The organism is Undibacterium pigrum (assembly GCF_003201815.1).
GTDB lineage: Bacteria > Pseudomonadota > Gammaproteobacteria > Burkholderiales > Burkholderiaceae_D > Undibacterium > Undibacterium pigrum.
Genome location: NZ_QJKB01000015.1, coordinates 1 through 56373, shown reverse-complemented (window position 1 = coordinate 56373; position 56373 = coordinate 1). Strand labels below are relative to the sequence as shown.

Annotated in this window: 56 protein-coding genes (1 of these 56 only partly in view); 30 read left to right on the top strand and 26 right to left on the bottom strand. The window is 53.2% G+C overall.

The features are described from left to right. A protein-coding gene (locus tag DFR42_RS25750; protein WP_110257932.1) for an efflux RND transporter permease subunit crosses the window boundary here: on the top strand, window positions 1-1572 show its end. Its footprint begins 1650 nt before the window's first position; the window shows 1572 of its 3222 coding nt (coding positions 1651-3222); its start codon lies off the left edge, out of view; it ends in the stop codon at window positions 1570-1572. A 9-nt stretch (window positions 1573-1581) separates the two neighbouring features. Then, window positions 1582-3075 carry an efflux transporter outer membrane subunit gene (locus DFR42_RS25745; RefSeq protein WP_110257961.1) on the top strand — a complete coding sequence of 498 codons (1494 nt, stop codon included), beginning with the start codon at window positions 1582-1584 and terminating at the stop codon, window positions 3073-3075. 84 nt (window positions 3076-3159) lie between these two features. On the opposite strand, the gene DFR42_RS25740 is transcribed toward DFR42_RS25745, so the two are convergent. After that, complete coding sequence (locus tag DFR42_RS25740; RefSeq protein ID WP_245937092.1) at window positions 3160-5268, bottom strand: hypothetical protein; 2109 nt, start codon at window positions 5266-5268, stop codon at window positions 3160-3162. Between the two features lie 329 nt (window positions 5269-5597). Here DFR42_RS25740 and DFR42_RS25735 point away from each other — a divergent pair, with 329 nt between their 5' ends. Further along, window positions 5598-6629, top strand: coding sequence for a YiiG family protein (locus DFR42_RS25735; protein WP_170133685.1), 1032 nt, complete (start codon window positions 5598-5600; stop codon window positions 6627-6629). Between the two features lie 345 nt (window positions 6630-6974). On the opposite strand, the gene DFR42_RS25730 is transcribed toward DFR42_RS25735, so the two are convergent. After that, on the bottom strand, window positions 6975-8084 hold the full coding sequence (locus DFR42_RS25730) for a hypothetical protein (RefSeq protein ID WP_110257930.1): 1110 nt from the start codon (window positions 8082-8084) through the stop codon (window positions 6975-6977). Between the two features lie 124 nt (window positions 8085-8208). On the opposite strand from DFR42_RS25730, the gene DFR42_RS25725 reads away from it, so the two are divergent. Both DFR42_RS25725 and DFR42_RS25720 read left to right on the top strand, forming a co-directional pair. Next, window positions 8209-9045, top strand: coding sequence for an AraC family transcriptional regulator (locus DFR42_RS25725; protein ID WP_110257929.1), 837 nt, complete (start codon window positions 8209-8211; stop codon window positions 9043-9045). 83 nt (window positions 9046-9128) lie between these two features. Next, window positions 9129-9503, top strand: a complete 375-nt coding sequence (locus tag DFR42_RS25720) for a cupin domain-containing protein (RefSeq protein WP_110257959.1) — start codon at window positions 9129-9131, stop codon at window positions 9501-9503. A 514-nt stretch (window positions 9504-10017) separates the two neighbouring features. On the opposite strand, the gene DFR42_RS25715 is transcribed toward DFR42_RS25720, so the two are convergent. Further along, the gene (locus DFR42_RS25715; RefSeq protein WP_110257928.1) at window positions 10018-10653 is read right to left on the bottom strand and encodes a hypothetical protein; all 636 of its coding nucleotides are present in this window, start codon (window positions 10651-10653) and stop codon (window positions 10018-10020) included. Between the two features lie 242 nt (window positions 10654-10895). Between DFR42_RS25715 and DFR42_RS25710 the strand changes: the two genes are divergently transcribed. The 5 genes from DFR42_RS25710 (at window position 10896) to DFR42_RS25690 (ending at window position 14441) form a co-directional block, all read left to right on the top strand. Beyond that, window positions 10896-11573: a GntR family transcriptional regulator gene (locus tag DFR42_RS25710; protein ID WP_110257927.1), complete on the top strand. Its 678-nt coding sequence runs from the start codon at window positions 10896-10898 to the stop codon at window positions 11571-11573. A 30-nt stretch (window positions 11574-11603) separates the two neighbouring features. After that, a complete protein-coding gene (locus DFR42_RS25705; RefSeq protein ID WP_110257926.1) occupies window positions 11604-12122 on the top strand; it encodes an isochorismatase family protein in 519 nt (172 codons plus the stop codon). A gap of 15 nt (window positions 12123-12137) precedes the next feature. Further along, window positions 12138-13283: a trans-sulfuration enzyme family protein gene (locus DFR42_RS25700; RefSeq protein WP_110257925.1), complete on the top strand. Its 1146-nt coding sequence runs from the start codon at window positions 12138-12140 to the stop codon at window positions 13281-13283. Between the two features lie 29 nt (window positions 13284-13312). Then, window positions 13313-14002: a hypothetical protein gene (locus DFR42_RS25695; RefSeq protein WP_170133684.1), complete on the top strand. Its 690-nt coding sequence runs from the start codon at window positions 13313-13315 to the stop codon at window positions 14000-14002. Between the two features lie 220 nt (window positions 14003-14222). Next, the gene (locus DFR42_RS25690; RefSeq protein ID WP_110257923.1) at window positions 14223-14441 is read left to right on the top strand and encodes a hypothetical protein; all 219 of its coding nucleotides are present in this window, start codon (window positions 14223-14225) and stop codon (window positions 14439-14441) included. A gap of 193 nt (window positions 14442-14634) precedes the next feature. Here the strand turns inward: DFR42_RS25690 and DFR42_RS25685 are convergent, their stop codons facing one another. From DFR42_RS25685 to DFR42_RS25660, 6 genes are all read right to left on the bottom strand, one after another. Further along, the gene (locus DFR42_RS25685; protein WP_110257922.1) at window positions 14635-14883 is read right to left on the bottom strand and encodes a hypothetical protein; all 249 of its coding nucleotides are present in this window, start codon (window positions 14881-14883) and stop codon (window positions 14635-14637) included. A 224-nt stretch (window positions 14884-15107) separates the two neighbouring features. Next, on the bottom strand, window positions 15108-15512 hold the full coding sequence (locus tag DFR42_RS25680) for a hypothetical protein (protein WP_110257921.1): 405 nt from the start codon (window positions 15510-15512) through the stop codon (window positions 15108-15110). Window positions 15513-15536: 24 nt separating this feature from the next. Then, the gene (locus DFR42_RS25675; protein WP_110257920.1) at window positions 15537-16097 is read right to left on the bottom strand and encodes a hypothetical protein; all 561 of its coding nucleotides are present in this window, start codon (window positions 16095-16097) and stop codon (window positions 15537-15539) included. 277 nt (window positions 16098-16374) lie between these two features. After that, window positions 16375-17559, bottom strand: coding sequence for an aminotransferase class V-fold PLP-dependent enzyme (locus DFR42_RS25670; protein WP_110257919.1), 1185 nt, complete (start codon window positions 17557-17559; stop codon window positions 16375-16377). Continuing rightward, window positions 17556-18020 carry a RidA family protein gene (locus tag DFR42_RS25665; RefSeq protein ID WP_110257918.1) on the bottom strand — a complete coding sequence of 155 codons (465 nt, stop codon included), beginning with the start codon at window positions 18018-18020 and terminating at the stop codon, window positions 17556-17558. Before DFR42_RS25665 ends, DFR42_RS25670 begins: the two co-directional genes overlap by 4 nt. A gap of 9 nt (window positions 18021-18029) precedes the next feature. Next, the gene (locus DFR42_RS25660) at window positions 18030-19004 is read right to left on the bottom strand and encodes a quinone oxidoreductase family protein (protein ID WP_110257917.1); all 975 of its coding nucleotides are present in this window, start codon (window positions 19002-19004) and stop codon (window positions 18030-18032) included. 96 nt (window positions 19005-19100) lie between these two features. Here DFR42_RS25660 and DFR42_RS25655 point away from each other — a divergent pair, with 96 nt between their 5' ends. The 4 genes from DFR42_RS25655 to DFR42_RS25640 all read left to right on the top strand — a co-directional run bounded on the left by DFR42_RS25655 (window position 19101) and on the right by DFR42_RS25640 (window position 22146). Then, window positions 19101-20027, top strand: coding sequence for a LysR substrate-binding domain-containing protein (locus tag DFR42_RS25655; protein ID WP_110257916.1), 927 nt, complete (start codon window positions 19101-19103; stop codon window positions 20025-20027). Between the two features lie 262 nt (window positions 20028-20289). Further along, complete coding sequence (locus tag DFR42_RS25650) at window positions 20290-21024, top strand: DUF3106 domain-containing protein (protein WP_170133683.1); 735 nt, start codon at window positions 20290-20292, stop codon at window positions 21022-21024. Window positions 21025-21127: 103 nt separating this feature from the next. Further along, on the top strand, window positions 21128-21559 hold the full coding sequence (locus DFR42_RS25645; protein WP_110257914.1) for an ExbD/TolR family protein: 432 nt from the start codon (window positions 21128-21130) through the stop codon (window positions 21557-21559). A 194-nt stretch (window positions 21560-21753) separates the two neighbouring features. After that, window positions 21754-22146, top strand: coding sequence for a hypothetical protein (locus DFR42_RS25640; RefSeq protein ID WP_110257913.1), 393 nt, complete (start codon window positions 21754-21756; stop codon window positions 22144-22146). A gap of 18 nt (window positions 22147-22164) precedes the next feature. Here DFR42_RS25640 and DFR42_RS25635 read toward each other — a convergent pair whose 3' ends face one another. Together DFR42_RS25635 and DFR42_RS25630 are read right to left on the bottom strand one after the other, a co-directional pair. Next, a complete protein-coding gene (locus DFR42_RS25635; RefSeq protein WP_110257912.1) occupies window positions 22165-22617 on the bottom strand; it encodes a cache domain-containing protein in 453 nt (150 codons plus the stop codon). A gap of 154 nt (window positions 22618-22771) precedes the next feature. Further along, window positions 22772-23812: a pyridoxal-phosphate dependent enzyme gene (locus tag DFR42_RS25630; RefSeq protein ID WP_110257958.1), complete on the bottom strand. Its 1041-nt coding sequence runs from the start codon at window positions 23810-23812 to the stop codon at window positions 22772-22774. A gap of 150 nt (window positions 23813-23962) precedes the next feature. Between DFR42_RS25630 and DFR42_RS25625 the strand changes: the two genes are divergently transcribed. After that, on the top strand, window positions 23963-24580 hold the full coding sequence (locus DFR42_RS25625) for a glutathione S-transferase family protein (RefSeq protein ID WP_110257911.1): 618 nt from the start codon (window positions 23963-23965) through the stop codon (window positions 24578-24580). Between the two features lie 166 nt (window positions 24581-24746). Here DFR42_RS25625 and DFR42_RS25620 read toward each other — a convergent pair whose 3' ends face one another. The 3 genes from DFR42_RS25620 to DFR42_RS25610 all read right to left on the bottom strand — a co-directional run bounded on the left by DFR42_RS25620 (window position 24747) and on the right by DFR42_RS25610 (window position 27225). Then, the gene (locus DFR42_RS25620) at window positions 24747-25223 is read right to left on the bottom strand and encodes an Lrp/AsnC family transcriptional regulator (RefSeq protein ID WP_110257910.1); all 477 of its coding nucleotides are present in this window, start codon (window positions 25221-25223) and stop codon (window positions 24747-24749) included. A 92-nt stretch (window positions 25224-25315) separates the two neighbouring features. Continuing rightward, a complete protein-coding gene (locus DFR42_RS25615; RefSeq protein ID WP_110257909.1) occupies window positions 25316-26248 on the bottom strand; it encodes a TIGR02285 family protein in 933 nt (310 codons plus the stop codon). Window positions 26249-26382: 134 nt separating this feature from the next. After that, a complete protein-coding gene (locus DFR42_RS25610; RefSeq protein ID WP_110257957.1) occupies window positions 26383-27225 on the bottom strand; it encodes an oxidoreductase in 843 nt (280 codons plus the stop codon). 168 nt (window positions 27226-27393) lie between these two features. Here DFR42_RS25610 and DFR42_RS25605 point away from each other — a divergent pair, with 168 nt between their 5' ends. From DFR42_RS25605 to DFR42_RS29365, 3 genes are all read left to right on the top strand, one after another. Further along, window positions 27394-28335, top strand: a complete 942-nt coding sequence (locus DFR42_RS25605; protein ID WP_110257908.1) for an AraC family transcriptional regulator — start codon at window positions 27394-27396, stop codon at window positions 28333-28335. 144 nt (window positions 28336-28479) lie between these two features. Continuing rightward, complete coding sequence (locus DFR42_RS25600) at window positions 28480-28950, top strand: putative signal transducing protein (protein WP_110257907.1); 471 nt, start codon at window positions 28480-28482, stop codon at window positions 28948-28950. 5 nt (window positions 28951-28955) lie between these two features. Beyond that, window positions 28956-29114 carry a hypothetical protein gene (locus DFR42_RS29365; protein WP_170133682.1) on the top strand — a complete coding sequence of 53 codons (159 nt, stop codon included), beginning with the start codon at window positions 28956-28958 and terminating at the stop codon, window positions 29112-29114. 504 nt (window positions 29115-29618) lie between these two features. Here DFR42_RS29365 and DFR42_RS25595 read toward each other — a convergent pair. The 3 genes from DFR42_RS25595 to DFR42_RS25585 all read right to left on the bottom strand — a co-directional run bounded on the left by DFR42_RS25595 (window position 29619) and on the right by DFR42_RS25585 (window position 33421). After that, window positions 29619-30638: an alpha/beta hydrolase gene (locus DFR42_RS25595; RefSeq protein WP_110257906.1), complete on the bottom strand. Its 1020-nt coding sequence runs from the start codon at window positions 30636-30638 to the stop codon at window positions 29619-29621. A 485-nt stretch (window positions 30639-31123) separates the two neighbouring features. Then, window positions 31124-31597, bottom strand: a complete 474-nt coding sequence (locus tag DFR42_RS25590) for a MarR family winged helix-turn-helix transcriptional regulator (RefSeq protein ID WP_484418684.1) — start codon at window positions 31595-31597, stop codon at window positions 31124-31126. Between the two features lie 195 nt (window positions 31598-31792). Beyond that, complete coding sequence (locus tag DFR42_RS25585) at window positions 31793-33421, bottom strand: methyl-accepting chemotaxis protein (RefSeq protein ID WP_211324421.1); 1629 nt, start codon at window positions 33419-33421, stop codon at window positions 31793-31795. 338 nt (window positions 33422-33759) lie between these two features. Between DFR42_RS25585 and DFR42_RS25580 the strand changes: the two genes are divergently transcribed. From DFR42_RS25580 to DFR42_RS25570, 3 genes are all read left to right on the top strand, one after another. Next, window positions 33760-34152, top strand: a complete 393-nt coding sequence (locus DFR42_RS25580; RefSeq protein WP_110257955.1) for a PRC-barrel domain-containing protein — start codon at window positions 33760-33762, stop codon at window positions 34150-34152. A 296-nt stretch (window positions 34153-34448) separates the two neighbouring features. Continuing rightward, complete coding sequence (locus tag DFR42_RS25575) at window positions 34449-34835, top strand: PRC-barrel domain-containing protein (RefSeq protein ID WP_110257904.1); 387 nt, start codon at window positions 34449-34451, stop codon at window positions 34833-34835. A gap of 64 nt (window positions 34836-34899) precedes the next feature. Beyond that, on the top strand, window positions 34900-35094 hold the full coding sequence (locus DFR42_RS25570) for a hypothetical protein (protein ID WP_110257903.1): 195 nt from the start codon (window positions 34900-34902) through the stop codon (window positions 35092-35094). Between the two features lie 516 nt (window positions 35095-35610). Here the strand turns inward: DFR42_RS25570 and DFR42_RS25565 are convergent. Beyond that, the gene (locus tag DFR42_RS25565) at window positions 35611-37863 is read right to left on the bottom strand and encodes an AsmA family protein (RefSeq protein ID WP_110257902.1); all 2253 of its coding nucleotides are present in this window, start codon (window positions 37861-37863) and stop codon (window positions 35611-35613) included. Between the two features lie 178 nt (window positions 37864-38041). Between DFR42_RS25565 and DFR42_RS25560 the strand changes: the two genes are divergently transcribed. Together DFR42_RS25560 and DFR42_RS25555 are read left to right on the top strand one after the other, a co-directional pair. Further along, on the top strand, window positions 38042-38578 hold the full coding sequence (locus DFR42_RS25560; RefSeq protein ID WP_110257901.1) for a ferritin-like domain-containing protein: 537 nt from the start codon (window positions 38042-38044) through the stop codon (window positions 38576-38578). 119 nt (window positions 38579-38697) lie between these two features. Further along, window positions 38698-39000 (top strand): ElaB/YgaM/YqjD family protein, encoded by a 303-nt coding sequence (locus tag DFR42_RS25555; RefSeq protein ID WP_110257900.1) that lies wholly within the window; start codon window positions 38698-38700, stop codon window positions 38998-39000. 60 nt (window positions 39001-39060) lie between these two features. On the opposite strand, the gene DFR42_RS25550 is transcribed toward DFR42_RS25555, so the two are convergent. The 8 genes from DFR42_RS25550 to DFR42_RS29360 all read right to left on the bottom strand — a co-directional run bounded on the left by DFR42_RS25550 (window position 39061) and on the right by DFR42_RS29360 (window position 48486). Further along, window positions 39061-39708: an ABC-type transport auxiliary lipoprotein family protein gene (locus tag DFR42_RS25550; protein WP_110257899.1), complete on the bottom strand. Its 648-nt coding sequence runs from the start codon at window positions 39706-39708 to the stop codon at window positions 39061-39063. Beyond that, the gene (locus DFR42_RS25545) at window positions 39705-40649 is read right to left on the bottom strand and encodes an MlaD family protein (RefSeq protein WP_110257898.1); all 945 of its coding nucleotides are present in this window, start codon (window positions 40647-40649) and stop codon (window positions 39705-39707) included. The genes DFR42_RS25550 and DFR42_RS25545 overlap by 4 nt, the downstream gene beginning before the upstream one ends. Continuing rightward, on the bottom strand, window positions 40634-41530 hold the full coding sequence (locus DFR42_RS25540; protein WP_110257897.1) for an ABC transporter ATP-binding protein: 897 nt from the start codon (window positions 41528-41530) through the stop codon (window positions 40634-40636). Before DFR42_RS25540 ends, DFR42_RS25545 begins: the two co-directional genes overlap by 16 nt. Further along, entirely contained in the window at window positions 41530-42732 is a 1203-nt protein-coding gene (locus tag DFR42_RS25535; protein WP_245937091.1) for an MlaE family ABC transporter permease, read from the bottom strand. The genes DFR42_RS25540 and DFR42_RS25535 overlap by 1 nt, the downstream gene beginning before the upstream one ends. A 756-nt stretch (window positions 42733-43488) precedes the next feature. Next, on the bottom strand, window positions 43489-44955 hold the full coding sequence (locus DFR42_RS25530) for an efflux transporter outer membrane subunit (RefSeq protein WP_110257896.1): 1467 nt from the start codon (window positions 44953-44955) through the stop codon (window positions 43489-43491). After that, a complete protein-coding gene (locus tag DFR42_RS25525; protein ID WP_110257895.1) occupies window positions 44955-46952 on the bottom strand; it encodes a MacB family efflux pump subunit in 1998 nt (665 codons plus the stop codon). The genes DFR42_RS25530 and DFR42_RS25525 overlap by 1 nt, the downstream gene beginning before the upstream one ends. After that, window positions 46949-48331: an efflux RND transporter periplasmic adaptor subunit gene (locus tag DFR42_RS25520; protein ID WP_110257894.1), complete on the bottom strand. Its 1383-nt coding sequence runs from the start codon at window positions 48329-48331 to the stop codon at window positions 46949-46951. Before DFR42_RS25520 ends, DFR42_RS25525 begins: the two co-directional genes overlap by 4 nt. Then, window positions 48328-48486, bottom strand: coding sequence for a hypothetical protein (locus DFR42_RS29360; RefSeq protein WP_170133681.1), 159 nt, complete (start codon window positions 48484-48486; stop codon window positions 48328-48330). Before DFR42_RS29360 ends, DFR42_RS25520 begins: the two co-directional genes overlap by 4 nt. A gap of 323 nt (window positions 48487-48809) precedes the next feature. On the opposite strand from DFR42_RS29360, the gene DFR42_RS25515 reads away from it, so the two are divergent. The 7 genes from DFR42_RS25515 (at window position 48810) to DFR42_RS25480 (ending at window position 56163) form a co-directional block, all read left to right on the top strand. Then, window positions 48810-48956, top strand: a complete 147-nt coding sequence (locus DFR42_RS25515; RefSeq protein WP_110257893.1) for a lmo0937 family membrane protein — start codon at window positions 48810-48812, stop codon at window positions 48954-48956. 5 nt (window positions 48957-48961) lie between these two features. After that, a complete protein-coding gene (locus DFR42_RS25510) occupies window positions 48962-49870 on the top strand; it encodes a YihY/virulence factor BrkB family protein (RefSeq protein WP_110257892.1) in 909 nt (302 codons plus the stop codon). Between the two features lie 296 nt (window positions 49871-50166). After that, window positions 50167-50823 carry a hypothetical protein gene (locus DFR42_RS25505; protein WP_110257891.1) on the top strand — a complete coding sequence of 219 codons (657 nt, stop codon included), beginning with the start codon at window positions 50167-50169 and terminating at the stop codon, window positions 50821-50823. Window positions 50824-51099: 276 nt separating this feature from the next. After that, complete coding sequence (locus DFR42_RS25495) at window positions 51100-54603, top strand: EAL domain-containing protein (protein WP_110257889.1); 3504 nt, start codon at window positions 51100-51102, stop codon at window positions 54601-54603. Window positions 54604-54692: 89 nt separating this feature from the next. Continuing rightward, window positions 54693-55079, top strand: a complete 387-nt coding sequence (locus tag DFR42_RS25490; protein ID WP_110257888.1) for a hypothetical protein — start codon at window positions 54693-54695, stop codon at window positions 55077-55079. Between the two features lie 183 nt (window positions 55080-55262). Then, on the top strand, window positions 55263-55673 hold the full coding sequence (locus DFR42_RS25485) for a hypothetical protein (protein WP_146218973.1): 411 nt from the start codon (window positions 55263-55265) through the stop codon (window positions 55671-55673). Window positions 55674-55764: 91 nt separating this feature from the next. After that, window positions 55765-56163 carry a hypothetical protein gene (locus DFR42_RS25480; protein WP_146218972.1) on the top strand — a complete coding sequence of 133 codons (399 nt, stop codon included), beginning with the start codon at window positions 55765-55767 and terminating at the stop codon, window positions 56161-56163. Window positions 56164-56373 lie beyond the last annotated feature (210 nt).

The window sequence follows — 56373 nt, the reverse complement described above, 5'->3', positions numbered from 1 at the left end:
GTGGTGTATGTGGTATTGCTGGCAGCCGCCGTGGGTATTTCCTATATCGTGCCGGGTGGTTTTGTGCCTGGGCAAGACAAGCAATACCTGATCAGCTTCACGCAATTACCTAATGGCGCGACGCTGGACAGGACTGAAAAAGTCATCCGTGACATGTCGGCCATTGCCTTGAAAGAACCGGGCGTGGAAAGCGCAGTTGCCTTCCCTGGTTTGTCCATCAACGGTTTTACCAATAGCTCCAGCGCCGGTATTGTTTTTGTGACGCTGAAACCGTTTGAAGAACGCCGCAGTGCCGAGCTTTCTGCCAATGCGATTGCAGGCAAGCTGAACCAGAAGTATTTCGGCATCAAGGATGCTTTCATCGCAGTCTTCCCGCCACCACCTGTCATGGGTCTCGGTACAGTTGGCGGCTTCAAGATGCAGATCGAAGACAAGGGTGCACTGGGCTATGCTGAACTGGATGCCGCAACACAGGCCTTTATTGCCGCTGCCAAAACAGCACCAGAACTGGGCCCTATGTTCTCCAGCTATCAGATCAATGTGCCACAACTGGATGTCAACCTCGACCGCGTCAAGGCCAAGCAACTGGGTGTGCCGGTGACGGATGTGTTTGACACCATGCAGATTTATCTTGGTTCTTTGTACGTGAATGACTTCAACCGCTTTGGCCGTGTGTACCAGGTTCGTGCCCAGGCAGATGCACCTTACCGTGCCAAGCCTGAAGATATCCTGCAACTGAAAACCCGTAACACAGCCGGTGAAATGGTGCCGCTGTCTTCCCTCGTCAAAGTCACACCAAGCTTTGGTCCTGAAATGGTGGTGCGTTATAACGGCTACACGGCGGCGGATATCAATGGTGGCCCTGCCCCCGGTTATTCATCGAATCAGGCGCAGGCTGCGGCAGAGCGTATTGCTGCCAAGACCCTGCCAGCCGGTATCAAGTTTGAATGGACTGACCTGACTTACCAACAGATTTTGGCTGGCAATGCCGGTGTCTGGGTATTCCCTATCAGTGTCTTGCTGGTGTTCCTGGTATTGGCGGCGCAGTATGAAAGCCTGACCTTGCCACTGGCTGTCATCATGATCGTGCCCATGAGTTTGCTGGCGGCTTTGACTGGTGTCTGGCTGACAGGTGGGGACAACAATATCTTCACCCAGATAGGTCTCATGGTACTGGTGGGGCTATCGGCCAAGAATGCGATCCTGATCGTGGAATTTGCGCGGGAACTTGAACTGCAGGGCAGCACACCTTTGCAGGCAGCGATAGATGCCAGCCGCTTGCGTCTGCGTCCTATCCTGATGACTTCCATCGCCTTCATCATGGGTGTGGTGCCACTGGTGATTTCCAGCGGCCCTGGTTCCGAGATGCGCCATGCGATGGGTGTCGCAGTGTTCTTTGGCATGCTGGGTGTCACCCTGTTTGGCCTGTTCCTGACACCGGTGTTTTATGTATTGCTGCGTACTCTTGCAGGTGGCCGCAAGCTGCATTCTGCTGTCGTGCATGAAGCGCCCGCTCTTGCACACGACCTTGCACATGACCTCACGCATGAGCACGCTACTGTTAAAGTTTGAGAGAGCATGATGATGAATACAATCAAACCCCTGAAGTCTGCTTCATCCCTGTTGATGTTATTGCTGGTGCTGGCTGGTTGCTCAGTCGCACCGACTTATCAGAAAGCGGAAGTGACAACTCCCACTGCCTATAAAGAAGTGCAGGCAAACAGCAACTCGGGCAACTGGAAAGAAGCCCAGCCTTCAGAAGAAGTCGCCCGCGGTGACTGGTGGAAAATCTTTGCAGACGACAGTCTCAACGAGATGGAAAGCCAGGCCATGGCGGCCAACCAGAACCTGAAAGCCGCTGCCGCCCGTCTGAAGCAATCCCGCGCCTTGCGGCAGGACGCGCGTGCTGGCCTGTTCCCGCAAGTGAATGCGGGCCTGGGTGCCAACCGTGGGCGTGCTGCACCGGCGTCCCAGGGTTTGCCTGACAATACCAGGATGCCGACGTCCACGACCTACAATGCCCAGCTTGGTGCATCGTATGAGCTGGATCTGTTTGGCCGCGTGGCTTCCAGCATAGACGCGGCAACGGCAGATACGCAAAAGACTGAAGCCCTGTTCCAGTCCGTGCAACTGGCCTTGCAAGCCGACGTGGCGCAAGCCTACTTCCTTCTGCGTGAACTGGATGCAGAACAGGCTTTATATGCCGCCACGGTAGAGCTGCGTTCAAAAACCCTGAAGCTGGTGCAAACCCGTTTTAATGAAGGTGACATCAGCGAACTTGACCTGGCACGCGCCAAGGCTGAACTGGCAACGGCGCAATCAGAATCACTGGGCCTGGCACGCAGTCGTGCAGTGGCAGAACATGCACTGGCCGTCTTGCTGGGCAAGACACCGGCAGAGTTCAATTTCTTGCCGCGTCCCTTGTCGCGCATTGCTGTCAATATCCCGGCAGGGTTGCCATCAGACTTGCTGGAACGCAGGCCGGATATTGCTGCAGCAGAACGCAGCATGGCCGCTGCCAATGCCCGCATAGGTGTGGCCCGTTCAGCTTTCTTCCCCCGGCTGGATATCACGGGCTCTGCCGGTTATGCATCCGCCAGCCTGGGTGATTTGCTGAACTGGAGCAGCCGCACCTTCCTGCTGGGGCCTTTGTTGTCCATGCCCCTGTTTGATGGTGGCCGCCGCCAGGCCAGTGTGGACAGGGCTGGTGCAGCCTATGAAGAGGATGTGGCCAACTACCGCCAGACCGTGCTGAATGCCTTCAGGGAAGTCGAAGACAATCTGGCTGACTTGCGCATTTTGCGCGACCAGACCCAGGCACAAGACAACGCGGTGCAGGCGGCAGAGCGGGCAGCCAGGCTCTCGCATGTGCAATACCGCGAAGGCTCGGTCAGTTATCTGAATGTGATTGATGCTGACCGCACGGTGTTGCAGCAACAGCGCATCGCGGCTCAACTCGATGGTGCGCGTGCCAGGTCTGCGGTCGGCCTGATACGTGCGCTGGGTGGTGGCTGGGATAGCCGAAAAGTCGCGGATGCAGCGGATAAAGACACGCAGGTGGCAACAGCAAAATAAATCCTGTCGTATTGATTTCCTTAGACCAGAGTGACTCTGGATTTTGCAGCGTACTTCTTTAACGAAGTACGCTGTTTTTTATCTCTAAGGTATGGTCACGCTACGCGGCACGATCGCAAATTCTGGCTGGGCAGAATAATCTGGCAAGACACTGCGCTGCATGAATTTTTGCCAGGCAGCGGCACCACCCGCATAGCCAGAATCTACCGCATAGGCCAGCGCGGGTTGCATATTGGATGGGTAGCCTGTGGCTGTGCTTGAATAGCCTGTCATCTCACCTACCCGCAAGCCCAGTGCTCTTGCCATTTCTGGGCTGTTGCAGGTCAGGCCTGCTACATTGGCTGGTCGGCTGGCTTCATAGGCTTGCCCGTAAGTGGTGTACAGCGGTGCAGTGGCACTGGCCCTGAGATTGAGGCTGTAGATGCCACCAAAAATCCAGCAATAGTCTGGTGCCAGCATGCGCTGTACAGGGAAGCTGGCTTTCCACGCCAAGATAGGCTGGGCCTTGCTGTAACCCAGCTCAGCCGCACGCCCGACTGCCGAGGTAAAGAAATCATCCATCCAGGGTGCGATGCCTATGCTATTGCCGTACACAATCGCACCCGGCCCGGTGATGGCACCAAAAATATTGGCAGTGGCATTATTGCTATAGGTGTTGTTGTTGTAGTCGAGATTATTCGACAGTATCCTGTTGAACTCGGCCTTGAGTACGTCATTGTCGGGCGTGATATAGGCGGTCTCAGCAAGATTGCGAATATCCCATGCCTGCACCCTGACGTTGGACTGGAAGATCAGGCCCTGGATATTGGCGCGGTAACCGGGGTTGGTCTGAAACACATCCCACATGGCCCAGAACTGCATTTCTTCGAGATGATAGTAGTCCCCCGTGACCAGATACGGCAGATAGCTGAAGGCTGGTGTATGCGCCGCATCGGCGGTGTTGACATTGGTACAGGTGCCACCACAGACCGGGAAAGCTTCGCGCTGTCTCGTGGCAGGGTTGTAGGTGTCACCCGGGTTACCAAGTATGGTCATATACGGGTAATCGCGCAGGCTGATAGGCTTGTCGGTATTTTTATCGCGATAATGGGCAGACCAGCTGCCTGCCAGGTCTGCCGTCGCCAGCGCCGCATCTTTGGCGCGTTTGTCCATGCTCAGCAAATAAGCGGCATTCCAGGCGGGCATGAGGCCGATATCTGGCCTGCCGCCGGTAGTGGGCATATACGGCATGGCCAGGCCCGATCCCATGGGCTGGAAACTGGCACCGCTCATGAGGTTTTTCATGCTGTTCAATGCAGTCTCGGAGATGACGATGCGCTGATCATAATTTGGCACGGCCTTGCTGGCGATGAGGTAAGCCTTGTTGTGCGCAATATGGGTTTGTGGTGCTGCGCCCCACCAGAAAGTCTTGCGCCAGCGGGTATGATGGAAATGCGTGAGATTGGCCTGGGAAAACACAGTCTGTCCACCAATCACGACTTCAGCATCATAGGTAAAATTTTGCGGTGCGGGCTGATAAGCCCAGTCATTTTCTAGCGTCACATCCACCCTGGCTTTGCTATAGCCATTGTAGTAACGCACAGCCAGGCGCGCATGCAGATGGGGATGGGCAAGGCCGGTGGAATCATATAGCGGCACAGCCACCATCCATTCACTGACTTGCGAACCGCTGAGCCATTTCCTGACATTGCTGCCCGCCAGTGCCTGCTCTATCGCTGCCGTGTACAGCCTGCCAGCGATGGTGATGTTCACGTTGCCGCTAAACCCGACATTGATAAGATCAACCGGGTTTGCCACCTGGCCTGTGGCTGGTGCAGTGGTAGACAATTTCAATTGCAGGCTTTGCGTCACGTCTTTGCCCAGTTGCGGCAAAACGGTAGTGATGATGGCATGCCGCAGAGAACCATCTGCATGCGTGGCCTTGGCATCGACCTGCAAAGGGGCAAGAGTGCCATTGGCCCACTGCCCCTGCAAAATACTGCCAGCAGGCACATCACCTGCGGCAAACACCTGGCCAAAGCTGACGGGCACATTGCTTTGTGCGGTCTGGGCAGTGCTGCTGATTTTGATATCGGGCAAAGGCAAGTTGGCTGCACTGGCAGTAGCTTGCGTGAAGATGAAGAATGCAGAAACAGTGGAGACGACAGAAGCGCGGGCAAGGCTGGCCAGCCCGGCAGTTTGATGGATAAGCATTTGATTTCCTTTGTGAACTTTGTTAGGGCTTACGCAAAATTGTCCCAGCAAGGCGTCAGCGACGAAGACAGTACTTTAGTACGCGGCTCCTAGGAGAGGAGCTGCAACGCAGCTGGGGCGGTTTTGCGTAAGTCCTATGTGAGAAAGGGTCAGCATCACACCATAGTAGTCGTCAGCATTGATATGCGTATGACCGCTCATCGCCAGCATACTACCGACCATGCAGAAACCCGCCAGCTATCACAAATGGATACAAATTGTTGCAGCTTTTTCAAAACTTGAAAGCTAAGATGGCGCATCTATCCTCCCCCATCTTTACAAAAGCAAGAATGAATTTCCCTTCAGCATCTTTGAAAAAAACCAGCAAACCCGTAGTCAGCAGCGTGCTGGCCTGCATCAGCCTGAGCTTGCTGATGAGTGCATGCAGCAAAAAAAATGAAGATGCTGCAGTGACGACACCTGCGCCAGCCGCAGCCAGCCAGGCAGCACCTGCCAATGTTCCAGCCAAACCAGTAGAAAGCGCCACCAGCAAACTGCAAGACTATATCGCCTGCTATAACAAGCTCGACGGTGATGCTCACCGCAGCATTGCGCGCTATCAAAGCTGGGTCAAGGATATGGACAAGGGCCCAAGCGGAAAAGAAATGGTGGTATACGGCCTGTATAAAATCGATGTCGATGACATCGCCAAATGTAAAGCCAGTTTTGGCAAGGCCGCGCAAGGCAAGCTCGATATCGCCGCCACTGCCTACATCGACAGCCTGAGCGAACTCGGTGCGCTGGTTAGCGAGGCAGAAGTGTATTACAGCCGCGATAATTACAAGGACGATGCTTTTGCCAAGGGCAAGAAAATGCATGCACCGCTGGCCGACGCGATGAAGCGCTTTGAAGAAAAAAGCAATGTCTTCTCAAATGAAATCGAAGTCGAGAATGACAAGGCCCTGGATGCAGAAATGCAGCAACTGGAAAAAAACGAAGGCCGCCAACTGCCATATCTGCAAATGGCCTTGATGAGCAAGGCCAAGCACCTGGTACGTCTGATAGGTGAAGAAAGCTTCGACGCTACCGCCGCTGGCAAATTACTGGCTGATTATGAAAGCCTGACCGACGAAGCCATCGCCTACGCCAAGAAGAATAGCGAAAGCGCACCGCGTAGCTGGTCCAGTTTCGAACATGCAACAGAAGATTATCGCAAAGCCGCCAAGGAACGTGTACGCCGTATCCGCGACAAGGTCGCTTATAGCGAAGGCGAAAAAATGATGTTGAAACCAGGCTCAGCCTGGATGGTGGAAGGCAGTCAGGAAAAAGTCACCAAGGCCTACAATGCGATGATAGAGGCAAGCAATCAGATGAATCGCTGATACAGATCATACCGGGACTTTCCTCACATGATGTGGATGAACGTCCTGGATACAGAACCAACCCGGTAGTGCTCCAGTCCCCATCTGGAGTCGCTCTTTATAATGCCCTCGTTTTTTGAGGGCATTTTTTTGGGCCTACGAAAAACCGCCCCAGCTGCGTTGCAGCTCCTAGCCGTACTAAAGTACTGTCTTCGTCGCTACGGTGAAGTCGGGATTTCAGACAATATATTGTCTGCCGACGTAACGAACCATCCTTGCAAGGATGGTTTCCTAAAGCATGGCCTTGCTGGGACAATTTTTCGTAAGCCCGATAATTTGGCTGATTTATCAAATTTTTCTTTGCATTTATTGCTGAATGCATTGCGCCGCTTGTTTGCCGACAGCGGCCTTGTCGCCAAACAAAAGCCTGACTCCGCATTGAGAACCAAACATATTGCTCTGGTCATGCCCTACCCCCTGCACATCAAAATAATGATGCATGGCTTTGCCTGATGCTTTTTCTGATACCTTGCCTGCCTGGCTTTGCTTGCCCAGATATTGTTCATAGGCCCAGTAAGCATGGGCGCGCTCAAAGCGCGTGGCACCCTGGGCTTCTGCGGCGCAAGACTTGTCGAGTACGCGATGATTGGGATCAGTATCAAGGCTGCCGACCAGATAAGTCACCTGTCTTTGCAGATGGCGCTGGTATAAGTCCATGCCCTTCATACCTTTTGCATAAGCCACCATGTCCTGCATGCCATAGCGATAGTCATCATAGGTCGGACAAACAGTATTTTCATAGGCTGCAAAATTACCTGTACCCCTTGGTCTGTCTGGGGTGAAATATAAATAGGAAGATGGGTTCGCCACCACATACTGCACATCCAGCCCCCTGGCGCGCAAGCCTTCATCGACGTGGTTCAGCACGGCATAGCGATGCATCAATTGCCCACCACCAGAATGCCCGGCGAAAGTGATTTTCTTCAGCAATGGCAGACGCGATTTATCGGCAAGAAACTGGGCGATATCATCCAGCACCTGTAAAGAACTCAAACCGGCCTGCGTACCCGTACCAGGCAATGCTGCTTCACCCCCCGTCCAGCCTTGCACAGACCAGACTGGCATGCGCTCGAAACCCTTGTCAACATCAGGCTTGCCAGGGAAATTGGGGGCCAGCACCAGCATCTCATCTGCTGAGCGGCCAGATGCCTGCAGCAAGGCCATCGCCGCGGCATAATAATCATCCCCATTGCGCTGTATGCCATGCTGGACCATGATGACTTCACGTATCTGGCGCAAGTCCCCACTCAGGACATGATTGGCATAGACAGGGAAATCATAGCCAGCCGCTTGTTCAGGCTGGGGCAGATGCAGGCGCTGCCAGGTAGGTGCAGTGGCGGCATGTGTCATACCGCACAGGCTGGACAATACACATATCGCCAGCAGCTTTTGAGATGCATCAGTGATTTTTTTCATGGTGTCCCTTTTTTGCTTTATCGCTAAGCCAGATATTGTCAGCATCGTGTGAAACAACGCTGCCCATGCTAGCATAGACCGTAAGCAAGCGGCGATACCACCATGAGCAAGCGACGACACCACCATGAGCAAGCACCATACCGACTGGATACATCACGCACCAGGGTCTGAACGGCTGGAGCGTATAGAAGCCTATTTCGCAGGCAATGCCTACGCCATGCACAGGCATGATACCTATGCCATAGGCACGACGCTGGCAGGCGTGCAGAGCTTTGTCTATCGTGGCAGCACACGCCATAGCCTGCGTGGCGGCACGATAGTCCTGCATCCTGATGAAGCCCACGACGGCCAGGCTGGCACGGGTGATGGCTTTCATTACCGCATGATTTATGTAGAACCAGCCCTGATACAAAAAATCCTTGGCGGCCAGGCCCTGCCTTTTATCAAACATGGTATTTCCAGCGACCCGCGCCTGCATGTTGCTACCCTGCCCCTGTTGCAAGCCATGAACCAGCCGCTGGATGCGCTGGAAGAACAGGATGCCTTGTTCGACCTGGCCCATGCCATGCTTGCCTGTTCTGACATCATTACCAACAGTTCTGGCAGCACTGGTAAGGCATTGCATTTTGATTACCGCGCGGCAGAAAGTGCGCGCGAATATATGCACAGCGCCCTGACAGACAACATCAGCCTGGAAGACCTGGCAGTACACAGTGGCCGCGACCGCTGGAGCCTGTCACGCGATTTTCGCCTGCTATTCGGCACCAGCCCCTACCGCTATCTGACCATGCGCCGCCTTGACCTGGTCAAGAGCTTGCTGATGCAAGGGCACACGCTGGTAAACGCCGCGCTGGCGGCTGGCTTTAGCGACCAGAGCCATATGAGCAAACACTTTGTTAAAGCCTTTGGCCTGACGCCCCTACGCTGGCTGAACATGCATGGCAAGCCAGCACGTCGTTAAGAGCTGACGCACAAACGTACAAGAATTGCAGATGCGGCTTGCGTATGCTGGGGCTTTTCACACAAAAGCCAGGGATATCATCCATGAGTAGCAAGACCTATCAAAGCATCAACTTCGCCAATAAATTCAGCCTGTTCAGCGAACAGTGGTCACAAAAAGTCATTGCCGAGATGAACGACTACCAGTTCAAAGTCGCCCGGCTGCGGGGTGATTTCATCTGGCATGATCATGCAGACACAGACGAGAGTTTCATTGTCCTCGAAGGGCAATTACGCATCGATTTTCGCGATGGCCATGTGTTGATATCAGCAGGTGAAATGTTTGTCGTACCCAAAGGTGTAGAACACAAACCCAGCGCCGTCGATGAAGTCAGACTCTTGCTGATAGAACCGCGCGGTGTCGTCAACACTGGCGCTGAAGGTGGTGAACGTACCAGTGAGATGGACGTGTGGATTTGATGTATAGAATTTGATTCGTCGCTTGTCATTGATTTTTTACATGGCTTTAAAAACGCATCACTTATTCAAAGCGACAAGCCCAAAACCGTCATGCCAGACTTGATCTGGCATCCAGCGGCTTTGGCGGCACACATGCGCACTCATTCACAGGCGATAATTCAGCAAACGCAAAGTCAGCAGACAAATTGCAGCCACGGCTAAAACGACACTGGATGCCGGATCAAGTCCGGCATGACGGGTGGGAGGCTAGTTGTGACGATGGGCGTCTGGATCTTTTGCGAGTGCCTGTCTTGACATCTTGATTCCATCACCATCCATTCAGCAAGCAGCCACCGCTCAGCCTGGAAACACGCATCACTCATTCAAAGCGATAACTCCAAAACCGTCATGTCAGACTCGATCTGGTATCCAGCGGCTTTGTTGGCATACATGCGCCTGCAATTCGCAAAGATCAAGTCGGGCATAACGGGTTTCAGGCACTTGTGACTATTCGAATACCGTCATGCGCAACAACTCATTTACTCTTGCTCATCACCACGCCATGCCCCACTTGCGGCGGATACTTTTCGTCAAATGCCAATATGCGCGTCATCCCAATTTTTTCTCGTCTTTCATTGAGTTTTTCTGGCTCATGAACCTCTCCGTATAATTCCACGCCGTCTTTACCGGGTACAAAATGCGTGCCATACAACTGGCCCAGGCCCTGATCATAACGCATGCGGTCCAGCATCATGACGTAGCGAAAACTATGCAATTGATTATTCTCGTAGAGTTTTTCAAAGTAAGGAAAATACTTGGCGCGGTCATCCTTGCTACTGTGCTGGATAGTCAGGAATAAGGCAGTGTTGGCCTTGTAGCTCAGTTGTTTTGCATCAGGCCAGCCACAGGTGTTAAAAATATCGTGGGCGATGGCGCGATTTTTTGTATCTCCCACAAGTATGTCTTGCAGGATTTTTTCTACTTTGGCCTTATTTTCGGGACTGGGCGCAAATTGTTGATCATAGCCAGCCAGCATATGCGCAGTACGCAAACCCTGATCACGCTCCAGCACTTGTTCAAGTTCTGCATTCATCTTGCTTGCTACGCAGATTTCTTGTGCCGGGCATAAAACAGTATGGAAAGCGAGCAACAGAAAAAGTATTTTTTTCATCGATGTCTCTCAAAAATGTTGATGAGCGATTGCGGCAAGCAGACGCGCTTCCCCCCACCCAAGCGTGAATATGAATATAGCAACAAGTTATCATTAAAACACTTGGCATTCCACATAAACAACATAATTCTATTAATGACTCTATTAAGGACAAAACTTTTCCTATGTAGTATATTACATATTACTTAGCGATATTTTGTCAAAACAAGCGTATTAGCAGTCATTCACAGCCATAAACCAGCATGCCCATACCAGCCAGCACCGCCCCCTTAGCCCGCTCTCTTGCCCGTGAAGAGGTGTACCGCAACCTCAAGCAATGGATCATAGAATTGCAGCTCGCCCCTGGCGAAATACTGCGTGACCAGGAACTGGCGACGCAGCTGGGGGTATCGCGCACGCCTGTGCGTGAAGCCTTGCGGCAGCTGGAGGATGAGGGCCTGGTTGTCACCAGTTTTCATAAATGGACCAAGGTGGCACCGTCCAACCTGGCCGATATTTCCCAGCTTTATCCTGTCGTTGCGGCGCTGGAAGCTGCCGCGCTGGAACTTGCCCTGCCCCATCTGACGACGGCCGATTTGCAGGAACTGCTTGCCTGCAATGACGCACTGGCACTAGCAATTGCCGCACAAGACCATCAGCTTGCCACGGCGCTGGATGCGCAATTTCACGCCATCATCGTGCGGGTCAGCCAGAATCTGGAAATAGAAAAGATGCTGGCCAGCCTGCGCCCGCGTATACGCCGTATAGAACTGGCTCACTTTGGTGACCAGCGCATGGCTCCGCAATCAGTCGCCGAACATGCTGCCATCATTGAGGCCCTGCGCACAGGCGACAGCCAGGCAGCGGTGCAGCTCATTAAACAAAACTGGAGCCTGCCGCCGGATTTATTGCAATTGGCCACAATGGCCCCCGCCACCTGACTACACGCTCATTTTTTGGAGACTTCCCTCATGTCATCTGCCCTGCTCATCATCGACTTCCAGAAAGCCGTCTTTACCGAACCACCAGCCTATCAGGCGGAACTGGTGCTGGCCCGCATCAGCGAGCTCATCGCCAGGGCGCGCAAAGCGGGCATGGCTGTCGTCTACGTACAGCATAATGAAGCTGGCACGGCATGGGAAAAAGACAGCGACACCTGGTATTTCCCCACGGCGATTGCGCCCCAGCCAGAGGACTACGTCTGCCACAAGCAGCATAGCAGCGCCTTCCAGCAAACCGGCTTTGAGGCCGGGCTGGCACAGCGTGGCATCAATGAAATCTATGTCTGTGGTTATGCCAGTGAATTTTGCCTGGACAGCGCGATACGCCAGGCTGCGGCCCTGGGTATCAAGACCAATGTCGTGGCTGACGCCCACACCACGCGCCAGCGCCCGCATCTGGATGCGCCCACCATCAGCAATCACCATAACTGGGTGTGGCGCGAGATGGGCCAGATCAAGGTCATACCTGCTGCGCAATTACCGTTTTGAGATAGAGATAAAACCATGACTCATATCAGCAGCACACTGGCACAGCAAGCCAGCGACATACCCGAAGGCTTTGCCTCACTGTCGCAAGGCGTGTTCCATGCATCGACCATTGTCTTCCCCGATGTGGCCGCTTTTTTGCACAGGCAGGAACAGGCACATACTGGCTATAGCTATGGGCAAAACGGCACACCGACTCATTATGCGCTGGCACACAAGCTGTCTGAGCTGGAAGGCGGCGGCCACACAGTGCTGGTGCCCAGCGGCCTGGCAGCCATCGTGCTGGTGAACAGCATGCTGCTGGGTGCCGGTGACCATGTACTGCTGCCAGACAGCATCTATGGCCCTACCCTGACAGTCACGCAAACCCTGTTTGCCAAATGGGGTGTGCGCCATACCATCTACCCCAATGATGCGGGGGCAGATATCGCCAATTTTTTTGAAGAGACCACCCGCCTGGTCTGGACAGAAAGTCCGGCCTCCAACAGCATGGAAATGCAGGACATACCCGCCATCGTCGCTGCTGCTCATGCACGCCAGATCAAGGTCGCTATCGACAATACCTGGGCCACGGCGCTGGGTTTCAGGGCATTGGATGCGGGCGTCGATTTCAGCATACAGGCACTGACCAAATACGTAGGCGGCCATTCAGATTTGCTGATGGGTGCAGTCAGCGCCCGCGACCAAGCCAGCCATCATGAACTGCGCAGCACTGCAGAACTACTGGGCTATTACGTCTCCCCCGACGAATGCTTCCTGGCCCTGCGCGGCTTGCCCACACTGGCATTGCGAATGGAAAGACAATACGCATCTGCCTTGCGCATGGCCGAATTTTTACAAAACCATGCGGCAATAGACCAGCTACATTATCCGCCGCTACCAGGCGATGCCTACCATCATTTGTGGAAACGTGATTTCAAGCTGGGCAATGGCCTGCTGTCTTTCACCCTCAAACAAAATGAGCTGGCCAACATAGAAAAATTTGTCGCGGCGCTAAAGCTATTCACGCTGGGCAATAGCTGGGGCGGCGTGCACAGCCTCATCGCCGTGGCACCGCAGCGCGCCCCCAAAACCGGCTGGCTGCTGCGCCTGCATGTGGGGGTGGAGCATGTGGATGATTTGCTGGAAGATGTGAGTGTGGCGCTGGGAGCATTGGAAATATGAAAATAATCGCATTCATCCTCAGCTTACTTATGTCCCCCCTGACACATGCCACTGACTTCGCCGGACAATTGCAAGCCATGGGCTTTAGCCAGCAAGTACGCGACAAAACAGGCGGCATAAAGCTGGATCGCATTCATCTCCCCTTTTATGGCGTCAAAAGTGATAAAGGGCAGCTCGTTGTCAATCAGGGACAGCGTACGCCAAATGGCCTCAGCTTCGACATCGACAGCAAACGATATCACTATGAAGCACGCGACAACGGCGAGTTTGGTGGCAAACTGATCGCTACCGACAAACAGGGTAAATCCTTCACTGTCATCAAAGAAAACATCAAGGGTTTCTTCAAACTGAACCATCAAATTTTTGTACTTGCCGGTCTTGCACATCACCTTATCGACAGTGGCCGTCTCTACCGCATTGATGAGAGTAGCGGCAAACCTGAACTGGTGCTGATCACCTTACTGACAGGCGCACCTGTCGACGTCGCTACCACGCAAGATCGCGTGTATGTGCTGACAAGAAATGAATTGGAAGTAATCAGATTTTACAAGAATGAAGTTAGTTTGAGCATCATAGTTCACAATGCGCCGTGGTACTCTGTACCAGCCAATATCACCATGCATGATGATGAATTCGCCATCGGCATGCATGCCGGTGTGGTGGTCGTTAACTATGATGAACTCAGAAAAAGTGCTGACATACAGTATTTTTCTAAATAGCATCGCATAGCCAGGCACAGCGCCACCAGTCGACCGCGTGGCATCATGCAGATTGCATGAAATTGCATTCATCAGCAATGCTCTTGCAAAAGACAATTGCATCCTCAACTACGCCATATCGACACAAGTAAAAGAGTGAACATCATGAACCATCATTGCAGGCAGTTCCTAATGATCCATAAAGCGGCAATCGGGCCGCCAGGATTGATGAGGAACAATGATGAAAAATCTCTCTCGCGCCCTGCGCAGGCATCATGCTGCGCGGCTTAAAAAGAAACGTCAGTATTATTATGGCTGGACGAAAAAGCTTGATCCCCAACAGTTGGGCAAAGTCTTGAATGCTGTACCAAGCTGCAGTTGTTACATGTGCGGTAATCCACGCAAGTATTTCAAGGAACGCACAGTGCAGGAAAAACGCTGGATGCAGGTAGTCGAATAAACGATACATTGTGTAGATACGATCAGCAGCGTAATCGTACGCATGTAAGAAACGAGAGATCAGGATTGCTGTCGTTTCTTACATGCGTACGAATTCATGATTGCGCGATGCTAAGCGTCTCAACGATACTAAAATTTCCTATTTCGGTGGTAAGTCTAACATTCAAATATTTTCAACCCGGCTGAAGATTAATTTACTCCCCAAACTGGCATTTGAGATCGTCAAGCAGTTCATCGAAGTCAGCCTCACCAATATTCTCAACTTCTTCTGGCGTTAGCCACATGCTCCTCGCGTCAAGATTAGCGATAAGCGCCTCAGATTCGCCCTCAGCCAACTTTCGATTTGACCAGTCCGTGTATCCAGGAATTTCTATTAATCCGAAGTCCCTCGCGCTCTTCTGCAAGTGTTTTACGCGTTCAGCAATTTCTCGATCTGTAGACATGAAAACTCCTTACCTTCGGTTCAGATTGATCATTGGGTATTTAACTGTTGCGGTTAACTTCAGAGTTCGACTGGCGGAATTGTACCGATCTCAGCCTCATATCAACTAACAGACCATGTCAGGTCGGCTTGTAACTTGTACACATTCATACATCGACATCCCGACGGACAATTACGCTGTTAGTCGCACCTGATTAATCGCACCTGCCACCACAAGTTTCAATATCAATCAACTGACCACCAAAACAATAAGTGATAGTAGCGATTATCTGCTCTGCGTGCCATAGAAAACGATACTTCCATGTCCCAGCCCTCATCTATCGTTGAAAACACTATCTCATCAAATTCAAGATCTGTCTTCAGCATAGAGATGATTTTATTTGCCAGTGTGACAGATTCAGCATTTGCTTCTTTGATTCCATAACTGGCTTCAGATTGACTCTGCTGCAAGAATCGAGCGAAGTCTTTCGTTTCAGCTTCTGATAATGCCAGTTGCCCAGGTTTGCGCATAAGGCTGTGTGCTTGTCTTGGCGCCTCTGTGTAGGTGTATATCAATCCACCTTGATCATATTCTTTATCAGATTTTTCCAGAAGTGCTTCCAGCAAATTGAATAATTCAGTTTTTAGCATTGATGCTTTCAGAAATTTATTAGCTCATGCCAGGGGCTCTTCCAGCCGCTGCCGCATCAAGCTCACAAAATGATCCAGCTCAGGCGCAGGCCCGGCGCCCAGATTGGCGTTGGTCGCCATGTCGTCAATCTCGCGCAAGACTGTGCCGCCGCCCATGGATGTCTGGCCCAGCACATAGTAGCGGATGTGATCATGCTGCCTGCTGCGCACGATGCCAGAAAAATGTGGTGCAATCACCCAGGTGCCTGCGCTTTGCGTAATCTCTTTGACGGACTTGCCTGTCAGGTCTATCGCCACTGGCTGTGGATAAGCCAGTACCAGCAAGGTATGGTTGGCATCAAGATCAAACTTGTGCCAGCGATATTGCGCAGCTTCTTCTTGCAGGCTGGGGATGGACAGTGATTTGCAGGCCAGGTGATAAAACAGGAAATGCGAAGTCTCGCTGGAACTTCCGACGATATCAAATAACTGCGCTGCCTGACGGAAGACGTAATGGGGCAGAATCTGATACGCAATGTCATAGGACAATTGCTCCAGAGAGATGCGTGCAGGAGGCTTGCTTTTGAAAAAGTCCAACAGTCCCATGTTGTTTTCCCGGAGCGTCGTTAAGAGGATTTCACGCAAGATGGCGAGCGAGAAATGCAGTCAGGATAGCCGCAGGCTTCGCCCTGAACCTGGGCAAATGAAAACATGATTGATATTGTTGTGTCAAACAATCAAACGGATAAGAAACATAATTTCATCATGTTTCATATCACCAATACAGATGCTGTGTGCTGTACCTCATGCGTATGAAATGCAGAGTACACAACACACAAACTCAACCCATGAAACTCAACCCATGAAACTCAATCCATGAAACTCAATCCATGCCCTCCAGCGCTCGCGCCAGTTGCTCGACATCATCCAGGGTATTCAGATAAGAGAAAGATGCGCGCGCTATGCTGTGCAGGCCACGTGCCTGCATGTCCAGCGGGGTGTAGGGCACACCATTGGCACCGATATAGATGCGCTGCTGCGCCAGCCTGTTTTTCAGGGCCATGGCATCATGGCCGCGCAGATTGAAAGCAACGATGCCGGATTGTGCGCCCTCACCCAGGTCATGCAGGCTGATGGCGGGTATGCTGGCAAGTCTTGTGCGGCAGGCTTTTGCCAGTGCGGCACTGATACTGCCGAGGTTTTCCACACCCAAAGTCAATGCCAGTTTGACGGATGCGGCCAGACCCAGTTGCAGGGCCACGGCGGCTTCGCTGGTTTCAAAGCGGCGGGCGTCGTGGCGTAATTGCGCTTCATCTGATGCGATAGGTGCAGAGGATACATCGACCCAGGCAGGTTCCAGTTTATCGAGAAATGATTTGCGCACATACAGCAAGGCCGTGCCGCGTGGCCCGCGCAAGTGCTTGCGGCCTGCGCTTTTGAGCACATCACATTGCAGGGCTTGCACATCGACAGGCACTTGTCCCAGGGCTTGCCCGGCATCGATGAGATAAGGCACGCCTGCCGCGGCAGTGACCTTGCCGACGGCGACTGCATCATTGATGAGGCCGCCATTGGCGGGCAGCCAGGTCAGTGAAACCAGGTGCACGCGCTTGTCCATCATCTGTGCCAGTGCGCTGGCATTGACGCTGCCATCGGCGTGGCTGGGTATGGTTTCTACGGTGGCACCAGCAGCCTGTGCGGCGCGCTGGTAGTTGGCCAGATTGCCTCCCCATTCTTGTCGGCCTACTAAAATCCTGTCACCCTTTTGCAGCCGGGGCATGGCGGCAAAGGCACTGCCAAAGCCGCTGGAACCAGATGTCATGAGGGCGATTTCATCGCTGCTGGCATTGATGAGCCTGGCAGCATCTTCGCGCAGCGCCTGCAGTTTGTCGGCCACCAGCAGGGCCGCTTCCATGGGGCCGACCTGTGCTTCCAGATCAAGATGCGCATGAATGGCTTGCAGAGCAGCCTGTGGCAATAGCGAAGCACCGGCATGGTTCAGGTGCAGGCCTTTATCCAGGCCCGGTGTTTGCGCGCGCAATTGCGCCAGTTGTTCCGGGCTGATCATGCTGGCACCAGTTGTACTATCGCATCCACTTCAACTGCTGCACCTGTGGGCAGGCTGGCAACGCCCACTGCTGTACGGGCGTGGCGGCCACGCTCGCCAAAGACGGCAACAAAGAGATCAGACGCACCATTGGCGACAGCGCTGTGACCATCGAAATCATGGCTGGCAGCAACGAAGACACCCAGGCGCTGCACCTGGGCCACACGCTCAATATCGCCACCGGTGACAGCATCAATCACCGCCAGCAGGCGCAGCGCCGCCATCTGTGCTTCCTTGTGGGCTGCCTCGGCTGAACCACCCGCACCCAGCACACCTGCTTTGGCAGAACCCGGATTGCCTACCTGCCCGGCGATGATGAGCTGGTTGCCCTGCAGGGTATAGCTGAGGTAATTGGCTGCGGGTGCTTTGACGGGTGGCAGGATGTGGCCAAGTTCTTGCAGTTTTTTAGCGATATCAGACATGGTTGTTCCTTAAGCGAGTTGAGAATGAATGGATAATAAAAGCTTGCCTTGCGTACCTCGTTCTGCCAGTGCGGCATGTGATTGTGCCACATCAGCCAAGGCATATTCGGCATGGATGCGCAGTTTGACCGTGCCGCTGGACAGGCAATCGAACACCCTGGCAGCATGGGCCTGCAAGGCCGCAGGGGTGTTCAGGTAATGCGGCAATACCGGGCGCGTCAGGGTGATACTCTTCTTCATGAGTTGCAGGACATCGACAGGATCAGGCTGGCCGCTGGCGGCACCAAACAGCACGAGGTGGCCGCAAGGGGCCAGCACTTCCAGGCTTTGTGCAAACGTGCTTTTACCGACAGAATCAAACACCACAGCCACACCATGGCCGCGGGTTTGATCACGCACTTCGCTAACCCAGTCACTGCCATCATCGTAGCGCAAGGGTACTGCTCCCATGCTCTGCAACCACTCTGCCTTGCTGGCAGATGATGCCGTGCCGAATACTGTCAGACCACGCGCCACCAGCAATTGCACCAGCCAGCCGCCTACACCGCCGGCAGCGGCGTGTACCAGCACTGATCCTGAGGCTGGCAGGCGCGCCACATCTTCCGTCAGCATGATGGCTGTCAGGCCGTGTTCTATGGCGGCGCAGGCATCACGCAGGCTGACTGCATCGGGGATAGGTATCAAGTGCGCGGCAGACACGGCAACCTGACTGGCATAAGTACCTTGCACGCCTGTGGTATAGGCGACCCGGTCGCCCGCGCACCACGCGCTATCAGCCGGTGCACTGGCAACGATGCCTGTGCCCTCTATACCCATGGCCCAGGGCAGTCTGACGCCAGGGTAACGGCCTTCACGCTGGTAGATATCCACAAAATTAACCCCGGCCCAGGCGGCATTGACGATGACTTCCCCGTTTGGCGCTGGCACTTCTTGCAGTTGTAACTGTTCTGGCCCGCCAAACTGATTGACGATGATTGCTTGCATTTGCTTTCCCTGGATTGAACAATGCTGAAATTATTGTCGTAATATGTCTGCACAAAAAACGATACTTTCGCAACATGAGAGTGAGGAAATTTCAATATGCATGGCAAACTGCCGCCCCTGTTTACTCTGCAAGCCTTCGAGGCCGCCTCGCGCCTGGGCAGCTTTAGCCGTGCAGCAGAAGAACTGAGCCTGACGCCAGGTGCCATCAGCCGCCAGATACGCCAGCTGGAAGACTGGAGCAGCCTGACCCTGTTCAAGCGCAATGGCCCAAGAGTGAGTCTGACGGACGATGGCACAGCCCTGCTGACGCGCCTGGCCGGGCCTTTGTCTGCCCTGCACCAGGCTATCTACCCACCCGCCGACGACACCCAGAAAACCCTGCACATTGCCACCCTGGCATCGATCGCCAAGGAATGGCTGTTGCCGCGCCTGGCCAGTTTTAGCAATGCCCATCCACATATCCGCCTTATCATCGATACCGACTATGCGCTGGTGCGTGCTGCGCCACGCGTGGCAATGGTGGCCATACGCCACGGTACCCGCCAAAGCACAGACCAGATTTGCGAAACACTGTTTACTGACCGCCTCATGGCCCTGACTTCACCAGAACTCAACGCCAGGCTGGGCAGCAATCCAAAAACCTGGCCTGCCAGCACCATGCTGCAACACCTGTCGCTTGACCCCACCGACTGGCTGGTAGCCGCTGGCATGCCTGACGACTTTGTACCGCAAGGCCAGGCGTATAACGATGCTGACGTATTGCTTGAGGCCGCACAACAAAGCCAGGGCATTGCCCTGGGCCGCCTGTCCATCGCCTGGCGACGCCTGCAGGCGGGCAGCCTGGTCATCGCCTGCGACACCTCTTGCCCCACGGCACGCGATAACCTCATGATCTTGCGCGAAGACAGCGCCGACCTGCCCGAAGTACGCGCCTTCACCACCTGGCTGCGCGAACAGGCCCGCCTGTGGCAAGTGGAAATGGACGCCTTTGACAAATACCAGCTCAAGAACAAAGAGATATAAAGAAGTATTGATGAAGCATCATTGCCAGCTCTCTCTGTAGGAGCGGCTTCAGCCGCGAATGCCAGCCACAGTCGAAACACAACGGTAACGGTTCAAATTGGCGCAACCCGGCGCTACGCAAGCTAAAATTCACGGCTAAAGCCGCTCCTACGGTATAAAGCAAACATTGAGGATATCCAGGAAATTAAATACAAACACAAAACTTCTTGCTATGAGAGGCTGATACAAGATGTTTCTCTGCCTTTCACTGACGAAAACGCAAATGAAGATTAAAATACAGGCTACGCAGTCTTTCAATGAGAGTGGCTACATGAAACCCGTCAGCAAAATCCCGGAATTGGCAAGTATCGTTGGTGCACTTGGCATCGCCACATTAGCCGGAATACTGTATTTCAAAATTGCCGATACAGCACACACTGCTGCCGCTGGCAAACTGGCACAGGCCAAGGCCAGCCAGATGAAGCCAGGTATCGCGGCAACACCATTGTCTGGCAAACCTGGTTGGAAAGAATTAAACGCTTCACAGCAAAAAGCCTTGCTGCCGCTGCAAGCTCACTGGGAAACGCTGGATGAAAAAAGCAGGGCAAAATGGCTGGGTATTGCCAATCGCTATGTCAGCCTGAACCCGGATGAACAAAAGCGCATACAAAAACGCATGGAAGCATGGGCACAGCTCAGCCCCGAACAAAAACAAATCGCCCGCCTGAATTATTCCCAGGCGAAGAAACTCGAAGCCGCACAAAAATCCAGGCAATGGGAAGCCTACCAGCAATTGCCAGCAGAACAAAAACAATTGCTGGCCAGCGGCGTACCCGCCCAATTCGCCAAACTACCATCCCCAAAACCACTGGCGGATACCATCAATACCGCATTGGAAAGTAGCGCAGCATCGGCATCAGTCGCTGAACAAAGCGCCGCCTCTGCCAGCCAGGGTGCAGACCAGGATGCCAGGACCGCACCAGCTTTTCAGGCTGACTGGCCTATGACGGGGAAGTAGCTTTTCAAGGCTGGCAAGCATCACCATGCTTGCCCCTCAAATACTTGCATCCTGCTTCAATTAATGTAATGCTAAGGCATCTGCACTTTCTTAAGGATGCCTCATGGTTTTTTCTCACTCACTTGAGCAAGACAAGGACACTGAGCGTTTTCTGGAAGTGAATATGACACCGCTTATTGGCGTCCTGCTGGTGCTCATGATGGTGATGATCGCTGGTGTGGCACAAAAAAGAAATATCTTACTGATGGACATAGGCACGTCCTGGACCAGCGGTTGCGGCATAGTCGGCATCGACATCGACATTGATTTTGATGACACCCTGTTTTGGAATGGTGTCGCTATATCTGAAAAAGAGTTGCAACAACGTCTGATCAGGATAGCGCCAGAACAACCAAAAATACACTTAAGACCCTATTCCATGGCTAGCCACGCGGCAGTAGTAGCCGCTACCAACAGCCTCCGTAATGCAGGTATTAACGATATATATCTTATCACTACCCTATCGCGTCCGTTTGCCAGCCAGCATTTTTATTAATCTCCGCAGATACGAGTAGCACCGAATAGTCGCAGACATATCGAAGGTATATCCGCATTGCACATCTCTTCTTCACTCACACAAACAGATCTTGCACAGATGGGTCCCAGCCTGCGTTGGGGTGGCCTGAATACAATTTGGCTTGATCAATCGACTTCCCTGTTATTTTCCTCCAAGCTCAAAGTCCTCATCACATGCTCGCAAAATTAATCAGCTCTACAGGTGAAGAAGGTGAGGCCATGATCATTGAGATCAAGGGCAGGCAAATAACAGGCATGGACAATGTTGTCTATTCTGCTTTGCCTTATCCACAGCAAGGTAAAGAATTTGAGGTCAAGTTCACATGTATGTTTGATGATGACGCCGACATCGGGGTAAACCCCTTTGAGGAACTGGCACTCGTCTCTACTGGCTTATGGTCTTACCGTGTCCTGGCCAAACTGGTCAGCGTAGATAGCAATGACGGCATTGCATTGGCAGATTGTGGCGCATGCTTGCTGCCCATTCCTGTGGAAGTAAGTGATCCTGATTGCCTGGGACGTTTTATTGGTTTTGATATTTTGCGGCTCGATATTTGGCGAGGATGACAGCTAGTTCAGGCTGCCTTAATTGCCCTTATAAATCCCCGCTTCCAAGGTGTAATCACCGCTGCGCACATAGTAGGTGGATTTGTTTTCCAGTTGTTTGGTGACAGGATTATTGTAGCGGTAATCTACCCAGCCTTTACCCTTGGATTTTGCGCCTTCAACGATTTCCTTGCGGAAGAATTTACCGTCGGCGTCAGGCAAGACTATCATGTTCTTGCCTACCAGCTTGGGATTGATGGGATGTGCCAGGGTGGTGCCGTCCAGGCTGCGCACGACGAGATAAAGGTCGCCTTTGACGAACTCAGGATTTTTGTTATTCACTTCCTTGATGAGTGCTTCAACACTGTTTTTCTTGACGTAGGCCAGACCTCTTTCAACCATATCTATGGCATCAGCCGGGCTGTCAGCATAGGCATTCGGGAAAATCATGGCACTTAACAAAGCCAGAAAGATCAATGCAAATCGCTTCATGATGTCTCCCGATATGATGTTATTTTCTTAGTATAGGCACAGCGCATGGCCGAGACAAGATAAATTGAGGCCTTGCTTGCCATGAATGTGCATCATCTCCATGATACTGAAACGATGCCGTTCGCCGGGAGTTGCAACTTAGCATGTCAAATCATTAAAGTACGGGCAGCGCACCTTCCGTCACCACCAGCAACACACAACTATCTTCATCCAGCCCATGCTCTACCCTTAATGCCGGGTCTGCTGCGACATGCAGCAAACCTGCCAGGCCAGCGCAGCCAGATGCGGTGCTGGCCGGGCCGCCGTGGCTTTGCATGATGCTGATGGCAGCCTGTAATTGCGTTTCGCTGACGCTGACGGCGCTGGCCTGGTGTTGCAGCAAGATCGCCAGCGCCGGGGTGGATGCCAGGCCGCAGGAGAGCATCTGGGCACTGGTCTCAAGCTCGCCAGTGACATTGAGCGGATGGCCAGCTTGCAGGGCCAGGGCGACGCAGGCGGCTGATGCAGGTTCGACGACGATGATGCGGCGAGGATCACACATGCTGGCATACAAACCCTGCGCCATCGCGGCCGCCAGGCCACCTACGCCTGCCTGTATGAAAAGGTGACTTGGACGCTGTGCATGTTGAGTTGGTAATTGCTGTTGTAATTCGGTACAAATCAGGCCATAACCATCCATGACGTCTTGCACAACGATGTCATGCGGGTCTGCCGAGGTGTCTGCCACCAGCAAGCCTGCGCCCTTGCTGGCTGCTGCAGCTGCTTGCAAGACGGCTTCATCATAGCTGCCCTTGATCCAGACGACTTCACCGCCCAGGCGCTGTATGCGCTCTGCCCTGGCTGCGGCCACGCCCTCTGGCAAATAGATGATGGCCTTTGTACCTGCCCTTTTGGCTGCGGCTGTTACTGCCAGGCCGTGATTGCCATCGCTTGCGCAAATGAGTCTGGGTAGCGTGCTGGCTGTCTGCAATTCTTCCAGCGTCGCTATGCCTGTGGCACGTGCCAGGGCGCGCAAGGCGGCGACCATGCCGCCCAATACCTTGAAGTTGCCCAGCGGGCGCTGGTTTTCTGCCTTGACCAGAACGCGCCCGACTCTTGCAGCAGCAGCCAGTTGTGGCAAGTCCAGCAAGTCTGTGGCCTGATAAGCATCCAGCAGGGATGATGCCTGTATTTGGTGTAGTGATGTGGTTTTCATTTGCCCAGTGTAAAGGCGCAGGAAAAATCTGCGCCGCAAAGATGGCTGCAACTTGCTAGAAAAACGCAGAATCAGGCCGACCATTGCGCCGAAAATGCGCGAGACCAGGACTAGCATTAGTGCAGTCTCTCACTACATGAAAACATCGCCATGCAATTACTTTATCAAACCCATTCTCCCTACGCACGCAAAGCCCTGGTATTTGCACATGAAGCTGGCCTGGCTGGGCAGCTGGAAGTTATCCACCATGAAACCAGCCCGACCAAGCGCAATGAAGCCGTCTATGCACAAAACCCGCTGGGAAAAGTGCCGGTATTGTTGCGACCAGGCTTGCCACCCATTTTTGATTCTGATGTGATTTGCGAATACCTGGACAGCCTGCACACGGGCCGCCCACTGATCCCCTTGCAGGGTGAAGCACGCTGGCATGCCTTGCGAGTGCAGGCCGTCGCCAAGGGTATGGCAGACTCTGGTATTGCAGTGCGCTGGGAAACCTCACGCCGCCCGGAAGCCTTGCGCTATCCGCCACTGCGTGATGGCCATACGCAAAAACTGCTGGCCAGTTATGACTGGCTGGAGCAGGAACTGGATGTGGATGGCGCTGTGCATGTTGGCCATATTGCAGTGGCCACGTCGCTGAGCTGGCTGGAGTTTCGTGAGCTGCCCGGCTTCAGGGAACAAAGACCAAAATTGACGGCCTGGTATGAAGCCTTCATCACGCGGCCATCCATGCTGGCGACGCCTTTGTCGGGTGAAACCCAGGATTAATAAAGAGCAGAATAAATACGCTTGCCCAGGCATCGTAGGAGCGGCTTCAGCCGCGAACATTTTTGCCGTGTCTGTCGCCTCAGCTTATATCAGCTTTTATCAGATACATCAGCCATTCGCGGCTGAAGCCGCTCCTACAGGAAACGGTGCCAGCGCTTTTCTGAAATTATTCAGCCTCATCCAGCGGTACAGGGATATTCAGCCCGCGCTTGACCAGCCCCAGGGCGACGTTGGTGGTGTAGCGTTTGACGTTGGCATTTTCTTGCAGCAGGCGCGACATCAGTGCTTCAAAGGCTTCCATATGCGGTGCCGTGACGATGAGGACAAAATCAACTTCACCGGTGACATAGAAGGCTTGCTGTATATGTTCCTGCTCATTGAGCCATGCACGCAATTGTGCCAGCAGTTCTGGCCGCTCGCGTTCGACTTCCAGCGAGACGATGAAGAAATTGGGGCGGCCTATCTGCGCCGGGTCAAGCACTGCGGCATCACGCACGATGACTCCTTGCTCGCGCAAACGGCGCAAGCGCCTTTGTATGGCCGAAGGTGACAAGGCCACCTGTTCGGCCAGGCGCTCAGCCGCCAGGCTGGAATCTTGCTGAACCAGATTGAGTAACTGGCGGTCGAATCGGTCAAGTTGCATGGTGAATATAAGCTAGGTCGTAAGCAGTGATCTGGTAGGGAATTGTAGCATCTGGAACTTCCAGCTTATTGATGAAACTGATTTGTGCCAAACTATTTACGCGGTCTTGCCTTGACAGGAAAAGCCAGGTTAAACACCTGACGCGCCAGCGGGTGAGCATCTTCAGGCAGCCAGCCTTCGTAATAAGAGGCGATGCTTTCCAGCAGATCGCGGCGGGCCAGGACGGCATTGATCTGTTCTATGGCTAGTTCGCCAAACGGGCTTTTGGAACAGGCCACATACCCCAGCAGGAAAGGGGGCTGTTCTTGCAGGGGATAGAATTTCAGGTCTACAAAATCTGCGCTGTCACGACCGTTCAAAAAACTGGCTTCATAGGGGTAGCCGAGGATGAGGTTGACACGTCCCAGGGCATTCATCTGGAACAGGCTTTTCGCGGCATTGGGGGCGCTGTTGAGGAAGATGTTTTTCTTGCCCTTCTCCTTATACATCTGCAATAGCTCATCAATGGCAGCACCATAGCTGCGGCCACTTTGCACGCCAACGGTCAGGGTTTCATCTTCCAGCAAACGACTGAGGCTGAGTTTGTCAGCCGCACCCAGATAGGGGCGCAATTGCGCAATCTGTGCACGCGGTATCATGGCACCCGGTGGTATCTGGGCAAAGAATGGCGTCGAGAACACCATGGTTTTTTCACGCTCGGCATTTTTAAACAAGCCCAGTGCGCAGGCATTGGGTTCATCCCTGAGCATCAATTCCAGACGCTTGAGCGGCACGTGGATAAGCTTGTGCTGGTAGGCAGGCAAGGCAGGGATGACATGGCGTTGCAGAGCAAGATCAAGGATGCCCTCCGCCTTGTTTGGCCCATCAGGAATATACAGCGGCGGCAGCGGGTAGACATACCAGTTGATCTCGCCCGCAGTCTCACCTGCGGCCTGGCTCATGCCACTGGCGAGCAAGCCTGCGGCCAGGGCTAAGCACCTGAACCACTTCCCTGCCAACGCATGCAGACATGAAGCACCCCGCATTCACCCTCCCCTGTTCATTACTTGTCAATAATACAGTGCAAGTATGTCACATTTTGCATATTTGACAAAGAAGGAAGAGAGGCGTTTTTGCAGGGTGCGCAGTACGCACGACGCACCCTGCTGTGAAACCTGATCTATGCAAAATCCCCATCCGTCGACACCGACAACACCCGCCATTGTTGCAATTCCTGCTGGTGTTTTTCCAGGCTGGCAGCGACGACTTCTATCGCATCAGAACCGGCTGCATAGCGCAATGGTGGTTCTGCCATATTGCTGATGGCCAGCACCGCTGCGCCCAGCTTGACCGGGTCACCGGCTTGCTGGTGGTTGTAGCTGGCAAAAGTCTCACGGCTGTTGATGCCGCTCCTGGCATAGTCGGCAATGGTTTTGTCGCCATAGCGTACCGAAGTCTGGTCCAGAAAATCTGTCCTGAAGAAACCGGGCTCGACGATAGTGACGTGGATGCCAAAGCGTGCCACTTCCAGCGCCAGCGATTCAGAAAAACCTTCTATGGCAAACTTGCTGGCGCAATACACGGATGCGCTTTCAAAACCGGCCACGCCGCCTATTGATGACAGGTTGAAGATATGCCCGCGCCTTTGTTCACGCATGACAGGCAAGGCAGCGCGTGCCATATTCATGCTGCCATACACATTGGTCTCGAATTGCTGGCGGATTTCTGCGGTGCTGATTTCTTCAAACAGGCCTAGTTGCCCATAGCCAGCATTATTAACCAGCACATCGAGACTGCCAAACTGTGCGCAGGCGGCTTTCACTGCGGCTTGTGCCTGGGCTTCATCATTGACATCCAGCGTCAGTGCCAGCACTTTGTCACCATAGCTGGCAAACTGGCTTTGCAGTTTGCTGATATCGCGGCCAGTGACGACGACTTTGTCGCCACCATCCAGTGCAGCCTTGGCGATGGCTGCACCTATGCCACGGGTGGCACCAGTAATTAACCAGGTTTTTTGTTTCATGATCTGCCTTTCGAGTAGGACCGCTGATTGCGGAATGTGGCCATGATAGGCAGACAGCAGCACAAACTAAATGCCGGAAACTTTCTGATTCTTGCCTAATCCTATTACGCCTGGCAAATTTGCAGCGATTATTGCTATGATGAATGCCTGTTCCTCTTCATCACACTTATGCAAAACCAGCACGATATCAACCAGAAACTGGCAGACATGGTGGCGAGCCTGGCGCTACAGGAAGGCTTTACTGCCTCGGCGCTGGACTACGTGCATTTCATGCGCAGCGACCATGCCTATAGCCGCACGCCTGTCATGTACGAGCCCTGCATCTGCATCATCGTGCAGGGGCGCAAGCGTGCCTATCTGGGAGATGCCATGTTTGTCTATGATGCGCGGCAATACCTGGTGGTCTCTGCGCCCATGCCCTTTGAAGCCGATACTGAGGCCAGCAGCGAGCAACCCATGCTGGGCATCCATGTAGGCATACAGCACGCCCTGGCAGCCGAACTGGCGCTGGCGGTTGAGGAGGCACAGATTACTGCCCCTGCAAACCCGGCCAGCGCAAATGCTGCAGCGGCCTTCATGTATGCCACGCAGGTAGACGACACTCTGGCCCAGGCGGTGCTGCGCCTGCTGCAAGCCCTGGCTTCGCCGCTGGAGGCAAAGATACTGGCACCTGCCATCGTGCGGGAAATTTATTTCCGCATACTCATGGGTGAACAAGGTGCAGCCATGCGCGCCGCCCTCAGCCAGGGCAGCCATTTCCAGAAAATCACCCGCGCCCTGCGCAAGATACATGATGGTTTCAGCGACAAGCTGGATGTAGACAGCCTGGCGCGTGAATCCGGCATGAGCCTGCCCGCCTTTCATCTGCACTTCAAACAGGTAACCAGCACCACGCCCATCCAGTACATCAAGGCCATGCGCCTGCACAAGGCACGCCTGCTGATGATACGTTCTGGCATGAATGCCTATACCGCCTCGAATACCGTGGGTTATGAAAGCAGCTCGCAATTCAGCCGCGAATTCAAACGCCTGTTTGGCCGCAGCCCGCTGGAAGAAGTCAGGCAGATGCGTACGGCCTTGCGCATGCATGAGGGGGCTGGGCTGGCCTGATCTTTATTTCGGCTCTCATTGAGATCATCGCTGCTCAAGCGGCTGGTGTATACTTGCGTCAGCATATCTGCATCATGATATTTTTCAGCGCGCTCCATATCCATTATCAACACTACCGGCCCGGGCTTTTTCTGCGTCCAAAGTATGTCTCAATCAAAAGATTTAATTACCATCGCCACCTTCCTCAATCCCTGGGATGCCCATATCTTGAGGGGTTTGCTGGAGTCTGAAGATATCCCGGCATGCCTGGCGAGTGAGCATCAGATCTGGCTCAACTGGCAATGGTCCACAGCCCTTGGTGGCGTGGATTTGCGTGTGCCTTATGCGGCGCAGGAGCGCGCCAAAGAAGTGCTTGCGCAATATATGCAGGGTGATTATGCCTCTGCCCTGCAAGAGGCAACGGAGGCTGAGTTTGGCGCTGCCGACCAGCCAGACACTTGCCCGCATTGTGGCAGCAGCGATATCTCATACAGCAACACAAATCCGGGCATGCTCAGTGCTATCGGTATCTATTTTTTTCTGGGTGTTATCGTGCCACAACCCCGCAAAATAACATGCATGGCCTGCGGTCACATTTGCAAAGAAAAGTCTCTTGAAGATACAGGCAAGAACTAAGGAACATGGCTTGTCCTGGCTATACCCTGCAGGCTGTCATCAATGGCATTATGCTGCCAGCAGTAAGTTTCGGCGATGACAATGCCAGCATCACTGCGGTGACGGTGGAAGATGATCCTGTGGCGGGGGTTTACAAGCTGGATGTGGTTCAATCAAAAAACTGAGTGCTGTCTGGTCTTTTTCAATACAGATAAATGTCCTGCAGGGCGCACCGTGCGCACCATCGCTGTGTAGCATTTTAAAAGACGATGCGTGCGGCACAGCCTGAAGGTCTGGAAGTGCTATTAACTCGTAGCTTGGGCTACGGGGTATCAGCCCAACACTTGGTTTCAAAAAACGTATACGTCATTTGAACGCCCAGTGTTGGGCTGATAAAGCGCAGCCCAACCTACGTGCTGAGTGCTGTAAAGTCTTTTTCAATGCCAAATACAAGGTGTGCCCTACGGCTTGACTTGATATTTGATTGTGTTTTTGAATAAGACCGAAAATCTCACCACAGAGGCACAGAGACACAGAGGGGCACTGAGGGATTAAATATCTCGTAGAACTCGCTATGGCTTGCAGTCTGCCATATGTTCTCCTCTGTGCCTGCTCTGTGTCTCTGTGCCTCTGTGTTGAGTGGTCTTGATGTTTTAAAGTTTGCAAGCTGCGTTAAAAATGTACGCCCCTTACTTCAGACTCGCCTTCAATTCCCCACCCGCCTGCAACATCGCTGAGCGTACTGCCGGTACTTTGGCCAGCACATTCAGCAAACCAAAATCATGGATCATGCCCTTGTATCTTACCGTTGTGACCTTGACGCCTGCTGCATCGAGCTTGCGGCCATAGGCTTCGCCTTCGTCGCGCAGCACGTCGAATTCTGCGGTTTGTATCAACGCTGGTGGCAAGCCGGTCAGTTGTTCAGTGCTGGCACGCAAGGGGGACGCATAAATCTCCTGGCGTTTGGCGGCATCGGTGGTGTAATTATCCCAGAACCATTTCATCATATTGCGGGTCAGGAAATGGCCTTCTGCAAACTGCTTGTAGGATTCGTTATTGAAGTCAGCATCCGTCACTGGCCACAACAGGATTTGTGAGCGCAGTTTGGGGCCGCCCTTGTCTTTGGCCATGAGGCTGACCACGGCTGCCATATTGCCACCGACGCTATTGCCTGCGACTGCCAGACGGCTGCCGTCGACCTGGATTTCCTTGCCATGCTCTGCCACCCATTTGGTTGCGGCATAGGCCTGTTTGATGGCAACGCCATAGCCTGCTTCTGGTGAAGGTGTATAGTTGACGAAGATGGCGACAGCGCCGGATTCTGCCACCAGATCGCGCACCAGTCTTTCGTGAGTAGGATAGTCACCCAGTACCCAGCCACCGCCGTGGAAGTACATGAAGCCGGGCAAGGTTTTTTTGACGCCAGCCGGACGCACGATAGTGAGTTTGATATCGCTACCATCAAGCCTGATGGTTTTCTCAGACACATCAGCCGCAGGCAGCACCAGCTTGACACCAGCTTGTGCACCAACCAGCACGCCACGTGCATCAGCCACAGGCAATTGTTCCAGTGGCTTGCCACCACCAGCTTCCAGCGCCTGCAGGAAGGCTTGTGTAGTCGGTTCAACACCAGGGCTACCCGCGGCAAAGGCGTTGCTGATGGAGAGGCTGATAGCGGTTGCAGCGAGGAGCGATTTCAAGTGTGTCATGATGATTTCCTTTTCATGTGATGGCAGTGGGATTACTGCGATTTGGTGCTACAAAAAAAAGCTTCTGATCGTCCTGTGATATTGCATGGACGATTTACTTCATTTAATTAACCAACCATTAAATAGTGCGCTATATATTTTAAAAACTGCTGAAGGCGAGATAAGTTCTTTTCTCTCGACCTCATTCAGCTAAATGAGGTGCGCATTACTTCCTCTTTAATGTTGCGCTTCCTAACTACACTGTAGGAGCGGCTTCAGCCGCGAATGCCTGCATGACCCGAACGTCTGGCACGGCAACAATGCTCGCGGCTAAAGCCGCTCCTACAGCTATATTAATACGCTATTAAATAGCGCACTATATATATTAAAGACAAAAAATTAAAACGACTCTCTTGCATGGATCAAGACATGCAACTCATTTCATATGTATCAATACCAGATTATCCTGGCCAGGCCTCAATGAGCCTCAATGGCTTCCATGGCCGTCAAACATTCTTCATCAAGGCTTCACGCAAGGCCAGTATCTCCTGCTTCAGATCGCGCGCCTGGTCGGCTGAACATTCTGTGGCACACAAGACTGAAGTCGGCAGGCTTGCTGCCTGCTTGCGCATGTCGCTACCTGCCCTGGTCAACGAAATAATTACCTGGCGTTCATCCGCTGCCGACCTGACCCTGGTGATCAGCTCTTGCGCTTCCATGCGCTTGAGCAAAGGCGTCAGGGTGGCCGAATCAAGTATCAGGCGTTCACCTATGTCATTGACGGTTTGTTCATCCTGCTCCCACAAAACCATGAGCACGAGGTACTGCGAATAGGTAATCCCCATTTGCTTGAGCAACTTGCGGTACAGCTTGTTCATTGCCAGCGAAGTCGAATACAGGGCAAAACAAAGCTGGTCACCCAGTTGTGGCGTTGAACTTTGGTTTGCTGATTTGCTGGTTGCGGTTTTCATGCTTTGCATTTTAAATAGCGCGCTATTTATTTGCAAGCTATTTTTAAAATATTTATTTGAAGTGCAAGATTTAGCCTGCCCAATATCTACTTTTTGTTTGGACGAAGACCAAAAATCTCACCACAGAGACACGGAGAACAACATTGGAGATGACATACATATTATCTGTGGTGAGTGGTCTTAAGCTTTTAGCCTTGAACCAGCCTAAGTACGCACCAGACGCAAATTAGGCCGCTTGGGTGCTTCTTCCACTTGCACTTCGGTACTGACGACTTGCAGTTGCGTTTGCGACCTGGATGATGCGCTGAGTTTGAAGCCGCTGCTCAGTTGGGCCAGGTGGGTGGCTTGTTGTTCCAGTAACTTGGCCGCCGTGGTGGCCACACCTACCATGACTGCGTCTTTGAGGCTGGCATGGTCCATGTCGCTGATGGCGTGGGTAACTTGCCTGATACCGGCTTCCTGCTTTCTGGTGGAGACATTGATCTCGGTCATGAGATCGCTGACGCGATGCATGGTAGCCAGCATTTGCTCAGTGCCTGCATTGCTCTGGCTAATGAGTCTGCTGCCGTTGTCCAGTTTTTCGCGCGATTCATTGAGGATGTTTTTAATTTCCTTGACGGCACAGGAGACACACTGCGCCAGGTCACGCACTTCTGGAGCAATTTCAGTGAGTCGCTGGCCTGTGTCGCTACCACTGGCGTCTTCCACTGTGGCTTTCAGGGTCAGGGTATCAATCTGGAAAGCAAGTTCATCTATCACCTGGACGCTGTCAAAAATCTTGTCAGACGCATGTCTGATCTGTGTCATGGTGTTTACCGCCCCACTGGCAGCAAGCGCGCGTTTGGCAGCCAGCTCGCTGGTATCATCAGCCAGTTGCACGGCCTGGCGTGCCTGCTCGCCATGATGGCGGACAGATGAACTCAGTTCCTTCATCGCGGCGCTTGCCTTTTTGCGCGCATTTACCTGTAGCTCAGCACGTGAAGACAACATCATATTGCTGCTCAATATCTGCCGGGAAGTGCGGCCTATATTGGCGGTATCGACACGCATGTCCTTGACGGTTTTTGCCAGCCCGGATTGCAGGGATTGCATGGAAGTCAGCAGGCTGGCTTCATCATATACTTCTGGCGTGATGCTGACATCCAGATCGCCCTCGGCAATTTGCCTGGCTATCTGTGCTGCATAGGCAGGTTCACCACCAAGCTGATGATAGATGATATGCACCAGGAAATACGCCAGCACTGCCGCCAGTACCAGGCCCAGTGCCAGTGCAGCAAACATGAGATTGCGCACTGTGCGATAGCTGGCGTCTGCCGCTTCAAATTCTTTTTTTGCCGTGTCGAGCTGCATGCTGTGCAGGCTGCTCATGCTGGCAGAGATGGGGGCTTGGAGCTTGTCAGCAAGCTGGCTGATTTCCTTGATTTTTCCAGTGGCAGAATTTTGCAAGGCTTCTATGGCAGGCAAGGTGACAGCATGGTCATAGGCGATGCGCAGGCGGGTAAATTCATCGGATTTGGTCCGCGCTTGCAGCGACATGGGCATGGCTGCAAAATCTATCCATAGCTGGTCTATGAAACGTCTGTCGCGCTCTATATTGTCTGCACTGCCTTTCAGTTTTTCTGGCGCAGTATCTGCCTGTGCAGTCAGAATGGCGTGGCGATTGCTTGATAATAACTGTTCTATGCGTGAGAGATGGGCCAGGCCCAGGGTGCGGTTCTGATAGCCGGTCTGCAAGCCATCATGCAGGGATTTCATTGCATACAGGCCAGCCAGGCCAAGCAGTATCATCAGGGCACTCATGATGCCCATGATGAGTAAGAGTCTGGTCTTCAACATCGTCTTCATTGTGCTGCCCCGATCGTCAATCTCTACAGATAAATAAAATAGCAAAAGAGTACGACGCCTTGCATTAACAACAAACTACACTGGCTGTCCTTCTCTGGCTGATTAATAAGTTATAGGATAATTGCCCAATGGAAAACCACATTTAGCAATGTTTGACTGTCGGCAATATGAATTCACAATCCATGTATCAGGATAGCCATGATTGCCTTGTCATTTTGCTTCTGCAAAGGTATAAAAAAATACTTTTTGCTATGTGTGTTATCGAACTGTTCATATCGGCGATAGGGCGCATCATCAGGTTTCTACTCACAGAGAAGGATTTGATTATGCTGGATACTACTTACATCCCTAATGAACCTGGCAATCTGCATAAAGGCCCGGGCCCTGAACTGATGGGTGCCAATACCCTGACAGGTGACAGCGTTGTCAACGAAGCTGAGGAAAACCTCGGTGATATCAAGGAAATCATGCTGGACATGCGCACTGGCCGTATCGCCTATGCAGTCGTGGCTTTTGGCGGCATTTTGACCATAGGTGAAAAACTGTTTGCCGTACCTTGGTCTGCACTGAAACTGGACACCGTCAACAAGCGTTTCATCCTCAATATCGACAAGAGCCGTTTTGAAAACGCACCTGGTTTCGACTCTGACCGCTGGCCAGACATGGCCAACCAGGCTTGGGCAGATTCCATCCATAGTTACTACGGCCTGCCATTGTAAAAACATGGGGAACGATGACATAGCCATGATGTCTTTGTCCCTCAGAAAGTTGCACTTCATCTGCATTTCATCCGCATTTTATCTATGTTGATGAATAGAAAAACTGGTGTTGCAAACGATACATTTGCAGCGCCAGTTTCTATAAAATTCACAAGAATTTCTCCCTGCATAATTTGCATCTCAACGCTTACAGCATACTGCTGCCAAAAAAATTTTCTTCATGTGTACGCTATCGAACTGAGCAGCCTGGTCAGCGCGAGCATACTGTAATCTCTAATTGCATTGAAGGAATGATGATGATTGATATTAATTCCAACATTTACGATCCCGTCCCCAGTGGCAACGAGCATAAAGGCCCAGGCCCCGAATTGATGGGTGCGCGTACGCTGACTGGTGACAACGTCGTCAACCGCGCTGATGAACATCTGGGTGAAATCAAGGAAATCATGCTGGACATGCGCACAGGCCATATTGCCTATGCCGTGGTCGCTCATGGTGGCTTGCTGGGCATAGGCGAAAAACTGTTCGCCATCCCCTGGTCAGCACTGACGCTGGATACTGCCAATAAACGCTTTATCCTCGACATCGATAAAAGCCATTTTGAAAACTCACCCGGCTTTGATCCTGATCAGTGGCCAGATATGGCAGACGAGATCTGGGTAGATTCAGTGCATAAGCATTAAGTACTGAGCACTAAAGCACATGCGAAAAAAGTAAAGATATAGCCTCACCACAAGGAGAACCACCATGGACTACACAGAAATGCAATTTGCCTTCAAGGTATACGAAAAAGCCCTCAACAAACGCAGCCGCCATTTGTTCCGCACGCCAGAACCCAAGCGCGATGCTGAAGAAGAAAGGTATACCCTGCAAATGGCCGTCAATGAAGTGCTGGCAGAAACACGTGAAGTAGCAAACATGATCAGGACCAGTCACTACTAAGACATTTGATTGAATGCTTATTGAATGTTTACCATCAGGCCGCTATCTCATTGATGCGGCCATTTTTATTTTGTAGGAGCGGCTTTAGCCGCGAATGATCTGCCGTGTCGCCCCTTGCTGGTGGTTGCAGATGTTCGCGGCTAAAGCCGCTCCTACGTGGTGTGCGAACTCCCCTAACAGGCTTGACCATAGTCATGCCAGGTTGAGATCAATATGCCTGGCTGCATTTTCTTTGTAGGAGCGGCTTTAGCCGCGAATGATCTGCCGTGCCGCCCCTTGCTGGTGGTTGCAGATATTCGCGGCTAAAGCCGCTCCTACGTGGTGTGCGAACTACCCTAACAGGCTTGACCATAGTCATGCCAGGTTGAGATCAATATGCCTGGCTGCATTTTCTTTGTAGGAGCGGCTTTAGCCGCGAATGATCTGCCGTGTAGGCCCTTGCTGGTGGTTGCAGATGTTCGCGGCTGAAGCCGCTCCTACGTGGTACGGGGCGCTATTCCTGCCCCGCTTCTGGTATTACTTCTTCGCCGTTTTCATCAAGGTCGCACAACCACCAGCTTCATCTGGCCCGGTATTTACCAGTGGCAGCAAGGCTGCAAACGGGCTGAGCAAGGCCAGGCCTATGGCACCGCCGGCACGCATCGCCATCACCCCTTTATCGACAGAAATTTTAGGGTGCAGGAAAGTACCGCGCACATACAGCGGCGCCCGCAGTGACAATACACGCAAGCCCTTGGTATTAGGCTTGATGGTCAGGTCCAGGTCTTCTTTTTGCAGGTTAATACTGCCGGTGATATCGATCAGAGCTTCTTCGGTATCAATCAGAAAACTCCGCGCATTCATCTGGCCATTGGTCACAGTAAAGTCAGCCAGCATACAGTTCAGCTTTACCTGTTTATCCCCGGACAAACGCGTCAAAATAATATTGCCAATATTGAGACCCATTTCTTCCAGCAAGAGTTTGCTGACCGTGCCATGATCCAGCATGCTGCTGATCTCACCATTGGATGCCCCCAGCAAGGCGGCGACGGACTGGCCGGTGGCAGTCAGGTTGGCATCAGCATTGATTTCACCTACGGTCAGTTTTGAAGTGGCCAGCGTTGGTATCAGTTTTTGCAGTTGTATATGCCTTGCAGTCACCCGCATTTTGGCCTGTATGGGCTGCGCAAGGGAAGTTTCATCCTGGTCGCTGTCTTTGTCTTTGTCTTTTCCTTTACCGCGACCATTCCCATCGAGGGTGATGTAGGCCTGCATTTGCCCACCGGCCAGCTCAAACTTCAGCGGCAACATGGTGATCACGCCATCTTTCATGATGAGCCTGGTTTGCAGCTTGTGTATGGGCAGTTCTTTTTGCCGTATCAGTTTGGCGGCACTCAGGGTTACGTCTGCATCTATGCTGCGCCAGCGTTCAGTACGGAAATTTTCTACAGGCAAGAGCTTGTCACCAGGCTGCACGGCAGCCGCGCCGCGCTTGAGTTTATTGGCATTGGAGTCGGCACCAACCAGCGGAGCCAGATCGGCAGATTGCAAGACTTCAGAACTCATATTGCCTTGCAACAGGGGGCGCATTTGCTTGGCCTTCCTGGTCTGGTATTCAAAACTGCCAGCCAGGTCGCTGGAGCCTACCTTGCCGGTGAATTTTTCATACTTCCAGTGATTGTCTATCTTGCCCAGGGTGGCACTCAGATGCCCTGCCGTGCTATAGGCTGGCGTCTCTGGCAAGACTATGCCTGTCAGTGCATACAGGCGCGCCATGCTGTTGCCGGTAATTTCCAGATGCATGTCAACAGCGGCCAGTTCGCTGGGCTTGGTGATGCTGCCTTCCGCACGCACTGTGGTCTGTCCCATCTTCAATTGCCCCTGTATGGGGAAAGGCAGAGTCTGGCTTTGCAGAGACAGGATGGCACCTGCCTTGCCGCTGCCAGTAACGGCCTCGTTATACAGCTTGCCTTGCAGAGTCCAGCTAATGCCGTAATTGGCTTCAGTGTTAAGGCTTTCTATATTGGCAGTGATGTCGGCATGACGGATGGCATCGATGTAATGCACCTTGCCCTGCGCGAGCACTATCCTGTGCAATTCCAGCCGCCAGGGCGAGGCCTTGGTACTTTTCTTGAAGGTCCAGTTATTGCTGCCATCGGCAAAGCGTTGCAGGAACAGGCTGCTGTCCTGGAAGCGCAGCAAGGGTATCTCCAGCCGTTTATCCAGCAGGGCCAGGGGGTTGAGTGAGAAAGATACCTCGTTGATGCGTGCCATGTCTTCTACGGCGACTGCATCAGGTGCCTTAGTTGAGGTTGAGGTTGAGGTTGAGGTTGAGGTTGAGGTTGAGGTTGAGGTTGAGGTTGAGGTTGAGGTTGAGGTTGAGGTTGAGGTTGAGGTTGAGGTTGAGGTTGAGGTTGAGGTTGAGGCTGAGGCTGAGGCTGAGGCTGAGGCTGAGGCCGACGCAGATGCCGCCGCAGGTTTGAGGGGTGCCTGCTGCATGTCCGGCGGCTGGCCTATGCGTATGTCCTGGGCCTGCAAATGTGGCCATGGGATCTTGCCGCGCCAGCCTGTCGCTGTTTCTGGCCCGCTGAGCTGCTTTTCCCAGGTCAGCGCCAGGTTGCCGCGTATGCTGAATGGCCGTCCCAGGGCTTCGCTGGTACGTTCATTGAGCCAGGGCTTGGCGCGGTTCCAGTCCATATTGAGCAGGATCACGATACAGATGGTCAGCACGCTGACGATGCTCAATAAAATCCAGAGGCTGATACGTAATATTTTATTGTTGGGCTTCATGAAATATCTTTTTCTTTCTTTTGCTTTCTTATGCCAGCCTCAAGCCTACTGCAAAAGCAGATTGCTCTATGTACGCCAGCGTACTGACATGCTTGCTGGCGAGGCATATAAAGGAGGCTAAGGCGAAAAAAATTCGTCTTCACGACCTCTTAATTTTACTTTTAACCGGAAAATCATCATGCATGAAGTCAATAGCAATCTCCGCAATGGCATGGACACTGCTGCCATACGCGAAGCAGCCAGGAATCTTGATGACGGTGCTGTCACGGCAGGCTATCAAGGCAATCGCGAAGAAGTCATCGCTCTGCTCAATGGCGCACTGGCTACCGAACTGGTCTGCGTCCTGCGTTATAAACGTCATTATTACACCGTCTCGGGAGCACATAACGGGCCTATCAAGGCCGAGTTCCTGGAGCACGCGATAGAAGAACAGGGCCATGCCGATCAACTGGCAGAACGCATCGTCCAGCTCAACGGCAAACCTGATTTTAACCCGGCCTCGCTGACTGAGCGCAGCCATGCCGAATACGACGATACCGAAGACGTGGCCGCGATGGTGAAAGCCAATCTGATCGCCGAACGCGTAGCGATTGAATCTTATCGCCAGATGCTGGAGAGAATAGGCGACAGCGACCCGACCACGCGACAAATGCTGATAGGCATCATGGCGAAGGAAGAAGAACACGCCGATGACATGAAGGATTTGCTGTCCTGAGATTCGCAGTAACAACGTCAGCATCAGTACAGTTTTATCAATGCACTGAATAGCGTATATCCATATTTTATTTAATTTAGCTATTTTATGTAATTTTACTCACCGTAAAGGAAACCATCATGTTCAAATCCAATATCCGTGCTATCAACAAAGATATCAAAATCCTGCTGCGCGATGCGCAAGACCTGTTTAGCGAAGCTGCTTCCCTGAGTGGCGAAAAAGCCGAAGAAGCCCGCGCACGTGGCGTTGAACTCATGGAAGAAGCACTGAAGTCTGCCCAGAATGTACAGGACACTGCCCTGGCCTCAGGCAAGGAAATGGCAACGTCTGCCAATGTCTACGTCAAGGAAAATCCATGGAGCAGCATAGGCGTGGCCGCCAGTGTGGGCTTGCTGGTAGGCTTGCTGGTCTGCCGTAAATAAAAGAAAACGGCTTGTCATGAACAAGCCGTAATTCAGATGTACTTAAAAAAGCAACCTGTATCAAGGTTGCTTTTTTCTTGCCTGTGCTGATTGTGTGATTTGATCTACGCAAAAAGCCCGCAATTGTTGCAATACCTGGGCCACGGCCTGGTTGGTCGCGACTACGCCGCCGTAGGCATCTTCAGTGGCAGTGGGGATGCTGACACCAAACTCGCGCCAGGCGATGATTTGCTGATTTTGCCTGGACGACAAATGGGCGCGCAATTTGAAATTGAGATGGCTGGGTGTGGTGCCAAAGTCTTGTTGCAGGTTGACGATTTCCAGATCCAGGCGGTAAGTCGTCAGCACCGCACTGGGTGCCTGCAAGACTACCTTGAAGACGCCGCTGGATTCCAGTGCTGTGGCAACCAGGGGCATGAGCATGACAGCCGGTGGTTTTTGCCACTGGCTTTGCTGGAATTCTTCCACCTGATAAGACTGACGGGTGTACAGCATGCGGCTGGTATCAAAACCGGCAGCCGCGCGGATACTGCCCACCAGGATACTCGCCGTGGCAGTGGCTGGTGCAGGCGAACTACCCGGCGCGACTGCATCGAGGCGATAGACTGCCATCGGTGCCACATTGGCAGGTTGCAGGGCAGAACAGCCAGCAAGGGCGACTGCCAGCACGGTTAATAAACTGGCTGTGGCTGGACGTGGGTGCATCATGGTTTGACTCCTTTGGTTTCACCCGGGCCAGGTGGTGGCGCATGCCGCCCCCTGATCAGGCTGCTGGGATTTTGTTCTGTCTGTTCTATGAGACGGGTCATGGAGGCTGACAATGTTGCCAGCTCGCCCATCAGCCTTTGCATTTCTGGCAGGGTATCGCTGCTTAACTGGCGCACACCGCCACCAAGTTCATCGGCAGTTTTTTTGGTGCTGTCACTGGCTGCGCCCGCTTTATCAGCCATGATCGCCAGTGCATCGGCGCTCTTGCCCACGCGCTGGAACAATTCCTCGATCTTGGCACTGGCCCTGGCAGTATTGGCAGTGGTGACAGCGGCATTGTTGATGGCCATGCTCATCGCTGCTTTTTGTGAATTCAAGGATTCCATAAGGCTGGAAGTATTGTGCAAAATCTTGCTGAAGGCAGCGCGGTTTTCATCGTTCAGGACGGCATTGACATTGGCCGCAGTGCGGTCAAGATTGGCCAGCACGGCGCTCAATACATTTTCCAGCCTGGCGCTCAATGAGGGCTTGGTGGGTATCTGCGGATAAGGCTGGCCGTCTTTTGCCTGCAACAACGGTGCATCAGGTGAACCGCCACTCAGTTCCACATAGGCGATACCGGTCAGGCCCTGGGTTTTCAGCACGGCCAGGGTGTCAGTCTTGATGGGTGTGCCTTCAATAATCGAAAACACCAGGCGCACCTGTTGTGGATTGCTGGGGTCCAGGCGTATGGTGCGTACCTTGCCCACATTCACCCCCTGGTATTTGACGGGTGCATCCAGGTTCAGACCCGCAACCGATTCATTGACGATGGACTGGTACAAGACAGTTTGCTGGCGCTTGCCAAGACCAACTGACAGCCATAGTACAGCAGCAATCAGCAAGGCCCCCAGTGCCAGCACAAAGGCTCCGACGGCGGCATAATTTACTTTGGTTTCCATGGGTTTTCCTGTGTACTATTTTGATGATTGTTTTGCGTCTTATTTTTGTTCTGTTCGCTTTCCTGATGCCCAGCCTGCTGTTGTCCAGCCTGCTGCTGCGCTGCCCTGCCGCGTGCGCCATCAAAATAATCGCGGATAACGGGGTGCTGCAACTGCGACAATTCTTCCATCGTCCCTACTGCCAGCACCTTGCCCTCTCCCAGCACAGCCACTCTGTGGGTGACTTGCCATAACAAGTCAAGATCATGGGTAATCATGACAATGGTCGGCTGGTATAACTGATGCAAATGCCGCAATAGCGCGTCAAGGCCACCGGCACTGGCGGGGTCCAGCCCGGCTGTTGGTTCATCAAGGAACAGGAGTTCCGGGTCCAGCGCCAGCGCCCTGGCCAGGGCTGCACGTTTCAGCATGCCGCCACTTAATTCTGTCGGATACAAACCGCCAGCTTCTGGCTTGAGGCCACTCAGTGACAACTTCCAGGCAGCAATTTCATCGATGCTGCCGTCATCGAGTTCACTGTGTTCACGTAGCGGCAAGCCTATGTTTTCTGTGACGGTCAGCGTGCCAAACAAGCCGCCTTTTTGAAACATGACACCGCAACGCTGGCGCAAGGAACTGGCTTGTTCATCACTGATGCCAGCCAGGTCTATACCCAGTACCTTGACCGTGCCAGAATCCGGCTTATGCAGCAAAATCATTTCGCGCAGCAAAGTCGATTTGCCAGAACCGCTGCCACCAACGATGGCAAAAATCTCGCCACGGCGTATCTGTAAATCCAGCCCCTCATGCACGACCTTGTCGCCGAAGCGGGTGCAGACTTGCTGCATTTCTATGGCATAGTCGTAGCTGGCTGGTGTCGCTGTGGGGTTCTCTTCACTCATCAAAGTCCCAGCAGGTTAAAGATGACCGAGAACACCGCATCAAGCACGATGACGATGAAAATTGCCTGCACCACACTGCGGGTAGTCTGGCGGCCCACGCTGTCAGCATTGCCCCTGGTACGGAAACCCTGGAAGCAACCGATGACAACAATCACTATCGCAAACACCAGCGATTTACCTATGCCTATCAATAAGGTCTTGAGCGGGATTTCTGTCGCAAAACGGTCTATGAATTCATGCATGCCCACATCCAGCTGGCTGGCAGCCATCAACATGCCACCGACAACACCAATCAAGTCGGCAAACAGGGTCAGCAAAGGAAGGGCCAGCATCAGCGCCACCAGCTTGGGCAGCACCAGCAATTCTATGGGTTTGATACCTATGGTTTGCAGGGCATCAATTTCTTCTGTGACCACCATGGTGCCTATCTGCGCCGCATAGGCAGAACCCGAGCGACCAGCAATGATGATGGCGGTAATCAGCGGTGCAAATTCGCGCAGCATGGCATAGCCAACCAGCTCAACCACAAAGATATTCGCGCCATAATGCTTGAGCTGGTCTGCCCCCTGATAGGCAATCACGATACCGAGTAAAAATGAAGTGACGCCAACGATGGGCAAGGCCGCGAAACCGGCTATCTGGATATTGTGCAGGATGGTACGGCCACGCCAGCGTCGTGGATGAAAAAACAGGCCCAGCAGGCTCATGGCAGTTTCACCGATAAAACTCAGCAGTGCCAGATTGTCTTTGTAGACATCAACAGCGGCTTTGCCTGTTCTTTCCAGCAAGCCTGGTTTCTTTTCTTTATCGGTAGTGGCGGGCGGTATATCACTCAGGCCGTCAAGCATTTTCTGGTATTGCGCAGGCCAGCCCTGCATGCTGAGTTGCACACCGCTGTCACGTAATTTTTTCAGGCGAGACTGCACTATCCAGGCTGTGATGCTGTCGATTTTTTGTATCTGCTGTCCATCCAGTTGCAGGCTGTCAGGATGGCGCAGCAACAGGGTATCAAGCTGACGGACAACCTTGCCCAGCTGGCCCACTGTCCATGTGCCAGAAAACTGCAAGACACCCGGCGCGGTTTGCGTAATGCTGGCTGGCATGGGCGCAGGATCATTGGCAGCCCGCGGGCTGGCAATATTACTCGTCACTTTGGTGACAGGTTTGACGAGGCTGACAGGATGACCAGGGGCGGCGGGCATGATGATTTATTATTGGATGCACATGCTGCCTAGCTTGCCGTGTAATTGCGGCTTGATCTGTGCGGTGGCGTACCGAGCTTGGAATCTGTTATTGATGTGCTTGGGGGATGCTGTGCGCATCGTGGCAATTTGATAAATGGTGCTGCATGATCACTATCACCGGAGCTTGACCGAAGCTTGAATAGATAAACTTTTCATACTCTTGGCTACGTCATTCCAGCATGCTTTTGGCTGGAATCCATCTGGCTTACCCGTAGGTTGGGCTACGCTTCATCAGCCCAACACTCGGCATTCGATTAACGTATTCTCAAGAAAACAAAGCGATATTCCTGAATTCGCTTTTAGCTACCTGCATACGTTATTTAAGATTGCAGGCCGGGGGTAGCCCGGCGGCTACTCCCTTTTCTTGTCGTCGCCAAGAAAAGGGAGCAAAAGAAGGCGACCCAGGCGTAGCCGCCCCTAAAGGGGTTCCCGTTTATGCAGTACAAAAAATGGGAAGATCCGAAACTCGCTCCCCTTGCAGGGCGCACAATCGCTTGCAAGCGATTGCCGTTTCGCAGGCGAAGTGCATGCACTTCGAAACCCCTGCTACACCTCAGACACGGGCATTTCTAATCCATTTTCTGTACTGCACAAACGGCGTCTACACATGGGAACTGCTAAAGTCAAAAACAACTGCAACTGCAACGTCAACACGACCTGTAGTCATATTGCACAGTTTACTAAGAATCCGTGCAATGAGAATTCCTTAACCGATCACTGCCCCAGCCACCCTCCCCCCAGCGCCTTATACAAACCCAGTTGCGCCTGCAATCTTGACAAGCGGCTTTGTGTGAGTTGGTCCTGCGCCTGGAAGCGGCTGCGTTGGGCGTCGAGCAAGACCAGCAGGTCGTCTGCGCCGGCGCGGTAGCGGATTTCTGAGAGGCGTAGAGCCTGATCGCTTTCTTGCAGGCTGGCTTGCAGCAGGGCTTCTTGTGCCTGGCTGCGGCTGCTGGCGGCGAGGGAGCTGTCGACGTCGGCCAGGGCGGCGAGTACGGCTTTGCGGTAGGCCAGCAACAATTCACGCTGGCGGGATTCGGCGATGCTGACCTGGTTGCGCAGGCGGCCACCATCGAAGATGACTTGTGTCAGGCCGGCGGCGATGTTGAAGGTGGTCAGCGGGGCATTCACCAGGCCTTGCAGGCTGTCGCTGGCGAGGCCGAGCGAGCTGCTGAGGCTGATGCTGGGGAACAGGGCGGCGCGGGTGGCGTCTATGTTGGCGTTGGCAGCGGCCAGTTGTGCCTCGGCACTGGCGAGGTCTGGGCGTCGTTGCAGGAGGCTGGCGGGCAGGCCGGGGGCGATGGTGGGCACATTGATTTGTTGTATCTTGTCGCCAGCCACCTGAAAGCCGGGCGGCACTTGTCCCAGTAAAATAGCCAGCGCATACAGGGCTTGCTGTTCTTGCAGTTGCAGGGGCGGGATGGCGGCTTCCTGGCTGATGACTGCGGCGCGCTGGCGTGTCAGGTCCAGTTGTGCGGCAGCACCGTAACGCACGCGTGCCTCGACTACCTGCAAAACGCGGCGGGCTATCGTCAGGTTTTCTTGCGCCACCGCCAGTCTTTCACGTACGGCCAGTATCTGAAAATAGCCAGTGGCGATACCGGCAGTCAGGGTCAGTTTCAAGCTGTCGCGATCAAACTGGCTGGCTTGTTGCTGGCTATTGGCAGCACGTACACCAGCGGCATTCTTACCCCAGAAATCAAATTCATAACTGGCGCTCAGACCGAGACTGGTACTATTACTGCTACTGCTATTATTCCCCCCTCCATCTGCATTTATCCCATTCGTTGAATTACCACCCCGCGTCTCGCGATGTGATGCGCCAGCCGAACCAGATAATACGGGGAACAGCGATGCCCCCGCGATGCGTGCCTGCGCTTCTGCCTGGACGATGCGCTCAGCCGCCATGCCAAGATCAGGATTATTTTGCAGGCCTTGCGCTATCAGCCTGTCAAGTTCAGGCGATGCAAAATCCTGCCACCAAGTTGCCTTGACTGTGCTGGCAGTAGTCGCCTGTTGCTCTGACTGCGCTGACCGCTCTGACCATTGTGCAGGCATGTCCTGCACAACAAAGGCGCTGTCTTTGGCTGTGCTCTGGCTGGCACAGCCATTCAGCAACAGCAAGAGAACAATGGCAAGGCCAAGGCTGAGGCTGGAGGTAAAGGTGTCTGGATAGTGTTTCATTATTTGCCCAATGCGATAACAGGATCAACCTGGGCAGCCTTGCGTGCCGGGAAGTAGCCAAACACCAGGCCTATCGCCAGTGCGCAGCCAAACGCCAGCACCACCGGGGCGATGGAAAATTGTATGGGTGTGCCAAACAGGCTGATGATGAGTGCTGCCAGCATGCCCAGTGCCACGCCCAGCGCACCGCCCAACACTGACACCACCAGTGCTTCGATCAAGAACTGTTGCAGGATATTGCGCATGCGTGCACCGGTTGCCATGCGTATGCCTATCTCACGCGTTCGCTCGGTGACGCTGACGAGCATGATATTCATCACGCCTATGCCGCCCACCAGCAGGGAAATCGCGGCGACCGAGGCCAGCAAAACCGTCAGGGTATTTTGGGTATCGGTAGCGGTTTCGAGTATGCTGGCCATATTGCGTATCTGGAAATCGACAGCGCGATGGCGCGCCTGCAGCAGGCTGGTGACAGCATCCTGAGTCGCATCAATGGCATCGACATCATCGACTGCGACGGTAATGGTGCGCAGGAAACGCTGGCCAAACAGGCGCAGGCTGCCGGTGCTCAAGGGCAGCAGGACGATATCGTCCTGGTCTTGCCCGCCGGGTGAAGCACCGCGGGCGGCCATCACGCCTATCACCTGGAACAGCACATTGTTCAAGACCACATACTGACCTACAGGTTTGCTGTCGCGGCCAAACAAATTATCCACCACGGTTTGCCCCAATACGACGACGGCGGTGTAGCTCTTGACATCATCTTCCGAAAAAAAACTGCCCTGGCTGACACCCCAGTTGCGTGCCAGCGGAAAAGTGGCCGAAGTGCCGGTGGCCTGGGTCTGATAATCGGCATTGCCAAAACGGGCGGTGACGCTGCCACCGAGTTCGGGCACGGCAGTCTGTACATTGGGCAGGCTGGCGATGGCGTCTGCGTCGGCAGGCACCAGGGTAGCCACACTGCCGCCTACGCCACGGCGGTTGGGTGCGCCTGGCCGCACCACCAGCAAATTACTGCCCATGGAACTGATGCGCGCCAGCACGGCCTGTTTGGCCCCATCACCGATGGCCAGCATGGCGACGACAGAACCGACACCGATGACGATGCCCAGCAGGGTCAGCACCGTGCGAAACAGGTTGGAGCGCAACGCCCTGAGGGCAGTTTTGGCAGCCGCCAGCAAGCCGCTGAGAAAGGCTTCGCCGCGGTCATCACTGCTGTTGACGGCATTGTCCAGGGTGGGATTGGCAGGCTGTGCAGCATTCGAATCAGCAGCAGTTTCAGATGCAGAAACATCAGGAATATGCGTACCAGTATCATCGACGATCAGGCCATCCTTGATATGCAGTATGCGGTGCGCCTGTTCGGCCACTTCCTGTGCATGGGTGATGAGGATGATGGTATGGCCGCGGCGCGACAACTCTTTCATCAGGGCCATGACTTCGATGCCACTCTGGGTATCGAGCGCGCCTGTGGGTTCATCGGCCAGTACGATGCGGCCACCATTCATGAGGGCGCGGGCAATCGAGACGCGTTGTTGCTGGCCGCCGGATAACTGGCTGGGACGGTTGCGCAGGCGTTCGCCCAGCCCCAGTGTACTTAGTAAAGCGGTCGCGCGCTGGCGTCTTTGCAGCGGTGCGACACCGGCATAAATCGCCGGTACTTCAACATTCTCGGCAGCGTTTGCAGTGGCGATGAGGTTATAGCTCTGGAACACAAAACCAAAGGCTTCACGCCGCAGGCGCGCCAGTTCATCACGCTCAAAACCGGATACATCATTGCCTTCAAACAGATAGGTGCCAGAGGTTGCGCGGTCCAGGCAACCCAGGATATTCATCAGCGTGGTCTTGCCAGAACCAGATGCCCCCATGATGGCGAGAAATTCACCTGCATAGATTTTGAGGCTGATGCCGTGCAAAATCTCCACTTCCATATCGGTGGTCTGGTAAGACTTCCTGACATCGCGCAATTCTATTAGTGGCAGATCAGGCTTGTTCATCTCGGGCCACCGCCGCCACGTTGATTATTGCCAGCCAGCGGCCCGCCACTTTGCGGTGCAGCAGCAGTTGCTGGTGCTGACTTGGTACCCACCACGACTTTTTCACCGACCTCAAGACCAGACAGGATTTGTGCCGACACCCGTGTCATGACACCCACCTGCACTGCCCTTTCGCTGACTTTGCCATCCTTGTCCATGACACTGGCCATGGCCTTGCCATCCTTGAACTGGCCACGCGGGTCTTGTGCAGAACCGCCGCGCCTGCCAGCTCTGGCGGGCTTGCCATTTTCTGGCGCGGCATGCAAGGCAGTCAGCGGTACAAAGATGGCATCCTTGGCGCTGGCGAGTACAAAGAATACCTGCGCCGTCATTTGTGGCAACAGGGTCTGGCGGGTATTGGGCACTTCAAACAGAGCATCGTACAAGACCACGTTATTGACGACGTTGGGGGTAGGTGAAATTTGCCTGAGCTTGCCGTAATAACGGCGCGTGCTGCCACCCAGGGTGGTGAAGTACACGTCCATGCCCAGCTTGAGTTTGCCCACATCTGCCTCAGACACCTGTGCCTGCACGGTCATGATGGACAAGTCGGCAATGCGCATGATGATAGGTGCCTGCTGGTTGGAATTCAGGGTCTGGCCCTGGCGTGCTGTTTGCGAGACCACGGTGCCTGCGATAGGGGCATAGATTTTGGTGAAACTGAGATTGGCATCGTCGCCGCGCAAGGTAGATTCAGTCTGTTGCATTTGTGCCTTGATGGCGGCCACCTGTGCCACGGCTGAACGCTGTTGTGCCTCGGCAGTTTGCAGGGATTCTTCTGTTGTAGCCTGTTCCCGCATGAGGTTTTTTTGGCGCGTCAGTTGCAGCTCTGCCAGTTGCAGCTGTGCCTGCTTGTCGGCTAGTTGTGCTGTCTGGTTGCGTAGCTGGGCGCGATCGGCATCGGCCTTGGAGAGGTAGACCGTCGGGTCGATCTCGGCCAGCAAGTCCTTGGCCTTGACGACAGCGCCTACTTCTACATGCAGTATTTTTAGCTGGCCAGACACCTGGGTGCCAACATCGACAAAGTCCTTGGGTTGCAGGCTGCCGGTGGCGGTGATGGCATCTTCGATATCGGCTTTTTGCACGACGGCAGTCAGCCATTTTTCTTCATCATCGCCACCGGCGATTTGACGATAGGCATAGATGCCAGCCAGTATCAGCAATATGACGGCGATAATGATAGCAATGATGGTGCCGGGCTTGAAGCGGCGGCCAGGTGGTTTGCCTGGAGGGCCAGGCGGGCTGGCAAGCAATGCGGCCTGAGGCGTTTGTGGTGTAGCAGATACTTTTCCTGCTGAGCTTTCTGGTGTGTTTCCAGGAGTCTGGTCGACAGTGCTCATACATTCACCGTGCCTGAACGGATAGCCGGGTGGGCAACCGGGGTTGACCAAAAAAACTCAGGCAAAACCGCTCCGGCGGCCCAGTATTGCATGCACATGCCCTGCCTGGGCCACCGTATTGCGCCGAAACGGTCTTGCCTGAGTTCTCTGGTCATGCGAATAACTCCTTCAAAAATATACTGTAGTAAGAACTCACTGAAGCATATTCTGCGTGTTTTCCTACATGGCATCCGTGCGCTGCCGAACAGACGCGCATTGGCCTGTGCCTCAGGATACGAACTATGCAAACAGATATCTGTGCATCTTTGAAAAGCTCGAAACTTGTTGCTGGAGTAGATTCAGAATAACAAAGCAAAGTCTGGAGACAAACACAAAGTGTATCGGAGCTTATCGGTTTGTAAGCGTCCCTTAACCTGAGCGTCATGTAGTGAAATACCGTGTGATGAAACTACTGCGCACTTTTTAGAAAGAAAAAATCATGCTCTATACTATCGCTGTCATCTTACTTGTCATGTGGCTGCTCGGCATGGTGTCTGCTTACACCATCGGTGGCTTTATCCACGTTTTGCTGGTTGTCGCTATCGTCATGGTGCTGGTGCGCGTGATACGCGGCGAACGACTCTGACGCCTATGTTGTCGACCTTCAAGGCCTTGCTGCAACGTGGCATCGCCTTGCCCCGGATACTGCCTTCCATAGGCAGTATCCTGCATTGTGCTGTCAGTGAATGGTTGCAGCACCGCTCCGCCAGCAAAGGCGCAGCGCTGGCTTTCTACACCCTGTTTTCCATGGCCCCCATACTGGTGCTGGTGCTGGCAATTGCCGGCTTTTTTTATGGGAAAGAGGCAGCCCAGGGTCAGCTATTCCATCAACTGCAAAGCCTGGTTGGCCACACCAGTGCCGAAGCCATACAGGCCATGCTGGCAGGTGCGCGTAATGAAGACGAAGGCCGCCTGGCCACCATCATTGCCAGTGTGCTCTTGCTGGTGGGTGCTACCAGTGTGTTTGCCGAACTCAAAGAATGCCTGGATGAAATCTGGCAAGTGCCACGCCAGACTGACAGCGGTATCTGGAACTTGCTACGCACACGCCTGCTGTCATTCGGGCTGATCCTGGTACTGGCATTTTTGATGCTGGTGTCGCTGGTGGTGAATGCGATACTGACGGCGCTGGAACATTACTGGAGCGGCAGCCAGATAGCCCTTACCCTGATCTTCCTGCCCTTGTCGGCGATAGTGGGTTTCACCGTCATCGCTTCCCTGTTTGCAGTGATATTCAAGATGCTGCCAAAAGTACGTCTGTCCTGGAATGACGTCTGGGTAGGTGCGCTGGGCACGGCAGTATTGTTTCATGCAGGCAAATATGCCATCGGTGTCTACATAGGCAATAGCGGCGTTGCCAACAGTTTTGGTGCTGCCGGATCAATGATTGCGATATTGCTATGGGTATATTACTCAGCCCAGATTTTTTTGCTGGGCGCAGAATTCACCCGCCAGTATGCCTATAATTTAGGCAGCCTGCGAAAAACCACACCTCCCTGAGACTTCGTCAATCTCTCCTTAAAATTAGCTTGCTGATGGTATAAACTGCATCAGAGCTATATAAATAATAAGTATTGAAATCAAATACTTATATGCAGAAATTTTCATATTTGGTGCGATTTATAGGCGCTGGAGCAACTACTGTTTTTGTTCCGTAATATTTGCTTACAAGATGATTCAATTTATCACTTATATAATATTGTAAAAAACTGTGAAATGAGTAAATATTGCGTCTGGTTAATAGATTCACAGATGGTTTAGCTTGCATCCCCCTGCAGTTTCCCATTTACAGGCAAATGAACACTGCATCATTACAAGTAGTACAAGATGAAAAACTGGCACAGGACTTGCGCCTGATTGCTGCTGACTTTGAAATACTCGATTTTTTCCACCACTTTGGCAGCTCCTGCTTTGCCATGTCAGCCACGCTGGCGCAAATTCTCACAAAAAAAGGTTATCAGGCCAGAGTGCAAGGTTGCTATGGCGAAATCAGAAAAGATAATGGCATTTTTTATATAGGCTATCAGGGCTTTGCCCACGCCGGACAAAAAGAAGGCCATGCCGTCTGCATCGTCAATGAAGAATACCTGCTGGATTTTGGCCTGGGCACACTGAAGAAACACTATGCGGCTGACTTCAAGTCTACGCTGGTCAGCAAAATAGCTGGCAGCGCCGATTATCTGGCCCATGTCAGACTGGAGAACGGTGCCGACATGATCTGGCGCACCGACTGGATTTCACCGATGGTGGAACTGGAATTGCAATCACAGGTAGCGTCTGTGGAACGTATTTTGGCAGTCTATGAAGATTTTCAAAAAAACCGTGTGGCTTATCTGGTCAGGAAAATGTTCGCCGCCAATCACCATCTGCCCACATTCAACCTGGCCTTGAATCTGCCACTGAATTTCCCTCTCGATTCTCCTCTGGTCTTGAGCCAGTCTCAGGCTGCATAAATACAGTCTCATCAAATAGAGATTTCACTTTGCCAGGCCCTTTGCCTGGCTTTGTTGCTTTGTTGTTTCGCCCTGCGCCAGCATGCTAATATGGTCAATATTGGCTAACAAATAACAAGCGTATGCAAAGAACCCGTTCGGGAAAGCCTGCCCTGAAGTGAGCGTGTGCTGAAAAACCTTGCCATAAGTCACCATTTGAAAACAAAATAGCCTGGAGAACATGTTAAATTATTGATCTCAAAGGCCAAGGTTTTCAGACCAACCCTGTGGAAAAGCATGATGACTGAACCGCGTGAAGACTTGTCCACTACAGTGCAGACCGCGCTGGCCAGGTCCATGCGCAGTTATTTGCTGATACTGGTGCTGGCAGTTTCCCTTCCGCTGATAGCGATTGTCGGTTTTGGCATTTATCACGATTTCCAGCAATCCACCGAACACACCAAGAAGTCTCTCAAGATCATGACCAATGTCATGCTCAGGAATACCCGTGGCAAGCTGGACCAGGCACAAAAGATCATGACAGGCGTCGCCAGGCTGCCATTGGTGAGGCGATTGCAACTGCAGGATTGTCCTGAAAAAATGTCCAACCTGGCCAGCCTGGACCCAAGCTATTCCCGCCTCGCAATTACAGACCTGCAAGGCCGTATCCTGTGCAGTGCCAGGACAGGTTCCACAGCCTCCATGACTGACATCAGTCTGGCTGAAATTAGCGAAACCATCCGCAACGGCAGCCTGACAATTTCACCGCCACGCCGCGTGCAGGCTTCTGCTCCATGGAGCACCATCATGAGCCTGCCTGTGCGCAATGAAGAGCAAGCCATCATTGCTGTCGTCGTGCTGTCGCTGGATGTGGATTTTTATAATCCGGCCATACCGGCGGAGTTTTTGCCTGAATCCAGCCGCTTTGGTTATTTCCGCGAAGATGGCATCATGGTCTGGCGCAATCTTGACCCGGATGGTGTCATCGGCACCCGCCCCAATGCCGAAGCGGCCAGGCGCATCGTGCAAACCAAAGATGGCGAATTTGAAAGCCTTGCTGTCGACGGTGTAAGGCGTTTTTTTTCTGTCAGCCCTTTGCCTGAATATGGTCTGGTCGCCTTTGTGGGCGTGCCATCGAATACTGTATTTGCCGATGCGCGCACCCGTGCCTATGAAGCCATAGCTCTGACCTGCGCCATGATAGGCTTGTTGCTCGTAATGGCAAGTTTTTTTGGGCGGCGCATCACCCGGCCTATGTCGGCCCTGGGCCGTGTCGCCAAGGCGGTCAGGAATGGCGACCTGGGTGCCAGGGCATTGATGGAGGGGCCAGAAGAATTGCAGACCGTGGCCAGCGAATTCAACCGCATGCTGGCAGCGCAACAACGTAGTGATGCCCGCTTCCGCGCTTTTCTCGACAATAGTGCCATCGTCGCCTGGATCAAGGATGAAGATGGCCGCTATCAGTTTGTCAGCGATAACTTCCTGCGCCGCTTTGCCTTCCACAGCAACCAGGTGCTGGGTAAGACCGACCATGATTTTTTACCCACCGAGATAGCAGAAGCTTATCGCGCCAGTGACCTGGCCCTGCTGGAAAATGGCATGCAGGATGAAGCCATCTGGCCCTCGGTGAATGCCGATGGCAGCAATAGCTGGTGGCTGGTCAACAAGTTTGTGTTCATGGGGTCAGACAGCAAACGCCAGCTTGGTGGCCTTGCCGTTGATATTACTGAACGCAAGCGCATGACTGATCTGGACGAAATGATTTTGCAAACTGCCATGGATGCCTACTGGCTGGTCGATAAACATGGCAATATCAAGGCAGTCAATGAAACCGCTTGCAGCATGATGGGTTATACCCGTGAAGAAATGCTGGCACTGACGATCGATGATGTCGATGTCATGCTGGAGGGGCATGGCAGGACAGTGGAAGAAAGACTGGACAATGTACGCCTGGGCGGTGCCCAGCAATTTGAAGCCAGGCACAGGCGCAAGGATGGCCGTGTCATTGATGTGGAAGTGTCGGTACGCTATCTGCCCAGCCAGCAATTGTTCCCCGCCTTTGTACGCGATATCACGGCCCGCAAGCAGGCAGAACAGAGCCTGCATCTGGCCGCCACGGTGTTTGAATCACATGAGGGCATGTTTGTCACGAATGCCGACAAAGTCATACAGCAAGTCAACCGCGCGTTTACCGAAATCACTGGTTACAGTCGTGAAGACGCAATAGGACAAAGCCCCAAAATCCTTAACTCAGGCCGCCATGACCCCGCGTTTTTTGCTGAGATGGATGTGCATCTGGCCAAAAGCGGTTCCTGGCAGGGTGAAATCTGGAACCGCCACAAGGATGGTCATATCAGCCCGCAATGGCTGGCGATCACTGCTGTGTATGGGCGCAATCATGAGTTGCTGCATTATGTCGGCACCCTGGTCGATATCTCCATGCGCAAGGCGGCAGAAGATGAAATCAAGACCCTGGCTTTTTATGACCCGCTGACCCGCCTGCCCAACCGCCGCCTGCTGACCGATCGCCTGCAACAAGCCTTGCTGGCCTGCGCCCGCAGTGGCCGCAAGGGTGCGCTGATGTATATCGACCTCGACAATTTCAAGACCCTCAACGATACCCAGGGCCATTACAAGGGTGACCTGCTGTTACAGCAAGTCTCTGAGCGCCTCAGTCATTGCGTGCGTGAAGGCGATACCGTGGCACGCATAGGTGGTGATGAATTTGTGGTCTTGCTGGAAAACCTCAGCGAAGCCTCGCATGAAGCCGCCAGCCAGATAGAAATGGTGGGCAAGAAAATTCTCGTCGCGCTGAACCAGCCCTATGAACTGGAAGGCTATGAATGCCATAGCACCCCCAGCATAGGTGCAACCCTGATTGCCGAGCATGACAGCAATTACGAAGAATTGATGAAGCAGGCCGACCTTGCCATGTATGCCGCCAAAACCGCGGGCCGCAATACCCTGCGCTTTTTTGATCCCGCCATGCAAGCCGTGGTCAGTTCGCGTGCGCAGATGGAAAAAGAATTACGCGAAGCCTTGCGCGACCAGCAACTGCGCCTGCACTACCAGGCCCAGGTAGGCCGTCATGGTGAGCTGGTCGGCGCAGAAGCACTGGTACGCTGGCAACATCCGCAACGTGGCATGATTTCACCCGCCGAATTTATCCCGCTGGCAGAAGCCAGTGGCCTGATCCTGCCGCTGGGCCAATGGGTATTGCGCACCGCCTGCCTGCAATTGCTGAGCTGGGCCAATGATAGCCACAGCGCCCAACTGACAATAGCAGTCAACGTCAGCGCACGCCAGTTCAGGCAGGCCGATATTGTCGAACAAATCCTCGGCATCCTGCAAGAAACCGGTGCCAAACCAGAATTGCTGAAACTGGAACTGACCGAAAGCCTGCTGGTCGATGATGTGGAAGACACCATCAAGAAAATGGAAAGACTGAAAGCTGCCGGCCTGTGTTTTTCTCTGGATGATTTTGGTACGGGTTATTCTTCCCTCACCTACCTGAAGCGTCTGCCGCTGGATCAGTTGAAGATAGACCAGTCCTTTGTACGCGATGTACTGACAGACCCGAATGATGCCGCCATCGCCCGCACCATTGTCGCCCTCAGCCAGAGCATGGGCCTGTCTGTCATTGCCGAAGGTGTGGAAAGCGCAGAGCAAAGAGATTACCTGGCCAGCCAGGGCTGTCATGCCTACCAGGGTTATTATTTTGGCCGCCCCATGCCTATCGCCGATTTTGAACTGGCGCGCCAGCACATGCCCGCAGGCAGCATGCCTTGTGGCTCGCACTAGCAGGAGCGGCATTGAAACACCTGTAGCCTGGAAGATTCTGCTACATTGACGACTATGCAGGCAAGTTTAGCCTGCTTCTGGAGCATCACATGCCGCTGAAAAAACATATGCTTCGTATCAGCCTGGTACTGGCTATGATCGCCATCAACCTGGTGCTGTATGTTGATGCGCATGGACTGGGCAAAGCAGAAAGTAGTTTTAGCGCGCTTTTCCTGGGCTGCACGCTTGCCATGTTGCCACTGGCGCTATTGACCACGTTCTACAATCCCGATGAAAAGCAGTTTTTAAATATCTTTGCCCTGTTTTGCGGCGTCGCTCTTGGTGTCATGCTGAATGCCTTTACTGACTTTGGCAACGACAGAAATTTATTTCCCATAGAAATGGCGATATTTACCCTGCTCTCTGCGCCTGCGATTATCACAGGAGCCGCCGCTGGTATCATCACCAGGCGTGTAGTGCGCAGGACGGGAACCTGAGCTGGTTGCAACTGCGGCAACTGCGGCAACTGCGACCACTGCTACAACAGCAAATATGCAATGCAGCATCCATGCCGCCGCCCGCCAGGCCAGTATCCGCCTGTCTATTGCCAATTCCACAAGTCGATAAAAATTGCGCTGATCATAGTAAAATTGCGGCATATACCCTTACCGGAAACATGCATGTCTAAAAAAAATGAACTGACCCTGCTGATGGCAAAAGTTCTATTAAAACTCAGTTCTGATTCCCAGCAGCCATGGGACCAGTCGTATTGCCGTTTTTTATCAGAAAACAAAGCAGAAGCCAGTTTCCAATTCATGTTCAGATTGGGCAGGACACTGCGCCCGCAGCCAGAACAAGCCGACTACCAGGACTACACAGCCTTGCTGGGTCCATTGATGCAATCGTTGTTTGATGAAATGCAGGCAGAAACCACGCACAGGCCTGTGCTTGCCGTGCTGACGGTAGACGCCGCCAAGACCTATAAACTCAAACTGGAATACCATAACGCCCATGCCCATGAAATCAGCCTGCAGGCGCTGGGTACTACGGCATCTTACTTTAGCAGCGAAGAGATTGATAAACCGGCTTGACCAGTTCTTGTCACGTGGAATGGCAACCGGCAAGCAGTGAAAACCAGTTACTTGTAAAATCACAAGTCAGGCTTACATCAGCGAGTACACCATGTCAGAAACAGAACCGTTCTTCAGATACATACTCCGCTTCTTCAGTGTAATGCTGGACTGTACTACCAGTATGCCCTTCCATGTTAGCCCGGCCAGTCACGAAGAGTTGTACGACATGGCCATGCAGCATTATCTGCAGGCAGAAAGCAATCCCGTCGATGAACGCTACCGCTTCAAGGCAAGCACGGCCACCATCGTCAAGACAGAAGAAAGCGGCGGCTATCAACACCAGCCACTGAGCCTGACCATCTTCGCCCGCAATCCCCACGGTGAATACTTCATGTACAGCACGACTTCACCCTTTGCAGAAAAACTGCTCAAGCATGTCAGCCATCGCATGGCCCGCGTGGTCCTGGGAGACGCCTATCTAGAGCCAGGGCTTGAGCAAGCGGCCTGAGATTTGCTGAGATTTGGACAGTAAGGTAGGGCGGATTGTAATCCGCCGCATGAGATCATCATAATCCCCAGGGAAATACCTGTGCCGTGCACCACGCACACATGCGGCGCATTATAATGCGTATATGGACTCCTCAGGAATTGCAAGTTTTTGTTGTTTCGGCTTAAGTTCAACTGCTCGCGTATATCCGGCTTCTCAATTGGGTACCGT

Bases quoted from the DNA above. Each gene is read 5' to 3' on its own strand.
- DFR42_RS25745 (WP_110257961.1), top strand. From the start codon at position 1,582: ATGATGAATACAATCAAACCCCTGAAGTCTGCTTCATCCCTGTTGATG.
- DFR42_RS25740 (WP_245937092.1), bottom strand. From the start codon at position 5,268: ATGCTTATCCATCAAACTGCCGGGCTGGCCAGCCTTGCCCGCGCTTCT.
- DFR42_RS25735 (WP_170133685.1), top strand. From the start codon at position 5,598: ATGAATTTCCCTTCAGCATCTTTGAAAAAAACCAGCAAACCCGTAGTC.
- DFR42_RS25730 (WP_110257930.1), bottom strand. From the start codon at position 8,084: ATGAAAAAAATCACTGATGCATCTCAAAAGCTGCTGGCGATATGTGTA.
- DFR42_RS25725 (WP_110257929.1), top strand. From the start codon at position 8,209: ATGAGCAAGCACCATACCGACTGGATACATCACGCACCAGGGTCTGAA.
- DFR42_RS25720 (WP_110257959.1), top strand. From the start codon at position 9,129: ATGAGTAGCAAGACCTATCAAAGCATCAACTTCGCCAATAAATTCAGC.
- DFR42_RS25715 (WP_110257928.1), bottom strand. From the start codon at position 10,653: ATGAAAAAAATACTTTTTCTGTTGCTCGCTTTCCATACTGTTTTATGC.
- DFR42_RS25710 (WP_110257927.1), top strand. From the start codon at position 10,896: ATGCCCATACCAGCCAGCACCGCCCCCTTAGCCCGCTCTCTTGCCCGT.
- DFR42_RS25705 (WP_110257926.1), top strand. From the start codon at position 11,604: ATGTCATCTGCCCTGCTCATCATCGACTTCCAGAAAGCCGTCTTTACC.
- DFR42_RS25700 (WP_110257925.1), top strand. From the start codon at position 12,138: ATGACTCATATCAGCAGCACACTGGCACAGCAAGCCAGCGACATACCC.
- DFR42_RS25695 (WP_170133684.1), top strand. From the start codon at position 13,313: ATGTCCCCCCTGACACATGCCACTGACTTCGCCGGACAATTGCAAGCC.
- DFR42_RS25690 (WP_110257923.1), top strand. From the start codon at position 14,223: ATGAAAAATCTCTCTCGCGCCCTGCGCAGGCATCATGCTGCGCGGCTT.
- DFR42_RS25685 (WP_110257922.1), bottom strand. From the start codon at position 14,883: ATGTCTACAGATCGAGAAATTGCTGAACGCGTAAAACACTTGCAGAAG.
- DFR42_RS25680 (WP_110257921.1), bottom strand. From the start codon at position 15,512: ATGCTAAAAACTGAATTATTCAATTTGCTGGAAGCACTTCTGGAAAAA.
- DFR42_RS25675 (WP_110257920.1), bottom strand. From the start codon at position 16,097: ATGGGACTGTTGGACTTTTTCAAAAGCAAGCCTCCTGCACGCATCTCT.
- DFR42_RS25670 (WP_110257919.1), bottom strand. From the start codon at position 17,559: ATGATCAGCCCGGAACAACTGGCGCAATTGCGCGCGCAAACACCGGGC.
- DFR42_RS25665 (WP_110257918.1), bottom strand. From the start codon at position 18,020: ATGTCTGATATCGCTAAAAAACTGCAAGAACTTGGCCACATCCTGCCA.
- DFR42_RS25660 (WP_110257917.1), bottom strand. From the start codon at position 19,004: ATGCAAGCAATCATCGTCAATCAGTTTGGCGGGCCAGAACAGTTACAA.
- DFR42_RS25655 (WP_110257916.1), top strand. From the start codon at position 19,101: ATGCATGGCAAACTGCCGCCCCTGTTTACTCTGCAAGCCTTCGAGGCC.
- DFR42_RS25650 (WP_170133683.1), top strand. From the start codon at position 20,290: ATGAAGATTAAAATACAGGCTACGCAGTCTTTCAATGAGAGTGGCTAC.
- DFR42_RS25645 (WP_110257914.1), top strand. From the start codon at position 21,128: ATGGTTTTTTCTCACTCACTTGAGCAAGACAAGGACACTGAGCGTTTT.
- DFR42_RS25640 (WP_110257913.1), top strand. From the start codon at position 21,754: ATGCTCGCAAAATTAATCAGCTCTACAGGTGAAGAAGGTGAGGCCATG.
- DFR42_RS25635 (WP_110257912.1), bottom strand. From the start codon at position 22,617: ATGAAGCGATTTGCATTGATCTTTCTGGCTTTGTTAAGTGCCATGATT.
- DFR42_RS25630 (WP_110257958.1), bottom strand. From the start codon at position 23,812: ATGAAAACCACATCACTACACCAAATACAGGCATCATCCCTGCTGGAT.
- DFR42_RS25625 (WP_110257911.1), top strand. From the start codon at position 23,963: ATGCAATTACTTTATCAAACCCATTCTCCCTACGCACGCAAAGCCCTG.
- DFR42_RS25620 (WP_110257910.1), bottom strand. From the start codon at position 25,223: ATGCAACTTGACCGATTCGACCGCCAGTTACTCAATCTGGTTCAGCAA.
- DFR42_RS25615 (WP_110257909.1), bottom strand. From the start codon at position 26,248: ATGCGGGGTGCTTCATGTCTGCATGCGTTGGCAGGGAAGTGGTTCAGG.
- DFR42_RS25610 (WP_110257957.1), bottom strand. From the start codon at position 27,225: ATGAAACAAAAAACCTGGTTAATTACTGGTGCCACCCGTGGCATAGGT.
- DFR42_RS25605 (WP_110257908.1), top strand. From the start codon at position 27,394: ATGCAAAACCAGCACGATATCAACCAGAAACTGGCAGACATGGTGGCG.
- DFR42_RS25600 (WP_110257907.1), top strand. From the start codon at position 28,480: ATGTCTCAATCAAAAGATTTAATTACCATCGCCACCTTCCTCAATCCC.
- DFR42_RS29365 (WP_170133682.1), top strand. From the start codon at position 28,956: ATGGCTTGTCCTGGCTATACCCTGCAGGCTGTCATCAATGGCATTATG.
- DFR42_RS25595 (WP_110257906.1), bottom strand. From the start codon at position 30,638: ATGACACACTTGAAATCGCTCCTCGCTGCAACCGCTATCAGCCTCTCC.
- DFR42_RS25590 (WP_484418684.1), bottom strand. From the start codon at position 31,597: ATGCAAAGCATGAAAACCGCAACCAGCAAATCAGCAAACCAAAGTTCA.
- DFR42_RS25580 (WP_110257955.1), top strand. From the start codon at position 33,760: ATGCTGGATACTACTTACATCCCTAATGAACCTGGCAATCTGCATAAA.
- DFR42_RS25575 (WP_110257904.1), top strand. From the start codon at position 34,449: ATGATTGATATTAATTCCAACATTTACGATCCCGTCCCCAGTGGCAAC.
- DFR42_RS25570 (WP_110257903.1), top strand. From the start codon at position 34,900: ATGGACTACACAGAAATGCAATTTGCCTTCAAGGTATACGAAAAAGCC.
- DFR42_RS25565 (WP_110257902.1), bottom strand. From the start codon at position 37,863: ATGAAGCCCAACAATAAAATATTACGTATCAGCCTCTGGATTTTATTG.
- DFR42_RS25560 (WP_110257901.1), top strand. From the start codon at position 38,042: ATGCATGAAGTCAATAGCAATCTCCGCAATGGCATGGACACTGCTGCC.
- DFR42_RS25555 (WP_110257900.1), top strand. From the start codon at position 38,698: ATGTTCAAATCCAATATCCGTGCTATCAACAAAGATATCAAAATCCTG.
- DFR42_RS25550 (WP_110257899.1), bottom strand. From the start codon at position 39,708: ATGATGCACCCACGTCCAGCCACAGCCAGTTTATTAACCGTGCTGGCA.
- DFR42_RS25545 (WP_110257898.1), bottom strand. From the start codon at position 40,649: ATGGAAACCAAAGTAAATTATGCCGCCGTCGGAGCCTTTGTGCTGGCA.
- DFR42_RS25540 (WP_110257897.1), bottom strand. From the start codon at position 41,530: ATGAGTGAAGAGAACCCCACAGCGACACCAGCCAGCTACGACTATGCC.
- DFR42_RS25535 (WP_245937091.1), bottom strand. From the start codon at position 42,732: ATGCCCGCCGCCCCTGGTCATCCTGTCAGCCTCGTCAAACCTGTCACC.
- DFR42_RS25530 (WP_110257896.1), bottom strand. From the start codon at position 44,955: ATGAAACACTATCCAGACACCTTTACCTCCAGCCTCAGCCTTGGCCTT.
- DFR42_RS25525 (WP_110257895.1), bottom strand. From the start codon at position 46,952: ATGAACAAGCCTGATCTGCCACTAATAGAATTGCGCGATGTCAGGAAG.
- DFR42_RS25520 (WP_110257894.1), bottom strand. From the start codon at position 48,331: ATGAGCACTGTCGACCAGACTCCTGGAAACACACCAGAAAGCTCAGCA.
- DFR42_RS29360 (WP_170133681.1), bottom strand. From the start codon at position 48,486: ATGACCAGAGAACTCAGGCAAGACCGTTTCGGCGCAATACGGTGGCCC.
- DFR42_RS25515 (WP_110257893.1), top strand. From the start codon at position 48,810: ATGCTCTATACTATCGCTGTCATCTTACTTGTCATGTGGCTGCTCGGC.
- DFR42_RS25510 (WP_110257892.1), top strand. From the start codon at position 48,962: ATGTTGTCGACCTTCAAGGCCTTGCTGCAACGTGGCATCGCCTTGCCC.
- DFR42_RS25505 (WP_110257891.1), top strand. From the start codon at position 50,167: ATGAACACTGCATCATTACAAGTAGTACAAGATGAAAAACTGGCACAG.
- DFR42_RS25495 (WP_110257889.1), top strand. From the start codon at position 51,100: ATGATGACTGAACCGCGTGAAGACTTGTCCACTACAGTGCAGACCGCG.
- DFR42_RS25490 (WP_110257888.1), top strand. From the start codon at position 54,693: ATGCCGCTGAAAAAACATATGCTTCGTATCAGCCTGGTACTGGCTATG.
- DFR42_RS25485 (WP_146218973.1), top strand. From the start codon at position 55,263: ATGTCTAAAAAAAATGAACTGACCCTGCTGATGGCAAAAGTTCTATTA.
- DFR42_RS25480 (WP_146218972.1), top strand. From the start codon at position 55,765: ATGTCAGAAACAGAACCGTTCTTCAGATACATACTCCGCTTCTTCAGT.